Source organism: Streptosporangium oxazolinicum (assembly GCF_039537505.1).
Taxonomy (GTDB): Bacteria; Actinomycetota; Actinomycetes; order Streptosporangiales; family Streptosporangiaceae; genus Streptosporangium; species Streptosporangium oxazolinicum.
The window spans coordinates 632047-688124 of record NZ_BAABAQ010000002.1 but is presented as its reverse complement, the minus strand read 5'-3'; the positions used below and the strand labels follow the sequence as shown (position 1 = coordinate 688124).

The window sequence follows — 56078 nt, the reverse complement described above, 5'->3', positions numbered from 1 at the left end:
CCTGCTCGGGCCTGCTGGCCCCGACGATGGCGGAGGACACGTTGGGGTTCTGCAGCACCCAGGCCACCGCGAGCTGGGCCATGCTCAGGCCGAGGTCGGCGGCGATCGGCTCCAGTTGCTGGACGCGGGTGAGCACGTCGTCGTTGAGCATCCGGGCGATGAAGTTGCCCCCGGCCGGGTCGGTGGCACGGGAACCGGCGGGGGGCGGCTGCCCCGGCCGGTACTTACCGGTGAGCACGCCTTGGGCGATGGGGGAGAAGACGACCTGGCCGAGGCCCTCCTTCTCGCTCAGCGGCACGACCTCGGCCTCGATGACCCGCCACAGCATGGAGTACTCGGGCTGGTTGGAGACCAGGCGGTCGAAGCCCATCTTGTCGGCGATCTTCAGCGCCCGGCCGATCTGGTCGGCGGTCCACTCGCTGACGCCGACGTAGAGGACCTTGCCCTGGCGTACGAGGTCGTCGAACGTCTTGAGGGTCTCCTCGAGCGGAGTCTCGTTGTCGAAGCGGTGCGCCTGGTAGAGATCGACGTAGTCGGTCTGCAGGCGACGCAGCGAGCCGTGCAGCGCCTCGGTGATGTGCTTGCGCGACAGCCCCCGGTCGTTGGGGCCGGGGCCGGTCGCCCAGTAGACCTTGGTGAAGATCTCCAGGGACTCGCGGCGGACCCCCGCGAGGGCGCGGCCAAGGACCTCCTCCGCCTTGGTGCCCGCGTACACGTCGGCGGTGTCGAAGGTGGTGATCCCCTCGTCGAGCGCCGCTCGCACGCACTGCTTGGCGGCGTCCTCCTCTACCTGGGAACCATGTGTGATCCAGTTGCCGTAGCTGATCTCGCTGACCATGAGACCGCTGCGGCCAAGGTGGCGGAATTCCATGCTCCGAGATTAATAGGAGCCATATTTCCCAACAATTCGGGATAGCCTGCCGGGCGTGTCGCGGATGATCACTTCTCGGAAGGTACGGCTCGCGCTCGCCGCCGCTGTGCTGGCGGCGGTCGTCGTGGCGGTCGCCCGCCTGTGGCGACGAGCGGAGGAGCGCCGGGTCGCCCTCCCGATCGAGGGATCCGGGGCCACCCTCCCGATCGAGGCATCCCGAAATGTCTTTCCGGCGAAGGGGCCGATCGTCTCCTCGGTGGAGGAGCCGGACTCCGGGGCCGGGCGCGCACCGCGGTGGCCTCCGGCGCCCATCCTCGGCACCCCCACGGACGAGGACCTCAGGCGGTACGCCGGCCCGCCCTCCGCCTTCCGGACCACCGTCGAGCGGATGTTCGAGCGGAGGCCGCGGACGCCGGGGGAGCCGTTGGACGAGGGCACCCGGAGCCGCCTGGTCCGCTGGACCGCCGCCGGGATCGCGGTGTGCCTGCTCGCCTTCGGCACGCAGCTTCTGGAGAGCGCTGTCTTCTCGAACGGGGTGGAGACCGTCGAGGTGACCGATTTCGGGAGCCTGTACGGCACGGACGAGCAATGCGGGCCGGACACCCGGCTGGAGCCGGGGCTGCGCTTCACGGACGAGCAGGGAGTGGCGAGCGCGTATGTCGTCGGGTGCGTAGAACAGGATTCCTACCTGGCGGAACCCGCTCAGCCGTACGAGGCCCCGAGCCCGTACGAGACTCCGGCCCCGTACGAGACTCCGAGCCCGTACGAGACCGCCGCGACCCCCGTGGCGGTTCCCGACGCCGACTGCCACCCGCGGGCGCGGACTCCGAAGGTGCGGGCGCTCAACCCGAGGGTGACCCGGGCGGTGAACCGCCAGTGGCGCCGCATCGAGAGGTGGCTGGAGGCGAACGCCCCCGCGAGCCGCCGCACGCTGGGCGGGCCCGCCAGTGCCCGTACGATCGCCGTCGCGGAGGCACAGATGGGCCTGCGCTTCCCCGACGACCTGCGTGCCTCCCTGCTGCGGCACGACGGGGCCTCCCTCGTGGCCGGCACCTGGCCGTTCGGGTTCCTCGGAAACCAGAACCAGGGGGTCCGCGAGATCCGTGACGCCTGGCGGCAGCTGTGCGGGATAGACGCGGAGGTCGAGGGCGCCGCCGAACTCGACGCCGACGTACGGGCGGAGTGGTGGGACGGGCGGATGATCCCGTTCGGCGCCGACGGGAGCGGCAATCACCTGGTGATCGACTCCGTGGTGCGCGACGTCGGCGACACCGACCACGAGGGCCAGATGAGTTTCACGCCCGGTGGCATCCGGATCAGCTCGTACTACGGCCTGCTGAGGATGACGGCGAACGTCCTGGAGACCGGCGGGTCCATCGGCTACTGGAAACCGGTCGTCACCGGAGGCGAGCTGCGCTGGGACGTCGTCGAGGACTGACGCCCTTCAGGGGACACCCGCTCGGTTCAGGAGGGACGCCGTCCAGGAGGGATGTCCGTCCGGTCGGGGAGCTCCGGTTCGGGGGGTCCGGTTCGGGGGGTCCGGTTCAAGGGGTCCGGTTCGGAGGTTCCGGAGTCCCGGTTCGAGAGCGGTGAGGTTGCCCGGAACCGGGCCGCCCCGCCGGTGGGAGACGCGCCGCCGGGAGACGCGAAGAACCCCGTCCTCTCGTGGAGGGGACGGGGTCCGGGGACATGCTCGGCCGCGGTGCTCCTCGGGCTTCGCCGTTGGCTCGCCGCCGTCAGTTCTTCGGCGGGACGGGCCTTCCGCCGGGCAGCACGGTGGGCGGCGGGAAGCGCAGCTTGCGAATCTGCAGCGCGCGCATGGCGGCGTAGAAGCCGACGCCCCTGAGGTTCTCGTTGGGGAACTTCTCAGCGGTGAGCTTCTTCACCTTCCAGGACACCCAGATCGAGGTGAGCAGCACGCCGACCATCATGAGCGGCCAGCCAACCGTGATCACCGCGACGTAGACGTAACCGCGGACGTCCGCCGGGAACGGGATCCAGGTGAGCAGCAGGATGAGAAGGGAGAACGGCAGGAAGTACTGGCTGGCGAGGCGGCGGGAGTCGACCCAGTCTCGCGCGAACTTCCTGGCGGGCCCCTTGTCGCGGGCGGGGAAGTAGCGCTCGTCGCCACGCAGCATGCCCTCGCGCGCCTTGACACGCTCGCTGGCCTGGCGTTCGCGGAGGTTCTTGTAAGCCTCTTTGCGGTTCTGGGGGGCGTTCACCGGCTGCCGGCGACGGCCTTCGGCGTCCCGTCGCTTGGGTGTGGGACGCCCCTTGCCCGCAGGCTTAGGATCGTTAGCGGAGACGGGGGAGTCGTCCGCGGTGGTCTGGGTACGTCGGAACACAACGTCAGCCTACCGGGACTGCAACTTAGTGACGCCCCCGTGCGTTATGCGTAGGGTGAACCCTATGGTGGCTCCGGTGCTTTTTCGGGGGGCTGGAATCACTTGGGGTGACCCGAAGCGCACTTGAAGAAGGGGACGGCCGACGCGCATGAGCGTGATGAAGAGACTTTCGCTGATCTTCAGGTCCAAGGCGAACAACGCGTTGGACAAGATGGAAGATCCTCGCGAAACCCTGGACTACTCGTATCAGCGCCAGCTGGAGTTGTTGCAGAAGGTGCGCCGGGGTGTGGCGGACGTCGCCACCTCGCGCAAGCGTGTGGAGCTCCAGATCAACCAGATCGAGGCGCAGTCGCGCAAGCTTGAGGATCAGGGCCGCAAGGCGCTCGGGGTCGGCCGTGAGGACCTGGCCCGTGAGGCGCTGACCCGTCGCGGCAGCCTGCAGACCCAGATCGCCGACCTCCGCGTGCAGCACGACAACCTGCAGGCCGAGGAGGAGAAGCTCACCACGGCCTCCCACCGGCTGCAGGCCAAGGTCGACTCCTTCCGTACGAGGAAGGAGACGATCAAGGCGACCTACACCGCCGCCGAGGCGCAGACGCGGATCAACGAGGCCTTCTCCGGCATCTCCGAGGAGATGGGCGACGTCGGCCTGGCGATCCAGCGCGCCGAGGACAAGACCGCCTCCATGCAGGCCCGCGCGGGTGCCATCGACGAGCTGCTGGCCAGCGGCGCGCTCGACGACTTCAGCGGGCAGCGCGGTGACGACATCCAGGCCGAGCTCGACCGCATGGGCGGCGGGCACGACGTGGAGCTGGAGATCGCGCGGATGAAGGCCGAGCTGGGCCAGGGCCCCGCGCCGCAGGGCGCGATCACGCCCGGACCGGCGCAGCCCCACCAGCAGCCCCAGCCCCAGCAGCAGCCGCCGCACTCCCAGCAGCCGCAGTCCAACCAGACGCAGCAGCTGCGCCAGCCGGGGGAGGGCCTGTGATCGTCCGCATCATGGGGGAGGGGCAGATCGACATCGCCCCCGCAGACCTCGACGTGCTGAACACGCTGGACGCCGAGCTGGAGGCCGCCATCGAGGCCGGTGAGGAGGAGACCTTCCGGGTGCGGCTGCACGCCCTGCTCGACAAGGTCCGCCACGTCGGCAAGGCGCTGCCCGACGACAGCCTGGAGTCCTCGGAGCTGATTTTGCCTCCGGCCGACGCATCCATGGACGAAGTGCGGGAGATGCTCGGCAATGAGGGGCTGATTCCCGGCTAGCTTGGGCATATGGCACAAACCCGGTTCGCCCCGGACCGGGGCCTGACCAGGCGCATGGTGGTCACCATGTTCCTGCTCGGACTGCTCTACGTGGTCTTCGTGGCCGTGTTGATCACGCTGGGTGTCCGGGCCGTCGTGGTGCTGGTGATCGCCGGTGCCATCCTGCTCGTGCAGTACTTCATGTCCGACCGCATCGCGCTGTTCGCGATGCACGGGCGTGTCGTCTCCCCTCAGGAGGCCCCGGAGCTACACGGCATGATCGACAGGTTGTGCGCCCTCGCCGACATGCCCAAACCACGGGTGGCGATCGCCGACTCGGACGTCCCGAACGCGTTCGCCACCGGCCGTAACCAGAAGAACTCCGTGGTCTGCGTGACCACGGGGTTGTTGCGCCGCGTCGACGGCGGCGAGCTGGAGGGCGTGCTGGCCCACGAGATGTCCCACGTGGCCCACCGCGACGTCGCGGTCATGACGATCGCGTCCTTCCTCGGCATCGTCGCCGGGCTGATGACCAGGGTCGCGCTCTACAGCGGCCTGGGCGGGCGCGGGCGCGACGACAGGGGCGGCCTGCCGATCGGCCTGATCATCCTGCTCGTCTCGGCCCTGGTGTACGCGGTCAGCTTCCTGCTCACCCGTGCCCTGTCGCGCTACCGTGAGCTGGCCGCCGACCGCGCGGGAGCGCTGCTCACCCAGCGTCCCTCCGCCCTGGCCAGCGCCCTCGTCAAGATCAGCGGTGAGATGGCCCGCATCCCGACGAGGGATCTGCGCGAGGCCGAGCCGTTCAACGCGTTCTTCTTCGCACCGGCCCTGTCCGGCAAGGCGGGCCTGGCCGCGCTCTTCGCGACCCACCCGCCGCTGGAGCGGCGCCTGGAACAGCTCAGCGGGATCTCCGCCCAACTCGGGCAGGGCGGGTGACCGGCGACCGGGCCACGAAGGGCCCGAAGGGGCTCTGGGTTCCCCGCCCGGAGTCGCTCGACGGACGCGAGTGAGACGCGAGTGAGACGCGAGTGACCGGACACCGGGTCGCGGACAGCTCGGGAGCTCCGGAGCTCGAAGGGCTCAGAAGGCTCGAAGAGCTCGGAGGGCTCGGAGGGGGAGTGATCTGATGCGCTGGTGGGACGTGCTGATGGGGCGCGGCGAACCGGCCAAGGCCGACCTGGACGCGCTGTTCGCGCTGCCCTCGGCCGCGGTGACCCTGCGGGCCGCCACCGATCTGGCGCCGACGGGCGTGGGGGCGGTCTGCTTCCGCTCGGCCGAGGGCGGGGCGTTCGCCGAGCTGGAGCGCGACATCACCCAGTTGCTGGACGCCGGGGGCGGCCCCCCGGTGGAGGTGTCGAAGGACTCCTTCGGCTACACGTGGCTGCTGGTGCGCCGTACCCCCGACATGCTCGGTGACCTGGTCACGGACCTGCACGCGGTCAACTCCTCCCTCGAGGGGGCGGGTTTCGGCCCCTCCCTGCTCTGCTCGCTGGTCTCCTTCGCCGCCCCCGACGGCCGCGGGCTCGCCCTGGTCTACCTCTACAAGCAGGGCACCTTCTACCCCTTCGCCCCGCTGCCCGCCGACGAGGGGGCGGGGCGGGCGCAGCGCAGGGACAACGCGCTGGAGCTGCAGGTACGCGGCGCGATCGGCGGCGAGCTGGAGATCGAGCCCGATCTCGGCCGCTGGTTCCCCCTCTGGGGGGCGCCCGGCCTCTGAGAGGTCGCCCCCCGCGAAGCCCTTCCCGCGAGGCCGCTCCGTGCCATTCACGAGGCGTCTGGAGCGTGCCAGGATGGCCCGTCCGGCTTGCGTTTGATGTACGTCCTGTGACCCTTTGCCCCCACAATGGGACCGGAAATCCATCACGGGAGAAGGGTGTGACCATGGCGGACCTCGCGTCCTTGCGGCCCGGGGATCCCGAGCAGGTGCGGGAGTACCGGCTCACCGCCCGGCTCGGCGAGGGAGGCCAGGGAACGGTCTACCTGGGCGTTTCCCCGACGGGGGCGCGCGTCGCGGTCAAGTTGCTCCGCGCGGATCTCGCACAGGACGAGGAGGCGATGGAACGCTTCGTCCGCGAGGTCAGCACGACCCAGCGTGTCGCGCCCTTCTGCACCGCCGCGGTGATCGACACGGGGGTCGACCGGCATCGCCCGTACATCGTGAGCGAGTACATCGACGGCCCGACGCTCGACGCGGTCGTGACCACCGAGGGCCCGCGCGAGGGCGCGGGACTGCACCGCCTCGCGATCGGCACGGTCACCGCGCTCGTCGCGATCCACCAGGCGGGGATCGTGCACCGCGATTTCAAGCCGTCCAACGTGCTGCTCGCCTCCGACGGCCCCCGAGTGATCGACTTCGGCATCGCCAAGGCGCTCGACCGGACCTCCACGCTGACCGCGATGGCGATCGGTACCCCTTCGTACATGACCCCCGAGCAGCTGGCCGGGGAGAACGCGGGGTCGCCCGCCGACATGTTCGCGTGGGGCTGCACGATGGTCTTCGCGGCCACCGGGCAGCCGCCGTTCGGCACGGACAGCCTTCCGGCGATCTTCAACCGGATCATGAACATGGAGCCGGACCTGGGGGCGATCACCGACCCCGCGCTGCGCGACCTGGTCGGGCAGTGCCTGTCCAAGGACGCCACCCGGCGGCCCGCGGCGGGTGAGGCGCTGTTGCGGCTGCTCGGCCACGCGGGTGGCGCGGGGGCGACCGGTGCCGCGCCGTCCACCGCGCCGCGCGGCATCCTCGCCGAGGGCTCGGCCGCCGCGGCGCAGCAGACCGGCCCCGGCCCCGGCGGGTACCCGGGCGGGAACGATCCCGGGCACACCGTGTACGGGCAGCGGCGTCCAGGGGGCGACGACCACACCCGGCGGGACCAGCGGCAGCACTCCGGGCCGCAGCCCTTCGCCCAGCACGGACCGGGCGGGGGATACCCGGCGCAGGGCCCGCAGGCCGGCCACCCCCAGCAGTCGGACCCGCGCGGCCACGCCCAGCACTTCCAGCGGTCGGATCCTCGCGGCCACGCGCAGTACCCGCAGTCTCCCCAGCAGTCGGACCCTCGTGGTCACGCCCAGCAGAGCCGGCCCCAGGGGCACCCGCAGCAGGGTCCGGCCCCCACGAGACCCCTTTCCGGCGGGTATTCCGGCCCCGACGGCTACGCGGGCGGCTACCCTCCGCAGGGCCCCGGGCACCCGCAACCCGGATATCCGGGGCACCCCGGACCCCAGCCCTACGGTGCTCCCCCGACCTTCCCCTCCTCCGAGGGCACCCCGTACCGGAACCCCGGACCACCGGCGTACCCGGGGCGGGCGACCCCCGACCGCCGCGGGCGCAAGGCGTGGCCGGCGATCGTGGGGGCCGTGCTGGTCACCGCCCTCGTGGCCGGAGGCGTCGTGCTGGTGCTGCGCGGCAACACCGCCGAGACGCCCGGAACCGCCGGGACCGGGAGCACGAAGGGCGCGAGCACCCCGGCCCCCACGGATCCGACGGTGCCGGAGGCCACCGGCACGATCAAACTGCCCGGCAGCTCGCTCACCCTTCACGAGAGCGACCAGGACCCGATCAGGCTGAGCTCCTACAGCCTCGACTGGGACAAGACCCTCTACGTCCGCAAGCAGGACACCGGGCAGTTCGTCAAGAACGACAAGTACTTCCAGTACACGGTCAACGCCGAGGGCACCCAGGCGCTGGGCACCGACCGGATATACGACGCGCAGAACTACGCGATCGTGTCGATCGTCGATCATCGATCCGGCGCGGCGAGTAGGATCAGGATCACCAAGGCGCCGATCTACCCGACGCTGCCGCAGTGGTCGCCGGACGGCAGGCGCGGCCTGGTGACCCTCTACGAGGCGGTCGGCGACATCAGCAAGGAGTACGGCTTCGCGATCATCGACGTCGCCACGAAGAAGGCGAAGGTCGTCCGCGTGAGGGAGAAGGACGCGGGCAAGTGGAGCTATTTCTGGCGTGGCGACGGCCGGGCCGTCGGCACCTGGGCGCTGACCGGTAAGACCCAGCGCATCCGCTTCTACGACACGCAGGGCACCGTGCTGCAGACCCTGCTGGACGTGGGCACCCCGATCACGGTCGAGGGCGACGACATCTCCCCGTCCGGTTCGTCCCTGCTGACGTACTGCAAGGAGAGCAAGAAGGAGATCTGCGTCTGGTCCACCGGCTCCGACGCCCCGGCGAAGGTCAGGATCCCGTTCGAGACGGAGCGGCTCATCGGCTGGTACGACGACGAGCACATCGCGGGCTGGCGGCGCAAGGGCTCCGGTTACGAGGCGGTGGTGTTCGACTTCACGGGGAAGGTACAGCGGCTGCTGGCCACCAGCACCGACGCCAAGGAGTACGAGAAGCAGTTCATGCGCTTCACGCGAGAGGGTTGACATGAAGGAGTGGACCCACGCCGAGCACGCCGCGGCCGCCGCCGCGGAGATCGCCCGGATGGCCGACGTCCTGCGGGGGCGTGACATGTCCGTCCCCGTGCTGACCTGTCCCGGCTGGGATCTGGCGAGGCTCGCCGCCCACACCGGAGGCGTGCACCGGTGGGCGGTCGCCATGGTGCGCGACCTGACCGAACGGCGCTACGACCGCGACGGCATGGACATGGGCCTGCCCGCCGACCCGGGCGGCTACCCCGCCTGGCTCGGCGAGGGCGCCGGCTTCCTGCCCGAGGCGCTGCTGTCGCGGGACCCGCAGGCGCCGATGTGGTCCTGGGGCGGGGAGAGGCGGGTGGGGTTCTGGTCGAGGCGGATGCTCCACGAGACCGTGGTGCACCGGGTGGACGCCGAGCTCGCGCTGGGCGTCCCGGTCACGATCGACGAGCACGTGGCGGCCGACGGGGTCGAGGAGTTTCTCGACATCCTGCCGTACGTCAGGTGGAACCCGGACGTCGCCGAGCTCAGGGGCGGGGGCGAGACGATCTCGCTGCAGGCCGACACCGGAGCCGGATGGGTGATCACCCTCGACCCCGACCGCTTCCACCACCGGCGGTCCCTGCAGCCGGGCACCGTGACCGTGCTCGCCGCCACCTCTGCCGACCTGCTCCAGGTCGTGTGGGGTCGGCGCAGCCCCGACGACTACGCCATCGAGGGCGACGGCGGGCTGCTGGGCTGGTGGCGGGGTCTCGCCCGGATCTAGGTCGCGTCCACCCGCCGGACCGGGTCCTCGTCGGATCCCGATCCGGTCCCGACCCGGCCGGGATCCATCCCGGATCCGGTCGGGATCCACCCCCGATCCACTCTGGATCCGGCCGGGATCCACCTCGGATCCACCCCGGCCGAACGCAAAACACCCGCCCGGGATTCGGCCAAGACACGACAGGGCCCGCGCAGGGCTCGCCGCCGCGACCGCGGCCCCGTGGTGCCATGACTTTATGATCAAGATGTCCCGGTCGGCCGCCTCGGCTGTGCTCGTCTCCGCGGGGATGTTCCTCGCGGGCCTGTCCGGCGGCACGGCGCTCGCGGACTCCGAGCCCTCCGAGGCGACCGTGGAGAGGAGCCGCCCCCAGATCACGGTCGTGGGCGAAGGGAACATCTCCACCACCCCCGACATCATGCGGCTGGACACCGGCGTCGAGGTGCGCCGCCCCACCGCCGGGGCGGCGTTCGCCGACGCCCGTACCGCCGCCGCCGCCCTGACGCGGGCGCTGCTCGCGACCGGGATCGCGGCGGAGGACCTGCGGACCGACGAGTTGACCCTCAGCCCCGAGTACAAGGAATATCCCACGATCTCCGGCTACCGGGCCACGCAGGGCGTCGAGGCCGTGGTGCGCGACCTCGACGACGCGGACGAGGTGGTGGACGCGGCGGCCTCCGTCGGAGAGACGGTCCGGTTCGACGGTGTCACCTTCGAGGTGTCCGACAACCACGCGCCGCTCAGGCTGGCGCGCGAGGCGGCCTTCGAGGACGCCAGAAACCGCGCCACGCAGTACGCCGAGCTCGCGAGCCGAGGGCTCGGCCGCGTCATGGAGATCAGCGAGCAGAACGTCACCCCGCCGACGCCGGTCCGGGGCTTCGCCGCGATCGCCGACAAGGCGTCGATCAGCCCCGGCCGCCGGAACGTGTCCGTCAGCGTCAAGGTGGTCTACGAGCTCAAATAGGCCCCGCTCACGCGGTGCTCCCCCGACCCCGGGTACGCGACAGGTCCCCGGCACGCGACGGGCCCCGGCGGGTTACCACCCGCCGGGGCCCGTCCACCCTGAGATCGGGGCGGAGCCTCGGGACACCCGGGCCCGGCGAGACCGGGGGCCGAAACCTCGCCGCGAGGTCGGGGCCGGGATCAGAGCCGGGACCAGGACGGTGGTCGGGGCCGGGATCCAGGCTGAGATCGGGGCAGAGGTCAGAGCCGGGACCAGGACACGGGACCAGGACAGAGGTCGGAGCCGGGATCCGGGCGGGGATCAGGGCAGGGCCAGCATCCGGTCCAGGGCGACCCCGGCCCAGTGGGCGGTGTCGTCGTCCACGGTGATCTGGTTGACGACCTGGCCGGAGGCGAGCGACTCCAGCGCCCACACCAGGTGCGGCAGGTCGATCCGGTTCATCGTCGAGCAGTAGCAGACCGTCCGGTCCAGGAACGTCACGTTCTTGTCGGGGAACATGGCGCCGAGCCGCTTGACCAGGTTCAGTTCGGTGCCGACCGCCCAGGAGGACCCGGCCGGAGCCTCCTCGAGCTTCTTGATGATGTATTCGGTCGAACCGACGTGGTCGGCCTTGGTGACGACCTCGTGCCTGCACTCGGGGTGGACCAGCACGTTGACGCCGGGGATGCGGGCGCGGACGTCGTCCACGCACTCGGCGCTGAAGCGGCCGTGCACCGAGCAGTGCCCCTTCCACAGGATCACCTTGGCGTTCCCGAGCTGCTCGGCGGTGAGGCCGCCGTTCGGCCGGTGCGGGTTGTAGACGACGCAGTCGTCCAGCGACAGGCCCATCTCCAGCACCGCGGTGTTGCGGCCCAGGTGCTGGTCGGGGAGGAAGAGCACCTTCTCCCCGCGTGAGAAGGCCCACTCCAGGGCGCGCCTGGCGTTGGAGGAGGTGCACACGGCGCCGCCGTTGCGCCCGCAGAACGCCTTGATGTCGGCGCTGGAGTTCATGTAGGTGACGGGGACGGTGACTTCGGCGATTCCCGCGTCCTCCAGGGCCTCCCAGCACTCCTCGACCTGGTCGAAGGTGGCCATGTCGGCCATCGAGCACCCGGCCGCGAGATCGGGCAGTACGACCTTCTGGGAGTTCGAGGTGAGGATGTCGGCGGATTCGGCCATGAAGTGCACGCCGCAGAAGACGATGTACTCGGCGTCGGGGCGGGCCGCGGCCTCCTTGGCGAGTTTGAACGAGTCGCCGGTCACGTCGGCGAACTGGATGACCTCGTCGCGCTGGTAGTGGTGGCCCAGCACGAAGACCCTGTCGCCGAGTGCCGCCTTGGCCCTCCTGGCGCGCTCGACGAGCGCCGGGTCGGAAGCGGACGGCAGCTCGCCGGGACAGTCGACGCCGCGCTCGCTGTGCGGGTCGACACCCCTGCCGAGGACGAAGAGCGGAAGCCCGGTCTCGGTGGTCGTCATGGCCACACCCCCTTATCGTCGAAGTGACGACTAATGATGACACATGGGATTGGGGCTTTATTCCTGGGGAGGGGGTTTTGTCCAAGGGCGGATGGTTCTGGCGTCTGAGGAATGTGTACCGAGGGGCGGGTGTTGGTAGCGTCTGAGAAGGACGTCATTAACAGACAGCCGTTCCCGGGGAGCGGCTGACGCAGACGCGGGAGTCACCAACATGTCGGTTGAGAGCAGCGAGACCACGGCGCAGGGCCTGATCCTCAGTTCCGCGGCCGCGGCGAAGGTCAAGAGCCTGCTGGAGCAGCAGGGCGAGGAAGGTCTCCAGCTGCGCGTGGCCGTGCAGCCCGGCGGCTGCTCCGGCCTGCGCTACCAGCTCTTCTTCGATGACCGTTCGATGGACGGCGACGTCGTCTCCGACTTCGACGGCGTGAGCGTGGTCACCGACCGGATGAGCGCCCCCTACCTCGTGGGCGCCACCGTCGACTTCGTCGACACGATCGAGAAGCAGGGCTTCACGATCGACAACCCGAACGCCACCGGCTCGTGCGCCTGTGGAGACTCGTTCAACTAGGCGAGTCGAGCAAGCGAGAACGCCCGGCCCCGCGGGGTGACATCGGTCACCCCGCGGGGCTTTCGCGCGCGCGATCGGAGTAGCACGCAGGAACGAGCGGGACGCGAGGAAGGTCGCGTATTCTTGCGTGGCTCATCTTCCCGCGTGGCTCAATGGCCCGCGTTCCGAGAGATGCTGACAACGAGGAGAAGAACCCCGTGCGCATCGCCGTCACCGGCTCAATCGCGACCGATCAACTGATGACCTTCCCCGGCCGCTTCAGCGACCAGCTCATCGCCGGTCAGCTCGACCGGGTTTCCCTGTCGTTCCTCGTGGACGACCTGCAGGTCCGCCGCGGCGGCTGCGCGGCCAACATCGCGTTCGGAATGGGCTGCCTGGGACTCAGTCCCGTCCTGGTCGGCGCGGTCGGCGCCGACTTCGCCGACTACCGCTCCTGGCTGGAGCGCCACGGCGTCGACTGCGACTCCATCCACGTCTCCGAGACGCACCACACGGCCCGCTTCCTGTGTACGACCGACGACGATCACAACCAGATCGCCTCGTTCTACACCGGCGCGATGGCCGAGGCCCGCCTCATCGAGCTCGGCCCGGTGGCCCAGCGGGTCGGCGGCCTGGACCTGGTGCTGATCAGCCCCAACGACCCCGACGCGATGCTCAGGCACACCGCCGAGGCGCGCCAGCGCGCGATCCCGTTCGCCGCCGACCCCTCCCAGCAGCTCGCCCGCATGCCCGGTGAGCAGATCCGCGAGCTGGTCGACGGCGCCGCCTACCTGTTCGGCAACGACTACGAGAAGGGCATGATCGAGCAGAAGACCGGCTGGAGCGACCAGGAGATCCTCGACCGGGTCGGCGTCCGCGTCACCACGCTCGGTCCCAAGGGCGTGGTCATCGACCGCAAGGGCGAGCCGTCCCTGCACGTCCCCCCGGCGCCCGAGCTCGGCAAGGCCGACCCCACCGGGGTGGGCGACGCCTTCCGCTCCGGCTTCCTGTCCGCCCTGGCCTGGGGCCTGTCCCTGGAGCGCTGCGGCCAGGTCGGCAACCTCACCGCCACCCACGTCCTGGAGCGTGTCGGCGGACAGGAGTACGAGCTCGGCCAGAAGGTCTTCCTGGAGCGCTTCGCCGACGCCTACGGCGCCGACGCCGCCGCCGAGGTGGCCGCCTTCGTGAAGTGCCACCACGCCTGAGCCGTCACGCCTGAGCCGCCGCGTCACCGGGGCCTCTCCTGAGCCATCGGGCCCCGGCGCCCTCCCGGGACCCCGTTCTCCCAGGACCCCGTTTCCCGGGACCGCGCTTCCGAACCGCCGATCGGGCCACCGCCGGGTCACCGCCCAGCGGCGGCCCGGCCGGTGCCGGACGCCCGCGCGGGGTGGGCTGAGGTCAGCCGCTCGCGTAGACGCGGTGCACGAACTCGGCCAGCTTGTCGTCGGGCAGTTTCCTGGCCAGGTCGGCCTCGGTGATCATGCCGACGATGCGGCCGTCCTCGATCACCGGTAGCCGCCGGATCCGGTTCTGCTCCATCTTGGCCAGCGCCTCCTCGACGCTCGCGTCCGCGGACACCCAGACCAGGCCGGTCGCCAGGTCTCCCGCGGTCACCGTGGAGGGGTCCAGGCCGTGCGCCACGCACCTGACCACGATGTCGCGGTCGGTGATGATCCCCTTCAGCCGGTCGTCGCTGCCGCAGATGGGCAGCGCGCCCACGTTCATGTCCCGCATCATCTGCGCCGCCCGGTCGAGTGTCTCGTGTGCCTCGACGCACCGGACCCCGGCGTTCATCAGATCTCTGGCCGTCTCGCCGCTCATGCCGTCCCCCCGAACCGTTTGGCGTGTTTCCGGGGAGGGTCATACCCAATTTCAGGACATGTCAGTAATTGCGGCGTACGTGGATGGCCCAGCCGCGCTCCGGGAGCTCGTAGCTGCCCACGTGGTGGTGCGACTTCAACCGGCACCAGGCCGGGATGTCGGTGAAGGCGGCCGGGTCGTCGGCGAGGACCGCGACGATCTCGTTGCGCGGCACGTCGTTGATCTGCGCCGCCAGCATGATGATCGGAATCGGGCACTTCTTGCCCAGCGCGTCGATCGTGAGGGCCGGGGGCCGCGCCGATCCCGCCGGAGTGGCCTGGCTGGACGTCATCACGTCTTCCCTCCCCGAATGTTGATCAAAGCTTGACCCCCGCCTCCTCGCGAATCCTCCGCACCGTATCCGGCAGAAGGGCGAGAAAACGGTCGATATCCATCGCCGAGGTGCCCCGGGGTAGCGAAACGCGGACGTTCCCGTGCGTGAGCACGCCCATGGCCTCCAAAACATGCGACGGACGAAGCGTACTCGCCGTGCAGGAGCTGCCGGACGATACCGAGAACCCAGCCTTGTCGAGTTCCGTGAGCAATGCCTCACCTTCCACATAAAGACACGAAAAGGTGACAATATGCGGGGCTCGTACGACCGGATCGCCGATGACCTCGACGTCCGGGACCAGCCGGGGCACCTCGGCCCTGACGCGGTCCACGAGCGCCGAGAGCCTGGCCGACTCCAGGGCCGACTCGGCCACCGTGGCGCGCAGCGCGGCGGCCGCCGCGACGATCGCGGGGACGTTCTCGAACCCGGGGACCCTGCGGCGCTCGCGGTCGTCCTCGGGCAGCGGGGTGCGCCACCGGGTGCCCTTGCGGACCACCAGCACGCCGACCCCGGCCGGACCGCCCCACTTGTGGGCGCTGGCGGCCAGCACCGACCAGCCGGGGGGCAGCGGCATCCTGCCCGCCGTCTGGGCCGCGTCCACCAGGAGCGGCACCCCCGCCTCCGCGCACGCCGCCGCCGCCTCGGCGACCGGCTGGAGCGTGCCGACCTCGTGGTTGGCGCTCTGCAGGCAGGCGAGGGCCGTGCCCTCGGCGCGGACCGCCTCGCCGAAGGCGCCGGGGTCGACCGCGCCGGTGATGTCGACGCCGACCGTCTCGACCGAGCCGCCGTCGCGCTCGTGGATGCCCGCCGCGTGCAGCACGCTGGAGTGTTCCACGGCCGAGGTGACCAGGCGGCGGCCGGTCCTGCGGCGGCCGTGCAGGGTGCCCAGGACGCCCAGGTGCACCGCCTGGGTGCCGGAGGAGGTGAAGGAGACCTCGTCCGGCCTGGCGCCCAGGGCCTCGGCCACCTCGGTCCGCGCCTGTTCCAGTAACATCCTTGCCCGGCGGGCGGAACCGTACAGTCTCGCGGGGTCGGCCCAGCCGACGTCGAGGGCCGCGATCAGAGCCTCGCGCGCCTGGGGGTGCAGCGGCTCCGTGGAGGCCGCGTCGAAGTACGCCACCTCTCAATCGTCGCACCACGCGCGGTGCGTGCGGGGGCTGCGGGGGAGGGCGAGGGGTGTCCGCGCTAATGTGTCCCCCAGCGTGAAGCTGTGAACTACGAAATCTTGAACGTGAACAAACGACCGCCCAGGAGCGACTCCTGGGCTTCATCTGTGGGGTAGGCGATCCGTGAGTCCGACCCGCCGTTCTGCACGGCGTCCGTTGGCCCGCCGCCGGGTGCCACGCGCTGCCGCTCTGGCACTGCTGCTGGTTTCCCTGACGGCGTGCAGTGCCGAAGACTGGTCCCGAGCCGGCTTGCCCGAGGGCGTCACCAAGCAGTCCGAAGCCGTCCAGAGTCTGTGGAACGGATCGTGGATCGCCGCCCTCGCCACCGGTGTGGTCGTGTGGGGCCTGATCCTGTGGTCCGTCGCCTTCCACCGCAAGAAGAAGAACTCCAAGGAGGAGCTGCCGCCCCAGGTGCGGTACAACCTCCCGATCGAGATCCTCTACACGGTGGTGCCGATCATCATGGTCGGCGTGTTCTTCTTCTTCACCGCGCGGGACCAGAAGTACATCACCACCATGTCCGCCAAGCCCGACGTGACGGTCAAGGTCGAGGGCTTCCAGTGGAGCTGGCGCTTCACCACGGACTACAACGGCAGGACCGCCCAGGTGGTCGGCCAGCCCGCCGCCGACTACACCAAGGGGCCGCAGCTGGTGCTGCCCGCCGGTAAGAAGATCAGGTTCGATCTCCACTCGCCGGACGTCATCCACTCCTTCTGGGTCCCGGCGTTCCACTTCAAGCTCGACGTGATCCCCGGGGTGAACAACAAGTTCGAGGTCGAGACCTTGAAGAAGCCCGGCACCGTCTACGCCGGCCGCTGCGCCGAGCTCTGCGGCGTCGACCACAGCAGGATGCTCTTCTCGGTGAAGCTCGTCACTCCTGAGGAGTTCGACCAGTACATCGCTAGTCAGGCGGGTGCCCAGTGACCGCGAACAACGAATCCCTCCCCCTTCCCCCGGTGCCGACCCGCAAGGGCTCGATCATCACGAAGTGGGCGTCGTCCACCGATCACAAGATCATTGGACATCTCTACCTGATCACCTCGTTCATCTTCTTCCTGATCGGCGGCGTCATGGCGCTGGTCATGAGGGCGGAGCTGGCGCAGCCGGCCCTGCAGTTCGTCAGCAACGAGCAGTTCAACCAGCTGTTCACCATGCACGGCACCGTGATGCTGCTGATGTTCGCGACCCCGCTGTTCGCGGGCTTCGCCAACGAGCTGATGCCGCTGCAGATCGGCGCCCCCGACGTCGCCTTCCCGCGACTGAACATGGTCAGCTACTGGCTCTTCACCTTCGGCAGCCTCATCGCCCTGTCGGGGTTCATCACCCCGGGCGGCGCGGCCAGCTTCGGCTGGTTCGCCTACACCCCGCTGTCGAACGCGATCAGCTCCCCCGGGATCGGCGGCGACCTGTGGATCGTCGGCCTGACGATCAGCGGTCTGGGCACGATCCTCGGCTCGGTGAACTTCATCACCACGATCATCTGCATGCGCGCGCCCGGCATGACGATGTTCCGCCTGCCGATGTTCACCTGGAACGTCCTGCTCACCTCGATCCTGGTGCTGATGGCCTTCCCGGTGCTCGCCGCCGCGCTGCTGGCGCTGGAGGCCGACCGCAAGCTCGGCACGCACATCTTCGACTCCCAGACCGGCGGCGCGCTGCTCTGGCAGCACCTGTTCTGGTTCTTCGGGCATCCGGAGGTCTACATCATCGCGCTGCCGTTCTTCGGCATCGTGACCGAGGTGCTGCCGGTCTTCAGCCGTAAGCCGCTGTTCGGCTACATTGGCCTGGTCGGCGCGACGATCGCCATCGCGGGTCTGTCGATCACCGTGTGGGCGCACCACATGTTCCCCACGGGACAGGTGTTGCTGCCGTTCTTCTCCTTCATGACGTTCCTCATCGCGGTGCCCACCGGGGTGAAGTTCTTCAACTGGATCGGCACCATGTGGCGCGGCCACCTGTCGTTCGAGTCGCCGATGCTGTTCTCGATCGGCTTCCTGGTGACGTTCCTGTTCGGCGGCCTGACCGGCGTCATCCTCGCCTCCCCGCCGCTGGACTTCCAGGTGTCCGACTCGTACTTCGTGGTGGCGCACTTCCACTACGTGGTCTTCGGCACCGTGGTCTTCGCGATGTTCGCGGGCTTCTACTTCTGGTGGCCCAAGTTCACCGGCAAGATGCTGAACGACACCATGGGCAAGGTGCACTTCTGGACGCTGTTCATCGGCTTCCACACCACCTTCCTCGTCCAGCACTGGCTCGGCGCGCAGGGCTTCCCGCGCCGCTACGCCGACTACAGCCCGATCGACGGGTTCACCGACCTCAACATGGTCTCCTCGGTGGGCGCGTTCCTGCTGGGCGCCTCCACACTGCCGTTCCTGTACAACGTGTGGAAGACCCACAAGACCGCGCCGCAGGTCACCGTGGACGACCCGTGGGGGTACGGCAACTCCCTCGAATGGGCGACCTCCTGCCCGCCGCCGAGGCACAACTTCACCTCGCTGCCCCGCATCCGGTCCGAGCGCCCGGCGTTCGACCTCAAGCACCCGTACGTTCCGGCCGACCGTGAGCTGGAGGAGGTCCGATGAAGGTCCAGGGCTGGCTGTTCATCCTCTGCGGCGTCTTCTTCGCCGCCGTGGACGTCGTCTACTGGTACTGGTCCAAGGAGCCGGTCGGCACGACCGCGATGGCCATCTCGGTGGGCTTCGCTTTCATGATCGGTTACTACCTCATGTACACGGCCCGCCGCATCGGCGAGCAGCCGGAGGACGACAAGCAGGGCGAGATCAGCGAGGGCGCCGGGGAGCTCGGCTTCTTCAGCCCGCACAGCTGGTGGCCGCTCTTCGTCTGCCTGGCCGTCGCGCTCAGCGCGGTCGGCCTGGTCATCGGCTGGTGGCTCTTCCTGATCGGCGTGTTCGCGATCGTGATGAGCATGATCGGCTTCGTCTTCGAGTACTACCGGGGCAACTTCTCGCACTGACCCCGCGTCTCACCGCCGTCCGAGCGGGCCACGGAAAGCTTCCGTGGCCCGCTTTTTGGCGTTTATTTGGCGCTCAAGGTGGATGTCTTATGTGGTGAACCGCTTACTCCGGGTAATAACTGAATGCAGTGGTTCAGTCCGGACAGGGGAGTTCATGTGGGACACGCGATCCGTGGTTCGAGCCGGGGAGCGGGACTACTGGCCCTCGCACTGGTGACGGCCTCCTGCTCGGAAGACACCGCCGTACAGAGTGGCCAGGCGTCCCAGGCGCCGTCCACCGCCGCCGCGGCGGCCGTCGTCACCGTCGCCCCCCTCGACAGGGCAGGCGGCGTCCCCACGGACACCCCCGTCCTGGTCGCGGCGCAGGGCGGCACCCTGAGACAGGTCGCCGTACGGGCCGTGAAGGGCGCCAAGGGCTCCCTGCCGGGCGTTCTCAGCGCCGACGGCACACAGTGGCGCAGCCGCGTCACGGCGGCTCCAGGAGCCTCCTACGAGGTCTCCGTGACGGCCGTCAACCCGGCGGGCGCCGTCACCACCAAGACCTCCTCCTTCTCCACGGTGAAGAAGAAGGAGACCTTCACGATCGAGAGCTTCATGCCGGGCAAGGACTCGACCGGCGTGACCGTCGGCGTCGGCATGCCGGTGATGATCACTTTCGACCGCGACGTCTCCGACCGGGTCTCCATCGAGCGCAATCTCTTCGTCCGTACCTCCAGGCCGGTCCTGGGGGCGTGGCACTGGTTCGACAACCGGAACGTGCACTTCCGCCCGAAGAGCTTCTGGCCCTCGGGCACCAAGGTCCGGGTCGAGGCCCGCCTCGCGGGGGTACGCGGCGGCGAGGGCCTGTACGGGGCCACGAACAAGATCGTCAACTTCAAGATCGGCCGCTCGCAGATCACCCGGGGCAGCGTCCAGTCGCACAACCTCACGGTGAAGCGCAACGGCAAGGTCGTCCGCGAGATGCCGATGAGCGCCGGGCAGGGCGGCGTCTGGAAGTACCACACGACCAGCGGCGTGCACCTGGCCATGTCCAGGGAGGACGTCACCGTCATGACCTCCCCGGGCATCGGCCCCGGTTCCGCGGGCTACTACCAGCTGACCGTCTACGACACCGTCCGCATCTCCAACAGCGGCGAGTACATCCACAGCGCCCCGTGGTCGGTCGGCTCCCAGGGCAACTCCAACGTCAGCCACGGATGCGTCAACGTCAGCCCGAGCAACGCCAAGTGGTTCCTCGACAACACCCTGATCGGGGACCCGATCATCATCACCGGCTCGCCCCGCGCCCTGGAGCCCACCAACGGGTGGGGCCACTGGCAGGAGAGCTGGAAGCAGTGGCTCAAGTGGAGCAGCCTCAAGCACTTCAACACCGAGGACGTCTGACCGCGGCCTCCTGGCGTCCACCCGGGGCGCCCGGGGTCCCGGGCCGTGAAAGGTCCGGCGAGGCCCGGAGAAGCCCCCTGAGGGCCTTCCTGAGGCATCGTGGCAGCTCAGGGCATTGTCCCCAGGCGTCTGGGCGTCCAGGCGTCGGGAGCGCGTACGACACGGCACCGTCCCGCCGGGAACGCGTACGACGAGCATCGTCCGGACGGGAAGGCGTACAACGAAGGGCCCGGACACCGCGCGGTGTCCGGGCCCTTCGCCGTGGCGTCAGCCGTGGCGGGTCAGCGGGTCAGGGACTTGTCGTCTCCGCCCTGGCCGACCGCCGCGTGCTCCTCGTGACTCCCGTGGCCCGCGCCGATGGCGCCGTGCTCCTCGGCGTGGCCGTGGCCGTCGTCGAGCGGGATCTTCTCGCCGCCGTACGCCGCGCTCATCTTGGCGCGGAGCCGGCCGAGCGGGCCGCGCATCCCCTTGGACGGGATGTCGTCGCGGTTCTTCGGGCCCGCGCCGCCTCCGGAGACGATCGGGATCGCCTCCTTGCCCCGCATGTGGGCCTCGATGGCCTCGTGCGGCGGGACGTGGACCTCGATGTACTCGCCGTGGGGCAGCCGCTTGATCACACCGGACTCCACGCCGTGGCTGATGATCGCCGCGTCGCCGCGCTGCAGGCCCAGGCAGACCCGGTAGGTGATGATGTACGCCACCACGGGACCGGCGATGATCAGGAACCGGCCGGCGTAGGTCGTCCAGTTCAGCGAGATGTGGAAGAACGCGGAGATCTCGTCGTTGGCGCCCAGCAGCCACAGGATGCCGTAGAACGTGACGGCCGACATGCCGATCGAGGTGCGGTGCGGGTTGTTGCGGGGACGCTCCGCGATGTGGTGCTCGCGGCGGTCGCCGGTGACCCACTGCTCGATGAACGGGTACAGCGCCAGGCCCGTCATGACGATGCCCATCGGCACCAGGGCCGGGATCAGCACGCTCATCGCGAGCGTGCCCCCCGCGCCGCCGAAGAGGTTGAGCTCCCAGGCGGGCATCAGGCGCAGCGAGCCTTCGAGGAAGCCCATGTAGAAGTCGGGCTGCGAGCCCGCCGAGATGTCGGCGGGGGTGTAGGGGCCGAACAGCCAGATCGGGTTGATCTGGGCGAAGGTGCCCAGCAGCGCGATGACCCCGAAGGTGAACATGAAGTACGCGCCGGCCTTGATCATGAAGGCGGGGTAGAACGGCGCGCCCACCACGTTCTCGTTGGTGCGGCCCTTGCCCGGCATCTGCGTGTGCTTCTGCACCCACATCAGGATCATGTGCGCCGAGATGAGCGCGAGCAGTATGCCCGGGATGAGCAGGATGTGCAGCGAGTAGAAGCGCGCGATGACGTCCTCGCCCGGATACTCGCCGCCGAAGAGGAAGAAGGTGATCCAGGTGCCGACGAGCGGCAGGGAGATCGCCACGCCCTCGGTGATCCGCAGACCGGCGCCGGAGAGCAGGTCGTCGGGCAGGGAGTAACCGGTCAGGCCCTCGGCGAGCGCCAGCGTGAGCAGCAGCACGCCGATCAGCCAGTTCAGCTCGCGCGGCTTGCGGTACGCACCGGTGAAGAACACCCGGAGCGCGTGCACCATCATGCCGCCGATGAACAGCAGGGCGGCCCAGTGGTGCATCTGCCGCATCAGCAGGCCGCCGCGCACGTCGAAGCTGATGCTCAGCGCCGAGGCGTACGCCTCGGACATGGTCACGCCCTGCAGCGGGCCGTACGAACCGGCGTACTCGACGTGGCCCATGCCGGGCTTGAAGAAGAACGTCAGGAACGTGCCGGTCAGCAGCAGGATGATGAACGAGTAGAGGGCGATCTCACCCAGCAGGAACGACCAGTGGTCGGGGAAGATCTTCCGCAGGTTGCGCCGGAGGAAGTTTCCCGCGCCGATGCGGTCGTCGACGAAGGTGCTCGCGCCCTCGATGGGCTTGGGAACGGTCTCGATGCTCATTACTGTTGGGCTCCGTTCTCACGGACCTCGGCCTCGGCGTCGCCGCGCTCCCAGAAGCTGGGACCGACGGGGACGGCGAAATCCGCCGTTGCGACGAGGTATCCCTCATTATCGACGGCGATCGGCAGCTGAGGCAGGGGCCGGGCGGCCGGGCCGAAGATGACCTTGGCGCCGTCGGCGGCGTCGAAGGTCGACTGGTGACACGGGCACAGGATGTGGTGGGTGGTCTGCTCGTACAGGGCCGCGGGGCAGCCGACGTGCGTGCAGATCTTGGAGTACGCCACGATCCCGTCGTGGGTCCAGTTCAGGTTGGTCCCTGACTTGAGCTCCTCGGGCCGGAACTTGATCAGGATCAGCGTGGCCTTGGCCAGCGCGTTCAGGTCGTGCTCGTAGCCCTCGGGCACCACGGAGAGGATGCCGCCGGGGGAGTTGAAGTCGGCGGCCCTGATGGGGGAGCCGCTTCCCTCGACGACGAGCTTGCGCGGCTTGCCGTCCTTGGTCTTCTCCCCCCAGACGGTGTGCCGGAGCTTGGCCGGGAAGTTCGTGTGGCTCGGGCCGAGGTCGCGCAGCAGGACCAGCGGGGCCAGGCCGAGCGGGGCGGCGGCGAGCAGCAGGGTGCGGCGCAGCAGCGGGCGCTTGACGATGCCGCTCTCGTTCGCCCCCTGCAGGAAGGTCTCGCTCACGTAGGACCTGGTCTCGGGGTCGGAGGCCATCGCGTGGCGCTCCTGGACCAGGTTGTACTTGGGCATGACCAGGCGGACCCAGGTCGTCAGGCCCGCGGCCAGCCCGAGCAGGGCCAGCGTGAGCGTGCCGCCCAGCGCGAGGTTGGAGATCTGCGTCTTCTCGATGTCGCCGACCTGGAAGACCACGTACGACACCACGAAGCCGATGCCGCCCAGGAAGGCGACCAGGAAGCAGAGGGCGGCGTAGCGCTCGCCCTTCCGCGCGGTCGCCTCGTCCTGCGGGGTCACCCCGGGAACCTGGACGACGTCCGCCCTCTTCGGCTCGTCGTGGCCGAGGAGGGAGGTGCTCGCCGCCGGGGAGGGGGTGCCGATCACGCGCTTCGGCGCGCGCTCCTCCGGCTGTTCGATGTCGTGATTGTTGTCAGTCATTTGGCCTGTCGCCTCTTCGCGGTGATCCAGATGGCGGCCAGGGAGAGGAGGCTGAGCCCGACGACCCAGGCCACCAGACCCTCCGTGACCGGGCCGATGCGGCCGAGACCGGCGCCGCCCGGGTTGGGCTCCTCACGCACGCCCACGATGTAGGCGATCATGTCCCGCTTCTGCTCGGGGGTGATGATGCTGTCGTTGAACACCGGCATCGCCTGCGGGCCGGTGATCATCGCCTCGTAGATCTGCCTCTCGGTGGCCGCGTGGAGCGGCGGTGCGTACTTGCCCTGGGTCAGGGCGCCGCCGGAGCCGACGAAGTTGTGGCACTGGATGCAGTTCGCGCGAAACAGCTCCCCGCCCTTGGACTTGTCGCCCTTGGCGGCGTCGACCTGCTCGTCGGTCGGGACGGTCGGGCCGCCGCCGAGCGACTGCACGTAGGCGGCGAGCTGCCGGACGGTGTCCTCGTTGACCCAGGGCGCCGGGGGCTTGCGCGGTGCCTGCGCTCCGGGGTTGGCCAGGGGCATGCGGCCACTGCTGACCTGGAAGTCCACGGAGGCGGCGCCGACGCCGATCAGGGTCGGGCCCTGGGCGGTGCCCTCGGCGTTGAGCCCGTGGCAGCTGGAGCAGCTCTGCTCGAAGAGCTTCTTGCCCTCCGCCACGTCGTCGGCCCTGCCGGACGCGATGGCGGCGTCGGCCTGCCGGCTGGGGGAGATCGCGAGCGCGACCGTGTAGACCCCGCCGATCAGGCCCAGGGCCAGGAGCAGGACGGCGTATCTCGCGAGGGGATGCCGCCGTCCAGCGGTGATCCTATTCACAGAGATCCCCGATTCCTTAGTGAATGCCATAGATGGTTACGAAAAGGCCGATCCAGACCACGTCGACGAAGTGCCAGTAGTAGGACACGACGATCGCGCTGGTCGCCTGCTCACGGGTGAAGCGCTTCGCGGCGTACGTGCGTCCCAGCATGAACAGGAACGCGATCAGTCCACCCGTCACGTGCAGGCCGTGAAAACCCGTGGTCAGGTAGAACACGGAGTCGTACGCGGAGTGCGACAGCGTGTGCCCCTCGTGGGCCAGCTCGCTGTACTCGAACAGCTGGCCGCCCACGAACACGGAGCCCATCAGGAAGCTGACGATGTACCAGAAGCGCAGCTTGGCGACCTGGCCCTTCTCAGCCGCCCACACGCCCAGCTGGCAGGTCACACTCGACAGGACCAGGATGATCGTGTTGGCCAGGGCGAACGGGATGTTCAGGTGGGCCTCGGGCCAGGGCAGTCCCTGGCCGATGCTCACCGACCGGATGGTGAAGTACATCGCGAACAGCGCCGCGAAGAACATGAGCTCGGAGGACAGCCAGACGATCGTCCCGACGCTGACCAGATCGGGTCTGCGGGACGAGTGTGCTGTCGTCGTCGTTGAAATTGCGGATGCTGTCGCCACGGGCAGCATTATTGCGGCTCTCCTGGTCGGGTCGCCGCACGACCCCCCGATAGGGGGTGCCTACGTCCCCACAAAGTGGACGTATGGGGCAATTCGCTCACCCCTGGCTCCGGCCTGGGTCCCCGGACCGGCAGACCGGTAGCATCCCAGGTGACCATACATCGACGAGGGATAGTGAGCGCGACCGTGAGCACCGACGACAAGATGAGGGTCCTCGTCTACAGCGACGACGCGAGCACCCGTGAGAAGGTGCGGCAGGCGATCGGCCGCCGCCCCGCCGGGGACGTGCCCCTCGTGGAGATCGTGGAGTGCGCCACCCACGCCAAGGTCGTCCAGCACTTCGACTCCGGGGAGATCGACGTCGCCGTGCTCGACGCCGAGGCCCAGCCGGCGGGTGGCATGGGCGTGGCCCGCCAGGCCAAGGACGAGGTCCACGACTGCCCGCCGATCTGCCTGCTGATCGCCCGCCGCGACGACCGCTGGCTGGCCGAGTGGTCGCGCGCCGAGGCCGTCGTGCCGCAGCCGATCGACCCGGTCGTCCTCGCCGAGACCGTCGCCGACCTGATGCGCCGCCGCCTGTCCACCCGTCTGTCCGCCCGGTAGATCCCCCGGAACCCCCTGGAGACCCCCATGGACGCGCGTACCACCTGGCCCGCGCTGTTGTCCGCCCTGATCGCGGGCGAGCACCTGACGGCCGACGAGACCGCCTGGGCGATGAACCAGATCATGTCCGGCTCCGCCACGTCCGCCCAGATCGCGGGTTTCGCGGTGGCGATGCGGGCGAAGGGCGAGACGGTCGCGGAGGTGACCGGCCTGGCGCGCACGATGCTGGAGCGGGCCACCCCGCTGTCGGTCGAGGGGCCCGTCGTCGACGTGGTCGGCACCGGCGGCGACCGCGCCCACACCGTCAACGTCTCCACCATGGCCGCGATCGTGGCCGCGGCGGCGGGGGCCAGGGTCGTCAAGCACGGCAACCGGGCCGCCTCCTCCTCCTGCGGCGCCGCCGACGTCCTGGAGCACCTCGGGGTCGTCCTCGACCTGGCCCCGGCCGACACCGCCAGGGTCGCGGTGGAGGCCGGGATCGCCTTCTGCTTCGCGCCGGTCTACCACCCGGCGCTGCGCTTCGTGGGCCCCACGCGCAGGGAGCTCGGCATCCCCACGGTCTTCAACTTCCTGGGCCCGCTGACCAACCCGGCCAGGCCCGCCGCCCAGGCGATCGGCATCTTCGACGCGGGCATGCTCCCCGTCGTCGCGGGCGTCTTCGCCGAGCGCGGGGTCTCCGCCCTGGTCTTCAGGGGCGACGACGGACTGGACGAGCTCACCATCGCCACGACCTCCACGGTCTGGGTGGTGCGTCAGGGCGCCCTGGAGCAGGTCGTCTTCGACCCGGCCGCCCTCGGCATCCCCAGGGCGGCGCCCGACGCGCTGCGCGGCGGGGACGTGGAGTTCAACGCCCAGGCCGTCCGCGACCTGGTCGGCGGCAAGACCGGGCCGGTCCGCGACGCGGTCCTGCTGAACGCCGCCGCGGCGCTGGTCGCCCTCGACGGCGCGGGCGAGGGCCCGGACGCCGGTGCCGGTGACGACCTGAACGCCGCGATGGCCGCGGGCTACGAGCGCGCGACGCGGGCCGTCGACTCCGGCGCCGCCGCCGAGACCCTCGACCGCTGGATCGAGATCAGCCGGGCGCTGAAGCCGTCCTGACCTTTTCCGGCCGGGCTTGTCCTGGCCTGTCATGAAGGACCGTGCAGAACCCCGGCCGCACTCCCGGAGATCTTCGGGAGTATGGCCGGGTCACGGCACCGGAGGTCCTCCCCTCTCGGGCGGATGCAAGATCCGTCCAGGAGAGGATGTATCGCCGGGCGGAGCCGTTCTAGATTGCGGCCATGTGGCGTGCTGACCTGCTGGCCGAGCCGATGTTCCCCATCCTGCTGTCGTGCGCGGCGCTCGTACTGTGCGCGGCCGTGGCGAGCCTGGCGTGGGAGCGCAGGCTCCTGCTGCTGAGGCTCAGATCCTGGGAGGCGAGGTTCGCCGACCAGGGGGAGGCCCTGGCCGGCGCCCAGCTAGCCGAGAGGCGGGCGCGCATCGCCCGCGAGCTGCACGACGTCGTCGCCCACGGGGTCAGCATGATGACGCTCAAGGTGGGCGCCGGACGAATGATCATGGACAAGGATCCCGAGCGGGCCAGGCAGACCCTGCGGGTGGCCGAGGAGTCGGGGCGTCAGGCGCTCGTCGAGCTCCAGCGCGCCCTGTCGCTGCTCGACCTCGACGGCCCCTCGACCGGCAGGACGCCCCAGCCCAGGCTGTCCGACCTCCGCGACCTGCTTGCCGGGGTCAGGGAGCAGGGCCTGCGGGTGGACGTGGTCGAGGACGGCAGGCCCGCGGAGGTCGGGCTCGCCCTCGAACTGGTGGCCTACCGGATCGTCCAGGAGGCGCTCGGCAACACCCTGCGGCACGCCGGTGCCCACTCGGCCCGCGTCACGCTGCGCTGGCGGCCGGGTTTCCTCGACGTCCTCGTACGGGACGACGGCAGGACCGTCCCCTCGGCCGCCGCGGGGCACGGCCTGCTCGGCATGCGCGAGCGGGCCACCCTGTTCGGCGGGACGCTCGCGGCCGGGACCCTGCCCGGAGGGGGGTTCGAGGTGCGGGCGCGGCTGCCCACCGCGGGCGAGACGGGAAACGGCGCGGGCGAGGGGGAGGTGACCGTCGCCGCACCCGTCGGGCCGCGCCGGGGCCCCACCGGCGCGGCTGAGGAGGACACCGCCGGACCCGCCACCCGTACCGGAGAAGGGGCCCTCACCGCTTCCGGACCCGCCGGGCAGTGCCCCGGTCCTGGGTCGTAGGGGCTGTACGGGCCGGGGTCAGTCGGACTCGCCGAGGCCGATCGAGAAGGCGGCGTCCAGGTCGTGCCGTGAGTAGGCCCGGAAGGCGACGTGGGTCTCGGTGTGCAGCACCCCGTCGACCTTGTTGATCCGGCCGGGGACGACCTCGGCGATCTCCTCGTAGGAGGTGACGCGGACCATGGCCATCAGGTCGTACTCCCCGGTTATGGAATAGACCTCGCTCACCCCGTCGATCGCGGCGACCGCCTGGGCGACCTCGGGGATCCGGTCCACCTCGGCGTTGATGTGAACGATCGCGGTGACCACGAGCTTCCTCCTCGTTGAGTGCGGCTTGCCGCCTCAGAAGCTACCAGCGCGGCCGTCAGCCCAGCGGGCGGCCCTCACGTGCCCGGCGCGGCTCGGCCGTGCGGTAGGCGCGGTCGATGCGGGCCTTGAGCCGCCCCGCGCCGGACACGGGCAGGCTCCAGGTGCCCTCCACCTGCACCAGCCGCACCCCCGGCGACTCCAGCCAGCGCAGGACGCACTCGGTCTCCTCGGCGCTCGCCGCGTGGACCGGACCCGGCCCCGGCGGCACCGTCTCCGCGGTGGCGGTCAGCGCCTCGACGAACGGGGTGGGGTGGGCGCCCTTCGGCATCACCCCGGCCGAGGCGAGCCGCCCGTACCGGATGACGTGGATCTCCCAGGCGCCGCCCGGCAGGGGGGCGGCGGCGACCATCTGGGAGATCGCGGTCAGCGACCGCAGCCGCTGCATGCGGGCCGAGGTGCGGACGTAGGAGGCGAGCCGGTCGCGGTCGACGGCGGCCTCCTCGTAGCGCTGGTCCAGGGCGAGACGCTCCATCCTGGCCTCGATCGCGGAGAAGACCGGGGCCGCGTCCAGCTCCATCGCCCGGCGGGCCGCCACGACGTGCACGGCGTACTCGCCGGGGCTCTGGCGGCCCTCGCACGGCGCCCCGCACCTCCCGATCTCGGCGAGGGCGCAGGCGGACCGCCTGGTGCGCGGGGTGATCCGCTCGGTGCACTGCCGCAGCGGGACCGTCTCGTGCAGGGCCGTGCGGGCGTCCTCGGCGGCGCGGGTGCTGTTGAACGGGCCCAGGTAGGAGGCGTCGTCGTCCTTGACCTCGCGGACGACCGACAGGCGGGGGAACGGCTCGTCGGTCAGCTTGAGCCAGAACATCTTCTCGGGGAAGCGCGACCTGCGGTTGTAGCGGGGCTTGGCCGAGCCGATCAGCCGCAGCTCCCTGACCTCGGCCTCCAGCGAGGTCGCGCAGGCGATGGACCTGACCCGCGCGGCGATGCCGATCATCTCGCGGACGCGGGGCCTGGTCTCGCTCGCGGTGAAGTAACCGCGCACGCGGTTGCGCAGGTTGCTGCTCTTGCCGACGTAGAGGGGGTCGCCGCCCTCGTCCTCGAACACGTACACGCCGGGGCCCGCCGGGACCGAGTCGGCCAGGTGCCGCTTGCGGCGCTGCTCGGGGGTGGGCGCGCGGACGAAACCCTTGAGCTCCTCCAGCGTCCGCACCCCGAAGGAACCCGCCCGCTCCAGCAGGGCGTGCAGCACGTCGACGGTGGCCCGCGCGTCGGCGAGCGCCCGGTGGCAGGGCTCGGTGCTACTGAAGATCCTGGCCAGCGTGGACAGCTTGCAGTTGGGCGCCTCGTCGCGGGTGAGCAGCTTGCGGGCCAGGTCGACGGTGTCGACCACCTGGTGGGCCGGTGGGGGATAGCCGTGCGCGGCGCAGGCCGCCCTGACGAACCCCAGGTCGAACCCCGCGTTGTGCGCGACGAGGGTGGAGCCCGCGGCGAACTCCAGGAAGGACGGCAGCACCGACTCGATCCTCGGCGCCGCCACCACCATGCTGTCGGTGATGCCGGTCAGCACCGAGATGAACGGCGGGATCGGCGAGCCGGGGTCGACCAGGGTGGCGAACTCGCCGAGCACCTCGCCGCCCCTGACCTTGACCGCCCCGATCTCGGTGATCGCGTGCTCGCCCGCCGAGACGCCGGTGGTCTCCAGGTCGAACACGACGAAGGTGATCTGGCTGAGCGGGGTGCCCAGCTCGTCGAGTGTTCCCTGCACGGCGTAGTCCACGATTCACGACCTTAGAAGCCTCGACCGACATTTACCGCACCACCCCCTTCCCGGGCCGGTGCGCACCGAGCGCCGGGAAACCCTCGGTTTCCGCGCGCCCGGGAGGGGGCTCCCGGGTGGCCTGCGTCACAGGGCGGCCCGCACAGTCGTAACCCACCGGCAAGTGCTTGTCCACAGAGTGTTCACGGCCTCGTCGGCCGCCGGTCGATTCGCGGTCAGGTCGGGGTCAGGGTGCGGTAGCCGTACCCTTGACGTGAAGACCGATCCGAGTAGGGGCCGTGATGAGTTCAGCCGGAGAGGGCCTGTCTCGTCCGTTACCCGAGCAGGTCCGCTTACATGTCGTGGAGCTGGCCTCCCAGATTCTCGGTTCGATGCCCGCGGCCTCGGTGCCGCCGCCGCTGAAGGGGATCGCCAGGTTCGAGCCCCGCAAGCGGGCCAAGCTGGGCGGCGCCCCGATCGCCGCGCAGCTGGAGATCGACAAGAAGTTCCGCGAGCTGGTCGCCGAGACGTTGACCGCGGGCTGGCCCGAGCTGGTCGCGAGCCTCGCCGAGGGCACGGTCCCGCCGGCCGCCGAGCCCGTCATGGTGGCCGCCGCCGCGTACCTCACCCGGCCGCCGGGCTGGGCGGACATGGTGGAGGCGGCCCGCGCCGACCTGGAGCGGTCGGTCGCCGTGGCCGAGGGCTCCGCGCAGGAGCAGACGGTCTCCCGGCTGCGCGAGCAACTGGTCGCCCAGAAGACCGCGGCCAAGGAGGAGTCCGAGCGGCTGCGCGAGCAGCTCAAGACCTCGCGTTCGGAGGTCTCCGACCTGCGCCGCAGGCTGCACGACGCCCGCGAGCGGACCAAGGCGGCCGAGGCGCGCGCCGCCGCCGCCCAGGAGGTGGCCGAGGAGGCGAGGGCCAGCGCGCTCTCCGCGGGGAGCACGGTGGAGAGCGAGCTGCGCCGCCTGCGCGAGCGGCTGGCCGACGCCGAGCGGCAGCTGGAGTCGACGCGCAGGGCCGCCCGCGAGGGCCGCAGCGTGGAGGACACCAAGGTCCGCATGCTGCTCGACGCCCTCCAGGACGCCGCCGCCGGGCTGCGCAGGGAGCTCGCCCTGCCCTCGGGCATCCACCGTCCCGCCGACTCGGTGGCCTCGGTGGCGCCCGGCAGGCAGGGGGTCCAGGCGGTTCCCGCGCGGGCGCTCGCCGACGACGACCCCGCCCTGCTCGACCAGCTGCTCGCGCTGCCGCAGATCCACCTGATCGTCGACGGCTACAACGTGACCAAGACCGGTTACGGCACGTTCACCCTGGCCGACCAGCGCAGCCGTCTCCTCACCGGTCTCGGCGCGCTCTACGCGCAGACCCGTACCGAGCTGACCTGTGTCTTCGACGGCGCCGAGCTGAACGGGCCGGTCCCGGTGTCGGCGCCCAGGGGGGTACGCGTGCTGTTCAGCGCCCCGAACCAGATCGCCGACGACCTGATCCGCCAGCTGGTCCGCGCCGAGCCCGCGGGGCGCGCGGTCGCGGTGGTCTCCTCGGATCGCGAGGTGGCCGAGTCGGTCCGCAGGATGGGCGCCAGGCCGGTGCCCTCGGTGCTTCTTCTCAGACGTCTGGGGCGCGCGTAAACCTTTCATGGTCGTGAGGCATCGGATCACCCAGGAGGTTTGATTCGATGAAGAAGATCATAACGCTCGCACTCGCCGTCCTGGCCGTGGGAGCGACCGTCACCGCCCCCGCGGCGGCCACGACGGTCGCCATCCCCAAGGGCTTCCTGCTGTACGAGAAGGACGCCGCCAAGAAGGACAACGACCCCGAGACCAACTGGAAGGTCGGCAACTCGGCGAAGGTCAGGCTGGCCGTCGACCCGTGTGACAGGAGCACGCTGGCCGCGACCGGCCGGGTGGCCGCGCGGACGGTGACGTTCACCGGCGTGCCGGACTTCATGAAGGTCGAGCAGGTGATCCTGTACGGCTCGCGGGCCTCGGCCGTCTCGGCCGTCGCCCAGGTGCGCGCCGCCCTGACCAGGTGTAGGGCCAGGACCGACTCGGGCTCCAGCTACCGCTACGCCTCCTTGCGCCTGACCGGGCTCGGCGACGAGGCGCTGAAGGTCTCCGGCCAGGTCTACTACGGGAGGAAGGCCGGGGTGGGCGGTGACCGGAGCGTGCTGGTCAGGAAGGGCAACGCCGTCCTGGTCTATCTCTGGGCGGGGGAGTACGCCAAGCCCGAGAGGAGTGACTGGACCGTCCAGCTGCGCGACGCCAAGAGGATGACCGCCAAGATCTGCGACGTCGCCACCTGCGGGTAGCGCGACCGTAGCGCGACCGGGGTCCGGCCGGACCGCCTCCCACCTTCCGCTTCCCGCGAGTGGGAGTCCGGTCGGGGCCCGGCCAGCTCCTCGTGGCCGGGGCCCGGCCGCGAGGTAAAGCGCTTCACCTGATTTTCACCGGCGAGTAAGGAGCAAACCCGACGAAAAGGTGAGTCGGTCATTACTTTTTCTGTACTATTCGCCGCAGGTCTGGTGCAGTCGGGAGGCGTTGACGTGGCCGTGGCGGGTTTGCCGGTTGGACTGATTCGGATGCCGCTGGCGGCCGGGCTCGCGCTCGCGCTGCTGACATTGCCGGTGAGCGAAGCGTTCGCCGAGCCGAAGCCGACACTCGCCCAGGCCAAGAAGAAGCTGGAGAGGCTCAACGAGCAGGCCGACCAGGTCGTCGAGAAGTACAACCAGGCCTCGGAGAAGTGGAAGCGGGCCAGGAAGAAGTACCAGACGCTGAACGACGACCTGACCCGCCAGAACGAGCAGGTCGCCGGGTTGCGCAAGGAACTCGTCACGATGGCCGTCAGCACGTACCAGGTCGGGGTGATCAACAGCTGGGAAGGCATGATCCAGCAGTCCGACCCCGGTGCCCTGCTGAGCGGCCTGGCCGCCGCCGACCAGCTGTCCACCTCCCGCGCCCAGTCCCTGAGCGCCTTCGACGAGGCCACCAAGGCGCTGCGGACCAGCAGGGACGAGGCGAAGAAGGCCCTCACCGAGGCCGACGAGACGCGTGACGACCTGGCCGGGGAGAAGGCCAAGGCCGACAAGATGGTCAGGGCCCAGACGAAACTCCTGCGCGAGCTCGACGTCTTCAAGACGGGCAACCCCGAGAGCTCCGGGATCCAGTACAACGGCTCCGCCTCGGGCAACGCCCGCGCCGCGCTGCAGTTCGCCTTCGCCCAGGTCGGCAAGCCCTACCAGTACGGCGGCACGGGCCCCGGCGGCTGGGACTGCTCCGGCCTGGTCCAGGGGGCCTGGCGCAGCGGCGGAGTCACCCTTCCCCGGACGACCTGGGAGCAGTGGAGCTGGGGCGCGAGCCGGAAGGTCTCGCTGAGCGAGCTCCAGCCGGGCGACCTCATCTTCAGCGAGGGCCTCGGTCACGTCAGCATGTACGCGGGCAACGGCCAGATCGTGCACGCCCCGCAGACCGGCGACGTCGTCAAGGTCGTCCCGCTATCCGCCTACGGCCGCCGTATCGTCGGAGCCGTCCGCCCCTGACCTCGGCGGGCCGAGGGTCCTCGCCGACCTTGTCGGCGGTGCCGGAAGCCTCGGCGGTGCTGGAGGGCTTCGCGGTGCCGGGAGACTCTGTGACGGTGGAAGGCTTCGCGGTTCCGGAAGACGGGCCCGAGGTGGCGCGGAGAAGATCGCGCACCTCCTCGTCGGTCGTCTGGGTGAAGTCCCGGTAGGACTGCCCGACCGCGAAGAAGTGCGACGGCGTGGTGGCGCAGACGACCTCGTCCACCACGGCGGCGAGGTCCCGGCAGGCGGACTCCGGCGCGGTCGGCACGGCGACGACGGTCCTGGCGGGCCGGAGGCGGCGCAGGGCCTGGAGGGCGGCGCGCATGCTCGCCCCCGTCGCGAGGCCGTCGTCCACCACGATGACGGTCCTGCCCGCGAGGTCCGGCGGCGGGCGCCCCTCACGATAGGCCCGCTCGCGCCGGAGCAACTCCTCCCCCTCGCGCCGGGCGACCCGCCGGACGATCTCCGGTGCGACGCCGAGGCCCCCGACGACGCCCTCGTTGAGGACGGTCACCCCGCCGCTGGAGATCGCCCCCATCGCGAGCTCCTCCCTTCCGGGAGTGCCGAGCTTGCGGACGAGGAAGACGTCGAGGGGGGCGCCCAGGGCCGTGGCGATCTCGTACGCCACCGGCACGCCGCCCCGGGGCAGGCCCAGGACGACGGTGCCGGGCTGCCCGCGGTACCTGTCGAGAAGACCCGCGAGCACTCGGCCCGCGTCGCGTCTGTCGTGGAACAAGCGGTTCGACATGATGACCGCCTCCCTGAGGTACGCGCCTGCCGTACCCTCTTCAAAATTTCTCAAACGGGCATAAAACCCGACATATGGCACCGGCGAATTGAAGATCGCCGAGACGGGTTTCCGGGGGGCGATCCACGGTGCCCGCGCGTGCGCCGGGTCGCGCGGCCCCCTGGCCGATCGCCGGGAACGGTCCATCCCCCCTGATCAACCCCGAATCGCGACAAGTGTGACGAATATTACAAAATCGTGATCTGCAGATCTTTATCTCAAAGATGTGACGAGAGTCATATCTCAATGGCATAAATGGCCATTAAGCAGGGGTAACGAAAAGATCAAGAGGGCTCGTTCGCCCTCCTGACTTGGGGAAAGCTTTGCCGAAAGCCGGAGATCGGGGTAACTTCTGGCGTCGCGACGTGCAAGCCACGCCGTCGCGGCGAATGTCGGTCTTCGGGCCGGTGTCCCTATAGAAATCCAACCGGCCGCCGTGCCCCCACCCGGGGGCAGGGCTCATCACGGCGGCCTGCCGAATCTATGCAGCCAGGAGGCATAGAACCGGGGACCCAAAAGGCCCAGCACAGCGCGGCCAGGGGTGAATCGGCATATTTTGCCGTAGGGCATCTTCCAAGCCCGAATCCGTCAGCTAACCCGGTAGGCATCAGTGGAAGTCCCAAGGAGAAATCCTGTCTACCACCCCGCACAACCCCCGTCTGTCGCGCCTTTTCCGCCTTTCCCTCGGCGGTATCGCCCTCACGTTGACCGCCTCAGCCGGAGCGGTCACCCTCGGGTCCACGGCGGCGCAGGCGACGGCGGACGGTCCCTCCGAGATCCTGGTCAACACCGCGGCCGGTGTCTCGGAGCAGGTCGAAAGCACCACGGAGACCGCCACTCAGGCCACGACCACGGCGAAGGCCAAGGGCAAGGCCAAGCTGAGTAAGGCGGCACTCCAGAAGGTCCGGGCCGGCAAGGCGGTCTCGGCGGCCAAGAAGCAGATCGGCGATCCGTACCGGTGGGGAGCCTCCGGTCCCGGAGCGTTCGACTGCTCGGGGCTCGTCCGATACGCCTGGCGCAAGGCGGGCGTGTCCCTCCCCAGGATCACGCACAGCCAGTACAGGTCGATCAAGAAGAAGGTCTCGTGGAGCAAGTTGAACCCCGGTGACCTGCTGTTCTTCAGCGGCAAGGGCCACGTCGGCATGTACGTCGGCAAGGGCAGGATGGTCCACTCGCCGAGCAGCGGCAAGACGGTTCGCATCGTGAGGCTGGCGGGCTACTACAGGTCCTCCTTCGCCGGAGCGGTACGGCCCGGAGCCTGAGCCCACACCCGGACCCGGAGCTCGCATACGGGCCCGGACCCTGAGCCTGCGTCCGGGCACGGAGCCCGGGGCCCGCGCCTGAGCACGGCGTCCGAAGTACGGCGCCCAAGCACAGGAGCCCGAGCCCACGTCCGGGCACACGCCCGAAGGCATACGCCCGAAGGCACGTGCCCGAGCACGGAAAAGCGGCCCCGGCCCTCCTCACGGAGGGCCGGGGCCGCTTCGTGTCGGTCGAGTACCATCGGCTCGTATGTCCGTCCCGAAAGGGCGCCGCGCCGTGCTCGCCGGGATGCTGGCGCTGATGAGCGCCGCTCCGTTCGCCGGGACGGGCCCCCTCCTGGCCGGAGCCGCCCCGCTCCCGCGCGCCCCCCGCCACCTTCCCCTGTACGACCCCCTGTACGACGCCCCGTACGTCCCCGCGAGCCCGCGCGACCTCCACGGCCTGTGGCCGGGCGCCGCCGTCACCGTCCGGGGTGAACACTCCCTCGTGATCGGTCACGGCGTCCCGGCCGCCGTCCTGCGGGATCTGGCGGCCAGGGCCGACCGGGCCCGCGCGACGATCGCGGAGATCTGGGGGCCGGTCCCCGCGGTGATCCTCTTCCCCGCCACCGACGCCGAGGCCGCGGCGCTCGCCGGGGCCGGGAGCACCCGCGGCCTGGCCGCGATGGCGACCGCGGACCGGGTGATCGTCCTGCCGTCGGGGTACGCCAGGCTCACCGCGACCGGCAGGGACGTGGTGATCACCCACGAGCTCGCCCACGTGGCCACCGGCGCGACCCGGGGCGGCCGGGTGCCGATGTGGCTGTCGGAGGGCTTCGCCGACTACGCGGGCTACCGCGACGCCGGGATCGCGGTGCGCACGGCCGCCGCCGAGCTGGCCGCCGAGGTGCGTTCGGGCGTCCTGCCCGGCAGCCTCCCGGGCCCGGCCGACTTCGCCCCCGGCGCGCCGAGGCTCGCGCAGGCGTACGAGGAGGCGTGGCTCGCCTGCCGGTTCGTCGCGGAGCGCTTCGGGGAGAAGGCGCTGGTGAGGCTCTACGGTAGCGATGTCGGGAGCACACTTGGGCTGCCGGTGGCCGAGTTCACCGAAGCCTGGCGCGACTACCTCAGGAAGGAACTCACGTGACGCTGAGCACGACGGACGCGCCCTCGGGCGTGCGGCCGGCGGGGTGGGCGCTGGCCGGTCTGGGGGTGGCCACGCTGGCGGTCGTGGCGCTCACCACGCCCTGGAGGACGCTGTCCGAGGGGGCTCCGGCCGTCGCCCCCGACCCGGCCCGCGACTTCACCCCCGAGCAGATCGCGAGGGCCGAGACGTTCGACGCGCTGGTCAGCCGCCCCGGCTACCTGTCGCTCGGCCTGACGCTGGTCGTGGCGGGGGTGCTGGTGGCCACCCCGCTGGGCGCACGGCTCGCCGGTCGGCTGCCGGGGCCGTGGTGGCTGCGGGCGCTGCTCGGCGTGCTGGTGCTGTCGGTGGCCGTGGCGATGCTGCGCTGGCCCCTGGGGATGTGGTCGGAGAGCTACCTGCGCGACTTCGGGCTGTCCACCCAGACCTGGCCGGCGTGGTCGGCCGACCGGGCCAAGAGCACCGGTATCGGCGCCGGGCTGACCGCGATCATGGTGGTGGCGGTGATCGGCCTGGCACGGCGCTTCCGGCGCTGGTGGATCCCCGCGGCGGCCGGGGCGTTCGCCCTGACCGTGGCCGCCTCCTTCGCCTACCCGGTGCTCATCGAGCCGGTCTTCAACGACTTCAGGCCGCTGGAGGCCGGTCGGCTCCGCGACGACCTGCTCGCCATGGCCGCCAGGGACGGTGTGCCGGTGGAGAACGTGCTCGTCGCCGACGCCTCCCGGCGGACCACCGCGCTCAACGCGTACGTCTCCGGATTCGGCGCGACCCGCAGGATCGTGGTCTACGACACGTTGCTCCGCGCGCCCGCCGACGAGGTCGAGCTGGTGGTCGCGCACGAGCTGGGCCACGCCAAGGCGGACGACGTGCTGTGGGGCACGCTCGTCGGCGGCCTGGGCGCGGCGTTCGGGGCGTGCCTGCTCTACGTGGTGACCTCGGCGGGGGGTGTGCGGCGCCGGGCGGGGGTCGCCTCGCTCGGCGACCCGGGGGCGGTGGGACTGGTGATGGGGGTGCTGAGCCTGGCCACGGTCCTGTCGGGGCCGGCTCAGAACCTGGTGAGCAGGCATATCGAGGCCCGCGCGGACGTGCACGCGCTGAACCTGACCAGGGACCCGGCGACGTTCGTGGCGATGCAGAAGCGGCTGTCAGTTACTAATATTTCGGATTTATCGCCTGATTTCATTGAGTATGTACTTTATGCATCGCATCCCACGGCACCGCAGCGCATCGCCCTGGCGCGCTCCTGGGCCAGGCTGAACGGCCTCCCGGAACCGTGAACCGCACGCTGGTCGTCACGAACGACTTCCCGCCCCGCGCCGGGGGGATCCAGTCGTTCGTGTACGGTCTCATCGCCCGCCGCCCGCCCGGCTCCGTCGTCGTCTACGCCCCCCGGTGGACCGGCAGCGCGGCCTTCGACCTGCGCCAGCCGTACCCCGTCGTGCGGCACCCCACCTCGCTGATGCTGCCCACTCCCGCCGTGGCCCGCCGGGCCGCCGGGCTGGTCGCCGAGTTCGGGTGCGACACCGTGGTCTTCGGGGCGGCGGCGCCGCTCGGGCTGATCGCGCCCAGGATGCGCGAGGCCGGGGCCCGCCGCGTCGTCATGGTCACCCACGGCCATGAGGCGGGCTGGACCGGGATCCCGATCGGCCGCCGGGTGCTCGCCAGGATCGGGGCGAGCGCCGACGTGGTCACCTACCTCGGGGAGTACACCCGGCGGAGGCTGGCCCGGGTGATAGCCGAGGACAAGCTGGTGCGGCTCGCGCCCGGCGTCGACACCGGGGTGTTCCACCCGGGGGCCGGGGGAGGGCGGGTGCGCGCGGAACTCGGCCTGGGAGAGCGGCCGGTGGTGGTCTGCCTGTCCAGGCTGGTGCCGCGCAAGGGCCAGGACACGCTCCTGCGGGTCTGGCCCGGCGTGATCCGGGACGTGCCCGGCGCGGTGCTCCTGATCGTCGGCGGGGGCCCTTACCGCAGGACCCTGGAGCGGCTGGCCCGGCCGCTGGGCGGTTCGGTCAGGATCGTCGGCCCCGTGCCCGAGGCGGAGCTGCCCGGCCACCTCGCCGCGGGCGACGTGTTCGCCATGCCGTGCCGCACCCGTCTGGGCGGCGTCGACGTGGAGGGACTCGGCATCGTCTATCTGGAGGCCTCCGCCAGCGGCCTGCCCGTGGTGGCCGGTTCCTCGGGTGGCGCCCCCGACGCCGTGCTGCGCGGGGAGACCGGCCTGGTCGTCGACGGCACCCGCCCCGACGAGGTCGAGGCGGCCCTGGTCGGCCTGCTCAAGGACCCGGCCGGGGCGCGTGCCATGGGGGAACGCGGGCGGGAGTGGGCGGCCCGGGAGTGGAGCTGGGACCTCGCCGCCTCCCGCTTCGCCCGTCTTCTGGAGCCCGCGGAGACCCCTTAGCAATACGACAGCCGTACGACCGGCCCTGTCCGTCGCCTGTCCGTCGCTTGTCCGCCGGAAGAAGACACCCGGAGCCCGCGAAGGCTCCCGGGCGCGTCCGGCGGAGCCGGGAAACGGCACCGGCCCCGTACGTCGCGGAGACGAACGAGACCCGCGGGCCCCGGGCGCGCCCGGAGCCCGCGAAGACCCCTCAGCCGTAGAGGGACTCGACCTGCTTGGCGAAGTCGCGCATCACGATGTTGCGCTTGATCTTCAGGGTCGGGGTGAGGTGCCCGCTCTCCTCGCTGATGTCGATGTCGAGGATGGTGAACTTCTTGATCTGCTCCGCCTTGGAGACGAACCTGTTGGCGCCGTCCACCGCCTTCTGCACCTCGGCGACGATGGCCGGATCGGAGCTGAGGGCGGCGAGGTCCGCCCCCGTCTTCCCGTTGGCGGCCTTCCACTGCTCCAGGGCCTCGACGTCGAGCGTGACGAGCGCCGCGACGAACGGCCTGTCGTCGCCGACCACCATCGCCTGGCTGATCAGCGGGTGGGCGCGGATGTGGTCCTCCATCGGGGCCGGGGCGACGTTCTTGCCCGCGGCGGTGACGATGATCTCCTTCTTGCGCCCGGTGATGCGCAGGTAGCCGTCCCTGTCGAGTTCGCCGATGTCGCCGGTGTGGAACCAGCCGTCCGCGTCGATCGCCTCGGCGGTCGCCTCGTCGTTGTTCCAGTACCCCTGGAAGACGTGGCGGCCCTTGACGAGCACCTCGCCGTCCTCGTCGATGCCGATGGTGACGCCGGGGAACGGCTTGCCGACGGTGCCGATCTTGTTGGCCCCGGGCATGTTGACCGCGGACGGCGCGGAGGTCTCGGTGAGTCCCCAGCCCTCCAGGGTCTCGATGCCCACGCCGCGGAAGAAGTGGCCGAGCCGCTCCCCGAGGGCGGAACCGCCGGACACCGCCGTCGTCAGCCTGCCTCCGGTCGCGGCGCGGATCTTGCCGTAGACGAGCTTGTCGAACAGGGCGTGCTTGAGCTTGAGACCCAGTCCCGCGCCACCCGCCGACTCGGCCCTGCTCCAGGCGACGGCGGTGTCGGCCGCGGCGTGGAAGATCTTCCCCTTGCCCTCGGCGGTCGCCTTCTGCTCGGCGCCGTTGTAGACCTTCTCGAACACGCGGGGCACGCCCAGCAGGAACGTGGGCCTGAAGGCCTGGAGGTCGGGGGCGACGTTCTTCATGTTGGGGGTGTGCGCGAGGATCGTGCCCGTCTCGACCAGCACGACCTCGATCATGCGGGCGAAGACGTGCGCGAGCGGCAGGAAGAGCAGCACCGCCCTCTCGTCCACGGTGAACAGGCGCTCCAGGGGGCCGTTCGCGACGTTCCTGGCGGTGAACAGCAGATTGTCGTGGGTCAGGCTGCAGCCCTTGGGCCTGCCGGTGGTGCCCGAGGTGTAGACGATGGTCGCCAGGTCGGCGATGCCGCGCCCGGTCCTGCGTTCGGCGAGCGTGCCGTCGGTGACCTCGGCGCCGAGCGCGGTGAGCTCGTCCAGGGCGCCGCCCTCGATGCGCCAGACGTTCTTGAGGCCGGGCAGGCCGGACGCGTCCTCCCTGACGGTCTCCTCGTGCGACTCCAGCTCGACGAACACGGCCTTCGCGCCGCTGTCGGAGATGATCCAGGCGGCCTGGTCGGACGAGGAGGACTCGTAGATCGGCACGCCGACCGCCCCCGCGGACCAGATCGCGTAGTCGATCACGGTCCACTCGTAGCGGGTGCGCGACATCAGGGCCACCCGGTCGCCGGGCTCCACCCCCGCCGCGATCAGGCCCTTGGCCACCCCGGCGACCTGGTCGCGGAACTCACGGGCGGTGACGGCGATCCAGTCGTCGCCGACCTTGCGGCGCAGGGCGACGACGTCGGGCTCCTCCTCCGCACGCCGGAACACCGTGTCGGTGAGGTTGGCGGAGGCGGGGACATCCACCAGCACGGGGACGCTGTACTCGCGCACGGGTCACTCCTGGAGACGCACGATCGATGGGCTGCCTGGAAGTTATCGCGATAAGTTACGCATGGGTAAATTCGTCACCCAGGCGTTATCAAGAGTGATTTCACCGTAGCAAGTACCGTCGCGCCGGACCGTTGGCCGCGCCGGGCGCCTCCCCGTCACGCCCGTGCCCCGCGAGGTTCATCACATATGACGGTATTCACCGGTGGTTAGGATGTCGGACATGCGGGTTCACGTCGTCAGCGACGTTCACGGGAGAGCCGACGCCCTGGCCCGCGCGGGGGACGGCGCCGACGCGCTGATCTGTCTGGGGGACCTGATCCTGTTCGTCGACTACGACGACCACTCCCAGGGCATCTTCGCCGAGCTCTTCGGGGCCGAGCGGACGGGGGAGTTCATCGCGCTGCGGACGGCCAAGCGGTTCGACGAGGCGCGGGCCATGTCCTCCGGGCTGTGGGCCTCGCTGGAGGGCGACCCGCGCGAACACATCGAGCGCTCCGTCCGGCGGCAGTACGGCGAGATCTTCGCCGCGATGCCGACCCCCGCGTACCTCACCTACGGCAACGTGGACCTGCCCGCCTACTGGCCCGAGTACGTCCGGGAGGGCCACCACGTGCTCGACGGCGAGACCGTGGAGATCGGCGGTCTCCGGTTCGGCTTCGTCGGGGGCGGGCTGCGCACCCAGTACCGGACCCCGTACGAGATCGACGACGAGGAGTTCGCCCGCAAGGTCGAGGCCGTCGGCGAGGTGGACGTGCTCTGCTGCCACATCCCTCCCGCGATCCCCGAGCTGCTCTACGACGTGGTCGCCCGGCGCTTCGAGCGGGGCAGCGAGGCCACCCTGGAGGCGATCAGGCGGACCCAGCCGCGCTACGCCCTGTTCGGCCACGTGCACCAGCCCCTCGCCGCCCGCACCCGGGTCGGCAGGACCGAATGCCTCAACGTGGGGCACTTCCGCAACCGAGGCGCCCCCTACGTCCTGGAGTGGTAGCCGCACCGAAGCGGCGGACACGCGAGGTGTCCGCTTCGTACCACCGCTTCCTGTCACCTTCCTGTCGCCGTGGCGGCCACGCCCGGCGCCTCCTGGGCGTACGCGGACGATCGTGAAGCAGTACGGTTGCCCCATGGCTGATCGCACCACCTCCAGCATCACGATCGGCGCGGACCGGTCGACCATCATGACGGTCATCGCCGACTTCCCCTCGTACCCGGAGTGGGCCGGTCAGGTGAAGGCCGCGCGCGTCCTCTCCACGGGGGAGGACGGCCGGCCCGCCACGGTCCGGTTCGTCCTCGACGCGGGCGTGATCAGCGACGAGTACACCCTCCGCTACACCTGGCACGACGACGAGTCCGTCGACTGGAGCATCGCCGAGGCGGGAAAGATGGTCTCCGGGCTCACCGGGAGCTATCGTCTTGCCGACGCGGGCGGCGGCACCCAGGTGACGTACGAGCTCGCCGTCGACCTCAAGGTCCCGATGATCGGCATGATCAAGCGAAAGGCGGAGAAGGTCATCATCGACACCGCCCTGAAGGGGCTGAAGAAGCGCGTCGAGGCCCCATGAGCGTGGGAGGACCGGGCGCGCGGCCCGGCGCGGTCGCGGAGCGGGGCCCCGCGCCGTCCCGCCGGGAGCCGTCCCGCCGGGAGGCGGTGTGAGCAGGGTCCTGCTCTTCACCGGCAAGGGCGGCGTCGGCAAGACGACCGTCGCCGCCGCCACGGCCACACTCGCCGCCCGGTCCGGGCTCAAGACCCTGGTGGTCTCCACCGACACCGCCCACTCGCTGGCCGACGCCCTCGGCGTGCGGGCGGGCGGGGAGCCCACGGAGATCGCGCCCGGCCTCTCCCTCCACCAGGTCGACACCCAGCGGGCGCTGGAACGCCAGTGGGGCGAGCTGCGCGACTACGCCAGGGGCGTCTTCGCCGACCTCGGCCTCGACGAGGTGACCGCCGAGGAGATCACGGTGCTGCCCGGCGCCGAGGAGATCATCGCCCTCCTCGAACTGCGCGAGCAGGCGCGCACCGGGCTGTGGGACGTCATCGTCATCGACTGCGCCCCGACCGCCGAGACGCTCCGGCTGCTCGCCCTGCCCGAGGCCCTCGACTGGCACGTGAACCGGCTGCTGCCCATCGGCAGGCGGCTGCTGAGCACCCTCTCCCCGCTGGTCCGCCGCCTGGCGCAGGTCAGCGTGCCGGAAGACCACGTGATCGGCGCGGGGGAGCGGCTCCACCGGGGCCTGATGGAGGTGCGCGAGCTGCTCACCGGGCCCGGCGCGAGCGTCCGGCTGGTGCTCACCCCCGAGGCCGTCGTGCTCGCCGAGGCCCGGCGCACGCTCACCTCCCTCAGCCTGTACGGCTACCGGGTGGACTCGGTGATCGCCAACCGCGTCTTCCCCTCCGAGGGCGCCGACCCCTGGCGGCAGAAGTGGGTACGGGCCCAGGCCCGGCACCTGGCCGAGGTCGAGGAGTCCTTCGCGCCGCTGCCCGTGCGCGTCGTGCCGTACCTGGAGGCCGAGCCCGTCGGCCTCGACGCCCTCGCCGCCGTCGCCGAGGCCATGTACGGCGAGGACGACCCCTTCGCCCCGCCCTCCGTCGACCCGCCGCTGCGGATCACCGCCGACGGCGAGCTGATCCTGGCCCTGCCGCTCGCGGACAAGGACGAGGTGGATCTGATGCGCAAGGGTGACGAGCTGATCGTCAACGCCGGTTCCTACCGGCGTGTCCTTGCCCTGCCCGTCGCGCTGGCCCGCAGGCCGGTGCGGGACGCCGCGCTCCGAGATGGGTTTCTCCGGGTACGGTTCGAATCGGGAGGGCCTGATGACCGATAACACGAACGACGCCGAGAAGACCCCGAAGCCGCGCGCGCCGAGGAGGCCACGGAAGGCCGCCGCCGACGCCGTGACGCCGCCGCCCGAGGCCGAGAGCACCGGGGGCGCCGAGAGCACCGGGGACGCCGGTAAGGCCCAGAAGGGTCGGCGCACCGGGAAGACCGCCCAGACGGCACAGACGGCACAGAAGGGCCGGAGCGCGGAGCCGGCCGGGAAAACCCCGAAGGGCCGGCGTACCGGAGCCTCCAAGTCCGTCGAGTCCGTCGAGTCCGTCGAGTCCGTCGAGTCCGTCGAGTCCGTCGAGTCCGTCGTACGGGTGGAGCGGGTGGAGGACGCCGGGGAGCCCGCGCGGGCCGGGCGCGTCGAGAAGGTCGCGCGCCTGGAGGTGGTCGAGGTGGAGGCCGTGGTCGAGGCCGGGGCCGCGCCCGCCGAGCCGGCCCCTCGCGCCGGGCACACCCCGGACCCCGCCCAGGTCTCGCCTGCCGAGTCGGCCCCGGATGCGGAGCGGGCCGGGCGCGACGCGCGCGCCGAGTGGTTCGAGCGCGCCGAGCGGGTCAGGCGCGAGGAGCGGGCGGCCGCATGGACCCCGTGGGCCCGGCCCGGCGACCGCGCCGAGCCCGAGGGACGCGACAGGGCCGCCGAGGCCGGGGAACGGGCCCGGGACGAGCGCGCCCAGGGCGGCAAGGACCCGCTGGGCACCGCCGCCGAGGAGGCGTTCAAGCTCTTCGACACCCTGCAGCGGAAAGCCACCAGGGAGCTGCGCAAGAATCTGGTCAAGGGCACGATGACCGGTTTCGGCGGCGCGTTCTCCGCTGGCGGGCGAGGAAGAAGAGAGCGGGACGTGTGGGAGGAGGCGGTCTCGGAGCATGAGGAGTACATCTGCCGGGCCTGCCCCGTCTGCCGCGCGATGGCCGCGCAGCGTGAGTCGGGCGGTGCCGTCACCGACCACCTCATGCAGGCGGGCACCGAGCTGTTCGCCGCCTTCAAGTCGGCCGTCGACGGACTCGGCAAGCCCGCGCCCGCGCAGCGGGAGCGCGAGCGAGGAGACACCCCTGTGGAGCACATCGACCTGGGGTGAGCCCAGGGGGAGAGGATGAACGGACAATGGCGCTGACCATCGGTGTGGACATTGGCGGGACGAAGGTCGCGGCGGGAGTCGTCGACGAGGACGGCCAGATCATCGAGCATGTTCTGCGGCCCACCCCGGCGGAGAATCCGGACCGGGTCGCCCACACGATCGGTGACGTGATCCTGGAGCTGTCCAAGGGCCGGGAGATCGAGGCCGTCGGTCTCGGCGCGGCCGGGTTCGTCGACGAGACCAGGTCCATTGTCCGCTTCGCCCCCAACCTCGCCTGGCGCGAGGAGCCGCTGCAGAAGAAGGTCTCCGAGATGGTCGGCCTTCCCGTCGTGGTGGAGAACGACGCCAACGCGATGGCGTGGGGCGAGGCCAGGTTCGGCGCCGGTCGCGGCGAGACCCACCTGGTCTGCGTCACCGTCGGCACCGGCATCGGCGGCGGCATCGTGTTCGACGGCTCCCTCTACCGGGGCCGCTGGGGCATGGGCGCCGAACTCGGCCACATGCAGGCGGTCCCCGAGGGGCGTCTGTGCGGGTGCGGCAACCTCGGCTGCTGGGAGCAGTACGCCAGCGGCAGCGCCCTGGTCAGCGAGGCCAGGATGATCGCCGAAGCCGAGCCCGACCGGGCCGTCAAGCTCCTGGAGATCGCCGGGGGAACGCCCGACCAGATCGAGGGCCAGGAGGTCACCGAGGCCGCCAGGCAGGGCGACCCGGCCGCGCTGGCCGCGTTCTCCTCGATGGCCCGCTGGATCGGCCAGGGCCTGGCCGACCTCGCCGCCGTCCTCGACCCGGGCTGCTTCATCCTCGGCGGCGGCGTCTCGCGTGCCGCCGACCTGTGGATCGACGAGACCCGCGAGTTCTACAACACCCATCTGAGCGGCCGGGGGCACCGCCCGCTGGCCGAGATCCGCCGCGCCGAACTCGGCGCGGCGGCGGGTGTGGTGGGCGCGGCGGACCTCGCCCGCGTGCGCTGACCGCCTCCGGAAGATACCGGCCGCCCGTATGCCGCCCGTATGCCGATCGGGGCGGGCGGCTGGTACGTCCGGCGGTGCGCGGCTATCCTCGCGGCACGCGTCGCGAAGTGAGGTGGCCGTGGTGCTCAGGATCGCCAGCTACAACGTGCGCTCGATGAAGGACGACGTCCCGGCGCTGGGGCGGGTGGTCGCCGCGCTCCGCGCCGACGTCCTCTGCGTGCAGGAGGCTCCCCGGTTCCTGTGCTGGCGCCGCGGCCGAAGGCGGCTCGCCGCCTTCGGCGGGCTGACCGTGGCCGCGGGCCGCCGCAGGGGCGGGGTCGCCGTGCTGACCGGCCCCGGGGTGCGGCTGCTGCACGGGGAGGGCCGTCTCCTGGAGTCCTTCTTCCCCCTGGAACGGCGCGCCATCGCGATCGCCGTGGTGGAGTCGGGGGATCGGCGGGTCGCCGTCGGCTCCATCCACCTGGATCTCGACGAGACCGCCCGGCACCGCCACGCGGACGAGGCGGTGCGGCTCCTGTGGGAGGTGGCCGACCGGTTCGGCGCGCTGCCGGTGCTGGCCGGGGACATCAACGAGCAGTCCGACCGGCCGAGCTGGCGGCACCTCGCCGAGCGGCTGACCGACTGCTACCCGGTCTCGCCGCGCGGCGACGGCTTCACCTTCCCCGCCAGGGGCCCGCACAGGCGGATCGACGCGATCTTCGCGGTGGACGGCCTCTCCGTGCTCTCCTGCGGCGGGGCCGACGCCGACCCCGCCGACCTGGTGGCCGCCACCGACCACCTGCCGGTGATCGCCGAGCTGGACCACCCGTGCCCCGAGGCCGGTGACCGTCCGGATCGGGTCACGGCCGCCGATCCCGGTACGGCCCCGGCGAGATCATCCGGTGTCGGCGACCACCCGGGCGCCGCGCCGGGGGAGCCCGGTCCGGGCCTTCCAGGGGAGCCGGGAGAGCCGGGAGGACGGGCGTTTCCGTGACGAAGGCCGGGCGTCTTTCCAGATCGCGCCGGTCAAGTGGGGAGACCGGCATGCGGGGAGCGGACGAGCCCCGTACCATTTGAAACATGACCCGCCGCCTTCCGCGGCGTGCGCTGGTTCTCTGCGCGGGAGGCCTGCTCCTGCTGTCCTCGCAAACGTTCCCAGCCCACGCCGATCCCGTCAGCCCGCCCGCGGCCGAGGCATGGCAGGCTCCGGTGAGCGCGGGCCTGAGCAGCGACGGGTCGCTGTCCGACGTGGCGGGGGTCTCGGCCACGAGCGTGTGGGCGGTCGGCCAGCAGAGCGTCTGGGACGTCTGGCAGAGCCGCGGCGCGATCACCCACTGGGACGGCACCTCCTGGAAGGAGGTCGGCATCCGCAACGACCCGACCGGTGCCGGGCCCCTGCGTTCCGTCGCGGCGGCCTCGGCGACCGAGCTGTGGGCCGTCGGCGAGGGGCACGACGGCCTCCCCTACCTGGCGAGGGGAGACGGGTCGTCCTTCGACAGGGTCGTCGTCGACAAGCTGCACTCGGGCGACTGGCTGGGCGGGGTGGCGGCCGTTCCCGGCCGGGTGGTCGCCGTCGGGCGCCGCGACAAGCTGCCCATGGTCGTGACCGGCACCGGCTCGAAGTGGAAGCTCACCCAGCTGCCCGACGAGGGCGCGCTGTACGGGGTGGCGCTGTCGGGCAAGAGCGACGGGTGGGCGGTGGGCGACACCGGCGGCAAGCCGTTGATCATGAGGCAGTCCGGCGGGCGCTGGAAGACCCACAAGGCCCCGGAGATTCCCGGCGGCTACCTGCGTGACGTCCACCTCGACGGGCCCAAGCGGGCCCTCGCCGTCGGCGGCGTCTACCGGGAGAAGGGCGGGATAGTCCCGCTCGCCCTGTCGTGGAACGGCAAGAAGTGGTCCCGGGTGTCCCTCCCCGACGGTGATGTCCGGCTGTACGGGGTGACGGGCGACCGCAAGGGGCACTTCTGGATCTCGGGGGTCGACCTGGAGCGGCCGGGCGAGGCCTTCCTGCTCCGATACGACGGGCGCACGGTCAAGGCGCTGCGCGGCCCGGAGACCGCCGCTCCCCGGACGGTGAGGCTCCAGTCGGTGGCGTACCTGCCGGGCACCGACACCGTGTGGACCGTCGGCCACGTGGTCGACGCCTCCGGCAAGTACACCGACGTGATCGAGCGCTTCGGCAACTCCGAGCGCGCCAAGCCGTAGCCGGGGAACGGCCGTGCCCGGTGATCGAGGACGATCCGCCACCGGGGATCGGCGCGGGTTATGCTCCGCGCCGACGGCCGCGAAAGAACCGCAGGACGACCGGGGCCGGACGATCTGTCCGGGCGGTGTGACCCGGCGTGACGATCTCGGGGCGATCCGCTCGGATGGGACGACCGGGGCCGGACGAATCGCTCAGATGACCGCGCCGTCGTCCCAGCCGGAGTCGTTGGGCGGGCCGTCGCCCATGCGGACCACCAGCGCCACGAAACCGCCGATGAACGCGGCGACCGCGGTGAAGAGCATCCACCCCTGCAGGTTCCAGCTGAGCGCGGCGCTCAGCAGCAGGTAGGCGGGGCCGCCGAACAACGCCAGCCACGCGATCTTGGTGGTGGCGTCGGTCTTGGGCAGGGGAGGGGGAGGCGGAGGCACGTAGTGTCCCTCTTCGTCCTCGCCGTCGGACTGTTCCGTGCCGGTTTCGGCCTCGTCGACGGGGTCGTCCTCACGCAGGAGGTCTTCCTCGTCCGACTGTTTGATCACCCGTCGCGGAGGCTCGGCCGGAAGGTTCTCACTGTCCGGCCACGGCTGATCTGCCGAGTCGCGCTCGGCGGTGTCGTTGAAGGACGCGACGATCTGACGCCAGACCTCGTCCTCATCGCTTTGAGGTGTCACCTAGTTGGGCCCGTTGTTCATCGGCCGATCACTTTCTCCCGGAGACCGCGCATCCCCCGCTCGCGATCAGTCTCTCTGCAAGGGTACAGACGCGTTCGAGGTGATGAACTCCAGGCTCCCCGCAAAGATCCGATCGGCATCGTTGTCAAGCGTCGCGACGTGATAGCTGTTGGCGAGCTCCACCACATTCAGATTCCCCCCAGTCAGCCTCTCCCGCAGAATACGCACACTCCCCGGTTTCACAACATGATCCTGCGGACTATGAAAAACCAGGACAGGTTGCGTGATCTTACTCAGCTCCGACCGGGTCAGCGACCACAGCCGCAGGAGGGTCGCCGCGGCCTTGACCGGCGTACGCGTGTAGCCGAGCTCCGCCGCCCCCTCCTTCTTGATGTCCCCGGCCACGCCGGGCACCGACGCGATCACGAACTTGAGCAGCGGCGCCAGCCTGAGCAGCGGCGCGTCGTTCACGATCGAGGGGTTGACGACCACCAGTCCCTTGATCCCGTCGCCGTGCACCTCGGCCAGCCGCAGCGCCATGCACCCGCCGAGAGACAGGCCCATCACGAAGACCTCGGCGCAGTTGCCGCGCAGGTCCGCCAGGGCCTTGTCCAGCTCGGCGTACCAGTCTTCCCAGCGGGTGCGGGCCATCTCCCGCCAGGTGGTGCCGTGGCCGGGCAGCCTCGGCAGCGCCACCGTGATGCCCGCCGCCGCCAGGTATTCGCCCCAGGGGCGCAACGACTGCGGCGATCCGGTGAAACCGTGGCAGAGCAGGACGCCGACCTGTCCCCCCGCATGGTGGTACGCCTCCGCACCGGGCATGACTGGCATCGCGGCTCCTAGTAGGTTCGCCCGATCGTCGCACGACTGGGACGTGTTTTGCGAGAGGTCGTTTTGGGTGGTTCGGTGGGGTAGGTGGCCGGGATCGGAAGTGGGAGGATAATTCCAGGTCCCCGCCTGCCGATCAAAGGAGCATCGAGTGTTCTACTGGGTGGTGAAGGCCATCCTCTCGCCCCTACTCCATCTGATTTTCCGCCCGTGGGTGGAGGGCGTGGGGAACGTGCCGAAGCAGGGGCCGGTGATCCTGGCCGGAAACCACCTGTCGTTCGCCGACCACTTCTTCGGAGCGCTGTTTCTGCGGCGCAAGGTGATCTCTCTCGGCAAGTCCGACTATTTCACCGGCCGCGGTCTCAAGGGGCTGATGAGCAGGGCCTTCTTCAGCGGCGTCGGCACCGTCCCCATCGACCGTTCCGGAGGCAAGGCGAGCGAGGCGGCGCTGCGTACCGGCAAGCGCATCCTCGAGGAGGGGCACGTGCTCGCCATCTACCCCGAGGGTACGCGCTCCCACGACGGTCGCCTCTACAAGGGCAAGACCGGGGTGGCCCGCCTGGCGCTGGAGTCGCGTGTGCCGGTCATCCCGTGGGCGATGGTCAACACCTTCGAGATGATGCCCACGGGCAGGCTCCTGCCCAAGCTGGGCATCCGCCCCGGGGTGAAGTTCGGCAAGCCGCTCGACTTCAGCCGCTACTACGGGATGGAGGAGGACCGCCTCGTCCTGCGCGCCGTCACCGACGAGATCATGTACGCGCTGATGGAGCTCTCCGGCCAGGAGTACGTCGACAAGTACGCCGCGAGCGCCAAGGTCGAGGCCGCCCGCGCGGCCAAGGAGGCGAAGCAGGCCGCCAAGGAGGCGCGCGGGCGTCCCTAAAAAGGCGGGCGCCAGCTCGGTGCCCATGGTCCCGGGAGAGTCCGGGAGAGCCCGGAGGGATCAGGGGGCCGACTCGCGGATGATCAGCTCGGGCTGGAACATGATCTGCTGATGGGCGTGCGACCCGGGATTGTCGCACTCGTCCAGCAGCAGCTCGGTGGCGACCCGGCCCAGCCGGTGGGTCGGCTGCCGGATGGAGCTGAGCGAGACCGCCGACGCCGAGACGAAGTCGATGTCGTCGTAGCCGATGAGGGAGATGTCCCGGGGGACCCGCACGCCCGCCTGGAGCAGCCCGCGCAGCATGCCCAGGGCGAGCAGGTCGTTCGCGCAGAACACGGCGTCGGGCAGTCGTCCCCCGGCGATCATCTTCTCCGCCGCCTGCTGCCCCGACCTGGCGTTCATCACGCTCACCGAGATCTCCTCCAGCGTCTCCCCGGGGTCGCGGCCCGCCGCGGCCAGCGCCCGCTTCGCGCCGATCAGGCGGTCGGCGCACGGGCGGACGGTGAGGGGGCCGGTGACGTAGGCGATCCGCTCGGCCCCGCCGGACAGCAGGTGGGAGACCGCCAGCGAGCCGCCGGTGATGTCGTTGACCGCCACCGAGCACTGGTCGGCGCGTTCGGCGGGGTGGTCGACCAGCACCACGCTGATGCCGCGCTCCCTGAGCTGGTCGAGTTTGGCCAGGTTCGCCCCGGCGGGCGTGATGAGCACCCCGCGGACCCGCTGCTCGGCGAAGACCAGCAGGTTGCGCTCCTCCTTGAGGAGGTCGCCCGAGGAGTTGCCCAGGATCACCGCGTACCCGCGCTCGCTGGCCACCTCCTCGACCCCCGCCGCCACGTCGGTGAAGAAGGGGTTGCCGATGTCGATGACCGACAGGCCGACGGTGCGGCTGTGCCCGGCCCGCAGGCTGGAGGCGGAACCGTGCCGGACGAACCCCAGGTCGCGGATCGCCTCCTCGACCCGGGCGCGCGTGCTCTCGGCGACCTTCTCCGGGCGGTTGAGCACGTTGGAGACCGTTCCGGGGGACACCCCGGCCCGTGTCGCGACTTCCTTTATGCTCACCGAACCCATGGGCATTGATTAAAACGTAACAACCTTCGGTTTGCCAGTCATTGCTGGTATTTTCGGGCTGCTTGTCGGCTTTCGGCCCGCGATCCGACGCGACGGCGGTGACGGTGCCGTACGTGTCCCGTAGCTTTTCCGCCGTTTTTAAAACGTTTTCAAGAGGACGGTGTTGCGGCCGGACCGGGACATGTCGCGCGCCGGGGGACGGACACTGACGAGACGGTCCCGGCCCTGTCGGCGGAAGGCCGAAAGGTCATTCCGTCTCCTGGTCGTTCGAACCGTACTGATCGGCCAGGAGATGGTTCAGGCGACGCAGCACGTCCATCTGGGCGGGGTTGTAGAGCTCCTGCAAGGCGTCCCGCACAGCCTGCTTGACGAAGTGCGCACTGTGCGGAGTGCCGGAGTTCGTGACGCCGAGTCCGGGGTGCGCCGCGTACAGCGCGTGCACGTAGGGGACCAGGCGCTCGGCCACGGCGACGCGGGTCCGCTCGTCGGCGTCGGCGGGGAGGTTGGTGAACTGCGCGGTGACGGGGTCGCTGACGGGGTCCTGCAGCATGTCCGCCCACGCCTGCATGGTTTGTGATCCGAGGACCCGGGTCAGGACGACGACGAATGAGCGGTCGGCGTTCGGCAGGTTCGCCACGGCGGTGGCCGCGGTGAAATCGGTTGACAGATCGGTCGGCGTGGACTGGCGCAGGATCAGGCCGAGTTCGACGCGGACGCGCTGGAGCCGTTCGATGGTGGCCGCGAGTTCGGTGTCGAGAGTGCGCAGGGCGTCCTCGGGGTGGTCGTCGGCGTCACCCATGGCGGCGATCTGGGACAACGAGAACCCCAGGTCCGCCAGGCGCTTGATGCGCAGCACCCGGATGAGATGGGCGACTCCGTACTGCTTGTAGCCGTTGGCATGCCGTTGTGGTTGTTCCAGCAGTCCGACCTCATGGTAGTGGCGTACCGCGCGCAGGCTCGTGCCGGCGAGCTGGGCGATCTCGCGGGTGCTCCAGGCCACGTCCTTCTCCTCCGTCCTCCTCCGTCGGGTGGCGGTCTCCGCCGACGCCGTCGCGCCGACGGGGCGTCGGCGAAACCACGCCGTAGCGGCATGCCCAATTCAGACCGTCATGCACCTTGACGTGTGAGGGGGATCACGCCCGCACGGTCTTGAGTGTGCCGTTACGGCCGGGTGTTTCCTGGGCGCGACGTATTCGCCCACTCGGAGTCGAACGGCTCCCACCGACAGGAGAACCGGTGTCCTTCTCGACCCGCCGATCGTGGATGGCGGTAGGAGTTCTTCTGCCACTGATCACGCTGAGCGCGTGCTCTCCGCCAACCGAACAACAAAAAACGCAACCGGCGCGGCCGTCGGCGGAACTCGCCTCCTTCTACGGCCAGAAGCTGGCCTTCGGCCCGTGCGGGGACTACGCCACCACCCCGGCCGACGCCAAGCTCTTCACCAGTGGCAAGACTTTCGAGTGTGCCCGCCTTCGGGTGCCCTTGGACTACGACGACCCTGACGGCAAGACCGCCCAGATCGCGCTGCTGCGGGTTCCCGCGCGGGGAGCCTCGATGGGATCCCTGCTGCTCAACTCCGGCGGGCCCGGAGGAGCCGGCATGCAGTTCGCCGTTCTCACCGCCGGGGCGCTGGCGCGGAGCCCGATCACCGAGCGGTTCGACCTGATCGGGTTCGACCCGCGCGGGGTGGGCGCGAGCGAGCCGGCCGTGGACTGCCTCACCGACGGGGAACTGCGCAGTGGTGAGCTGCCGTACGAGTTCATCGTCTCGGCGGGCACCTACACGGAGGCCGACACCCGCCGGCTGGTCGAGCGGTGCGCGGAACGCTCGGGCGGCGAACAGGCACTGGCCGCCATCGCCTCGCGTGACACGGTCCGCGACATGGACGTCCTGCGCGCGGCACTCGGTGACAAGCAGCTGAACTTCTTCGGCCAGAGCTACGGAACCCGCATCGGGACCCTGTACGCGGAGGCGTTTCCGCGCAACGTGCGCGCCATGATCCTCGACGGCGCCGTCGAGCCCGGCCTCGGGCTCGCCGACCGGCGGCTGTCGCAGTACGCGGGCTTCCAGCGATCTTTCGATCAGATGGCGGCCGACTGCGCGAAGCGCCCGGACTGCCCGTTGGGCGCCGACCCCTCCCAGGCCACCAAAATCTTCCAGGACAGTGTGCGTCCTCTGCTCAAGCGGCCGGTTCCGGCCGGCGATGGACGACGGCTCTCCTACGACGACGCGGTCAACGCCGTCATCGGCGGGCTCTACGCCCGGGAGGCGTGGCCCGCGATCACCGCGGGGATCGCCGAGGTCCGGGCCGGGCGGGGTGACAAGTTGCGGCAGCTGGGTGAGGCGGTCAGCCCGTCGGACGGCAGCGGAGGCAACTTCGTCGAGGCCAACTACGCCATCGCGTGTATGGACGAGGAGCGTCTGACCCCCCGTCAGGTCGATGAGTTCGAGGGCCGGATCCACAAGGTGGCGCCGTTCGTGGATTCCGGCCGTGGCGTCGGCGGAGCGCGGGACGGGTGTGAGTTCTGGCCCGCCAAGCCGAAGCCCGCGTACCCCCTTCCCGATCGGATCGAGGGTGTCGCGCCGACGTTGACGATCTCCATCACCGGTGATCCGAGCACGCCCTACGACGCCGGTGTCAAGCTCGCCGAAGTCCTGGGTGGCAAGGTGCTCGCCGTCGACGGTGAGCAGCACACGATCTTGTCGTCCGGCAAGAGCGCCTGCGTCAACGACATCGCCGCCACGTACCTGACCACCTTGCAGACGCCGACCGGCGATTCCCGCTGCGCCCTGTGACCCGCCCGGCCGCCGCCCCGCGCACAGGGCGGCGGCCGGGCGTCACCGTGACCACCGTGACCACCACGGCCGGTGCAGATCATCGTCACGACCTGAGACGACCGCGACCGCCCGGGACCACCGGACGTGACGGCGGTCCCGGCTCGCAGAACACATGGAGAAGCAGCACATGGCACCGCCCGACAGAACAACCGCCGAGGAATTGCTCGGCCCGTCTCGCCGTTCCCACGTGTCGGCCCCGCCGGACGGTACCCCGGTGGTCCGTGTGCCACCTCGATCGGCGGCGTCGGCATGACCGGTCCCGGGCCGGTGGACCACGACCACATCGACGACACCGGCGGGACGGCCCCGCCGACGCGCGCCGCCGATCGGCGGCGGACACTGGTCGATCAGCTGGGCGGCGTGCCGGGAATGGTGTACACGACCCTGCCGATCGTGGCCTTCGTGGCCGCCAACGCCCTGTTCACGCTCCCGGTCGCGATCGCGGTCGCCGTCGGGGTCGCCGCGTTGGTCACCGGCTGGCGGCTGCTGCGCAAGGAGCCGATACGTCCGGCGCTGTCGGGACTGCTCGGTGTCGCGGCCGCCGCGGGTGTCGCGGCCTGGACCGGATCGGCGGGCGGGTTCTTCCTCATCGGCATCTGGGTCAGCCTGGGCGCGGCCCTGCTCACCGGTGTCTCCGTGCTCGTGCGCCGGCCGCTGACCGGGTTCGTGTGGAACGCGTTGCACGGCGGCAAGCACAGGTGGCGGCAGTCCCGCCCGGTCCTGCGTGCGCACGACATGGCCACGTTGGCGCTGACCGTTGTCTTTGCATCCCGGTTCCTCGTCCAACGCTGGCTCTACGACGCCGAGGCCACCGGCTGGCTGGCCTTCGCCAAAATCGCCATGGGGATACCCCTGCTCACACTGGCCCTGCTCGTTGTCATCTGGGCCTTTCGGCGCTCCACCAGGCAACTCATCGCGAAGCCCTCCGGCGCCTGAGAATCCACGTGGGGTGAACCCGGTTCGTCGCGGCGCCCGTATCGATCACCGTTCACCGGTCCGCCGCCGACCGGCCGGTGACCGGCCACCGGTGTGGCGAACACCTGGCGGTCACCTCGCAATCCCAAGGAAAGCCGTGCCGAGTCCCGTCGCGGTGAGCGTACGGGAACGGGCGGCGTGACGAACGACGCGAGGAGTGTCGCGAGATGAACACCGCTTTGTATGACAACGCGATGCAGGTGGTTCCCGTTCTGCTGATCGCACTGTTTCTCGACAGTCGCGGCACCGATCGGCAGACCGGCCATCGACCGCGCCGGTGGGAAAACGCGCAGGACAGACTGTTCGCCCTGCTCGGCGTCGTCGCGTTCGTGGTGTCGATGCTCGTCGTCGCCGGTGTCGTCGATGACAGCCGTGTCACAGCGGCGACTGTCATCGCCGCGCTCAGCGGCTGTATCGGCCTGTTGTTCGCGAGGATCTGGTTTCGCCTGATCCGCGACAGCGGCCAGGTCCGTGAATAGCGCCGGACCGCCATTCCGTCTTAAGGAGAACAAACGGTGACCATTACCTGGGACGACCGCGGCGTTCCAACGATCACAGCGGATTCTGAGCTGGACGTCTGTCGACACCTGGATCTCGCTCGTCCGCTTCACCGGCGAGGGCCCCGAAGCCGCTGGCCTGCTGGTCAACGGGAACATCACCGAGGAGACCGCCCCGCCGCACGACTCACAAGTCCCGCTCTTCGGCGCGGCCCTGCTGCGTCCCCTGGAACGGTTCTGACCGCCGACGTCGACCGGAGCCGCCGCGACGAGAAGACCGGTTCTCACCGGGTGCGATTTCCGGGACGCCCGGCCTGGACAGAGCGGACCCTCGCAAGAAAAAAATCTTTCACTATACGAAAGACGGAAATATTTATGGCCTCGAAGAAGTCAGTTGACGACCTGGCCCGGCACCTCACGCGGCGGCTGGGGTCTGACAGGGTTTTCCGTCCGGGCGA

General features: G+C 70.4%; 54 protein-coding genes and 1 riboswitch (2 of these 55 only partly in view). Of the genes, 36 read left to right on the top strand and 18 right to left on the bottom strand.

The window, feature by feature from the left end; all coding sequences use genetic code 11:
* A protein-coding gene (locus ABD817_RS08055) for an aldo/keto reductase family protein (protein WP_344916598.1) crosses the window boundary here: on the bottom strand, positions 1-871 show its 5' portion. The gene continues 128 nt to the left of window position 1, outside the view; only the first 871 of its 999 coding nucleotides appear in the window; it begins with the start codon at positions 869-871; the stop codon falls past the left edge of the window.
* Between the two features lie 64 nt (positions 872-935).
* Between ABD817_RS08055 and ABD817_RS08050 the strand changes: the two genes are divergently transcribed.
* Positions 936-2309, top strand: a complete 1374-nt coding sequence (locus tag ABD817_RS08050) for an SMI1/KNR4 family protein (RefSeq protein ID WP_344916595.1) — start codon at positions 936-938, stop codon at positions 2307-2309.
* 298 nt (positions 2310-2607) lie between these two features.
* Here the strand turns inward: ABD817_RS08050 and ABD817_RS08045 are convergent, their stop codons facing one another.
* Positions 2608-3216: a DUF3043 domain-containing protein gene (locus ABD817_RS08045; RefSeq protein WP_344916593.1), complete on the bottom strand. Its 609-nt coding sequence runs from the start codon at positions 3214-3216 to the stop codon at positions 2608-2610.
* A gap of 148 nt (positions 3217-3364) precedes the next feature.
* Between ABD817_RS08045 and ABD817_RS08040 the strand changes: the two genes are divergently transcribed.
* The 7 genes from ABD817_RS08040 to ABD817_RS08010 all read left to right on the top strand — a co-directional run bounded on the left by ABD817_RS08040 (position 3365) and on the right by ABD817_RS08010 (position 10559).
* Positions 3365-4204, top strand: coding sequence for a PspA/IM30 family protein (locus tag ABD817_RS08040; protein WP_344916591.1), 840 nt, complete (start codon positions 3365-3367; stop codon positions 4202-4204).
* Positions 4201-4479, top strand: coding sequence for a PspA-associated protein PspAA (pspAA, locus tag ABD817_RS08035; RefSeq protein ID WP_329092758.1), 279 nt, complete (start codon positions 4201-4203; stop codon positions 4477-4479). Before ABD817_RS08040 ends, pspAA begins: the two co-directional genes overlap by 4 nt.
* A gap of 9 nt (positions 4480-4488) precedes the next feature.
* Positions 4489-5394: a zinc metalloprotease HtpX gene (gene htpX / locus ABD817_RS08030; protein ID WP_344916589.1), complete on the top strand. Its 906-nt coding sequence runs from the start codon at positions 4489-4491 to the stop codon at positions 5392-5394.
* A gap of 190 nt (positions 5395-5584) precedes the next feature.
* Positions 5585-6175, top strand: a complete 591-nt coding sequence (gene pspAB / locus ABD817_RS08025) for a PspA-associated protein PspAB (protein ID WP_344916587.1) — start codon at positions 5585-5587, stop codon at positions 6173-6175.
* 164 nt (positions 6176-6339) lie between these two features.
* The gene (locus tag ABD817_RS08020) at positions 6340-8844 is read left to right on the top strand and encodes a serine/threonine protein kinase (protein ID WP_344916585.1); all 2505 of its coding nucleotides are present in this window, start codon (positions 6340-6342) and stop codon (positions 8842-8844) included.
* Position 8845: 1 nt separating this feature from the next.
* Positions 8846-9598 (top strand): maleylpyruvate isomerase family mycothiol-dependent enzyme, encoded by a 753-nt coding sequence (locus ABD817_RS08015; RefSeq protein WP_344916583.1) that lies wholly within the window; start codon positions 8846-8848, stop codon positions 9596-9598.
* Positions 9599-9833: 235 nt separating this feature from the next.
* The gene (locus tag ABD817_RS08010) at positions 9834-10559 is read left to right on the top strand and encodes an SIMPL domain-containing protein (protein WP_344916581.1); all 726 of its coding nucleotides are present in this window, start codon (positions 9834-9836) and stop codon (positions 10557-10559) included.
* A gap of 300 nt (positions 10560-10859) precedes the next feature.
* On the opposite strand, the gene nadA is transcribed toward ABD817_RS08010, so the two are convergent.
* Positions 10860-12014: a quinolinate synthase NadA gene (nadA, locus tag ABD817_RS08005; RefSeq protein WP_344916579.1), complete on the bottom strand. Its 1155-nt coding sequence runs from the start codon at positions 12012-12014 to the stop codon at positions 10860-10862.
* Positions 12015-12225: 211 nt separating this feature from the next.
* Between nadA and ABD817_RS08000 the strand changes: the two genes are divergently transcribed.
* Both ABD817_RS08000 and ABD817_RS07995 read left to right on the top strand, forming a co-directional pair.
* Positions 12226-12579: a HesB/IscA family protein gene (locus ABD817_RS08000; RefSeq protein WP_030910261.1), complete on the top strand. Its 354-nt coding sequence runs from the start codon at positions 12226-12228 to the stop codon at positions 12577-12579.
* A gap of 197 nt (positions 12580-12776) precedes the next feature.
* The gene (locus tag ABD817_RS07995; RefSeq protein ID WP_344916577.1) at positions 12777-13763 is read left to right on the top strand and encodes a carbohydrate kinase family protein; all 987 of its coding nucleotides are present in this window, start codon (positions 12777-12779) and stop codon (positions 13761-13763) included.
* A gap of 193 nt (positions 13764-13956) precedes the next feature.
* Here ABD817_RS07995 and ABD817_RS07990 read toward each other — a convergent pair whose 3' ends face one another.
* The 3 genes from ABD817_RS07990 to ABD817_RS07980 all read right to left on the bottom strand — a co-directional run bounded on the left by ABD817_RS07990 (position 13957) and on the right by ABD817_RS07980 (position 15872).
* A complete protein-coding gene (locus ABD817_RS07990) occupies positions 13957-14379 on the bottom strand; it encodes a CBS domain-containing protein (RefSeq protein ID WP_344916575.1) in 423 nt (140 codons plus the stop codon).
* 61 nt (positions 14380-14440) lie between these two features.
* Positions 14441-14710, bottom strand: coding sequence for a sulfurtransferase TusA family protein (locus ABD817_RS07985; protein WP_329092777.1), 270 nt, complete (start codon positions 14708-14710; stop codon positions 14441-14443).
* 25 nt (positions 14711-14735) lie between these two features.
* Positions 14736-15872, bottom strand: a complete 1137-nt coding sequence (locus ABD817_RS07980; protein ID WP_344916571.1) for a cysteine desulfurase family protein — start codon at positions 15870-15872, stop codon at positions 14736-14738.
* Between the two features lie 169 nt (positions 15873-16041).
* Here ABD817_RS07980 and ctaC point away from each other — a divergent pair, with 169 nt between their 5' ends.
* From ctaC to ABD817_RS07960, 4 genes are all read left to right on the top strand, one after another.
* Positions 16042-16842: an aa3-type cytochrome oxidase subunit II gene (gene ctaC / locus ABD817_RS07975; protein WP_486389317.1), complete on the top strand. Its 801-nt coding sequence runs from the start codon at positions 16042-16044 to the stop codon at positions 16840-16842.
* Positions 16839-18500, top strand: a complete 1662-nt coding sequence (gene ctaD / locus ABD817_RS07970) for an aa3-type cytochrome oxidase subunit I (RefSeq protein ID WP_344916566.1) — start codon at positions 16839-16841, stop codon at positions 18498-18500. Before ctaC ends, ctaD begins: the two co-directional genes overlap by 4 nt.
* Entirely contained in the window at positions 18497-18892 is a 396-nt protein-coding gene (locus tag ABD817_RS07965) for a cytochrome c oxidase subunit 4 (RefSeq protein ID WP_344916564.1), read from the top strand. The genes ctaD and ABD817_RS07965 overlap by 4 nt, the downstream gene beginning before the upstream one ends.
* Before the next feature lie 156 nt (positions 18893-19048).
* The gene (locus ABD817_RS07960) at positions 19049-20275 is read left to right on the top strand and encodes a L,D-transpeptidase (RefSeq protein WP_344916562.1); all 1227 of its coding nucleotides are present in this window, start codon (positions 19049-19051) and stop codon (positions 20273-20275) included.
* A gap of 281 nt (positions 20276-20556) precedes the next feature.
* Here the strand turns inward: ABD817_RS07960 and qcrB are convergent, their stop codons facing one another.
* From qcrB to ctaE, 4 genes are read right to left on the bottom strand one after another with little or no spacing between them, the layout of a single operon-like run.
* Positions 20557-22251: a cytochrome bc1 complex cytochrome b subunit gene (qcrB, locus tag ABD817_RS07955; RefSeq protein ID WP_344916560.1), complete on the bottom strand. Its 1695-nt coding sequence runs from the start codon at positions 22249-22251 to the stop codon at positions 20557-20559.
* Positions 22251-23363 (bottom strand): cytochrome bc1 complex Rieske iron-sulfur subunit, encoded by a 1113-nt coding sequence (gene qcrA, locus ABD817_RS07950; RefSeq protein WP_344916558.1) that lies wholly within the window; start codon positions 23361-23363, stop codon positions 22251-22253. Before qcrA ends, qcrB begins: the two co-directional genes overlap by 1 nt.
* Positions 23360-24175, bottom strand: coding sequence for a cytochrome bc1 complex diheme cytochrome c subunit (gene qcrC / locus ABD817_RS07945; protein WP_344916556.1), 816 nt, complete (start codon positions 24173-24175; stop codon positions 23360-23362). Before qcrC ends, qcrA begins: the two co-directional genes overlap by 4 nt.
* Before the next feature lie 16 nt (positions 24176-24191).
* Complete coding sequence (ctaE, locus tag ABD817_RS07940) at positions 24192-24809, bottom strand: aa3-type cytochrome oxidase subunit III (RefSeq protein ID WP_344916553.1); 618 nt, start codon at positions 24807-24809, stop codon at positions 24192-24194.
* A 195-nt stretch (positions 24810-25004) separates the two neighbouring features.
* Here ctaE and ABD817_RS07935 point away from each other — a divergent pair, with 195 nt between their 5' ends.
* The 3 genes from ABD817_RS07935 (at position 25005) to ABD817_RS07925 (ending at position 27640) form a co-directional block, all read left to right on the top strand.
* Positions 25005-25403, top strand: a complete 399-nt coding sequence (locus ABD817_RS07935; protein WP_344917239.1) for a DNA-binding transcriptional response regulator — start codon at positions 25005-25007, stop codon at positions 25401-25403.
* Between the two features lie 27 nt (positions 25404-25430).
* Positions 25431-26501, top strand: coding sequence for an anthranilate phosphoribosyltransferase (gene trpD / locus ABD817_RS07930; RefSeq protein ID WP_344916550.1), 1071 nt, complete (start codon positions 25431-25433; stop codon positions 26499-26501).
* Positions 26502-26683: 182 nt separating this feature from the next.
* The gene (locus ABD817_RS07925) at positions 26684-27640 is read left to right on the top strand and encodes a sensor histidine kinase (RefSeq protein ID WP_344916548.1); all 957 of its coding nucleotides are present in this window, start codon (positions 26684-26686) and stop codon (positions 27638-27640) included.
* Between the two features lie 18 nt (positions 27641-27658).
* Here the strand turns inward: ABD817_RS07925 and ABD817_RS07920 are convergent, their stop codons facing one another.
* Both ABD817_RS07920 and ABD817_RS07915 read right to left on the bottom strand, forming a co-directional pair.
* Complete coding sequence (locus ABD817_RS07920; protein ID WP_344916545.1) at positions 27659-27946, bottom strand: Lrp/AsnC family transcriptional regulator; 288 nt, start codon at positions 27944-27946, stop codon at positions 27659-27661.
* A 55-nt stretch (positions 27947-28001) separates the two neighbouring features.
* Entirely contained in the window at positions 28002-29726 is a 1725-nt protein-coding gene (locus ABD817_RS07915) for a DEDD exonuclease domain-containing protein (protein WP_344916543.1), read from the bottom strand.
* Positions 29727-30007: 281 nt separating this feature from the next.
* Here ABD817_RS07915 and ABD817_RS07910 point away from each other — a divergent pair, with 281 nt between their 5' ends.
* The 3 genes from ABD817_RS07910 to ABD817_RS07900 all read left to right on the top strand — a co-directional run bounded on the left by ABD817_RS07910 (position 30008) and on the right by ABD817_RS07900 (position 33237).
* Entirely contained in the window at positions 30008-31330 is a 1323-nt protein-coding gene (locus ABD817_RS07910; RefSeq protein WP_344916540.1) for an NYN domain-containing protein, read from the top strand.
* Between the two features lie 47 nt (positions 31331-31377).
* Positions 31378-32010 (top strand): hypothetical protein, encoded by a 633-nt coding sequence (locus tag ABD817_RS07905; protein WP_344916539.1) that lies wholly within the window; start codon positions 31378-31380, stop codon positions 32008-32010.
* A gap of 270 nt (positions 32011-32280) precedes the next feature.
* A complete protein-coding gene (locus ABD817_RS07900) occupies positions 32281-33237 on the top strand; it encodes a C40 family peptidase (RefSeq protein ID WP_344916537.1) in 957 nt (318 codons plus the stop codon).
* Here the strand turns inward: ABD817_RS07900 and ABD817_RS07895 are convergent.
* Complete coding sequence (locus tag ABD817_RS07895) at positions 33179-34006, bottom strand: phosphoribosyltransferase (RefSeq protein WP_344916535.1); 828 nt, start codon at positions 34004-34006, stop codon at positions 33179-33181. The genes ABD817_RS07900 and ABD817_RS07895 overlap by 59 nt on opposite strands.
* A gap of 502 nt (positions 34007-34508) precedes the next feature.
* Positions 34509-34667: riboswitch (cyclic di-AMP (ydaO/yuaA leader) on the top strand.
* An 82-nt stretch (positions 34668-34749) separates the two neighbouring features.
* Here ABD817_RS07895 and ABD817_RS07890 point away from each other — a divergent pair.
* From ABD817_RS07890 to ABD817_RS07875, 4 genes are all read left to right on the top strand, one after another.
* A complete protein-coding gene (locus tag ABD817_RS07890; RefSeq protein WP_344916533.1) occupies positions 34750-35307 on the top strand; it encodes a C40 family peptidase in 558 nt (185 codons plus the stop codon).
* A gap of 250 nt (positions 35308-35557) precedes the next feature.
* Positions 35558-36430, top strand: a complete 873-nt coding sequence (locus ABD817_RS07885; RefSeq protein WP_344916531.1) for a gluzincin family metallopeptidase — start codon at positions 35558-35560, stop codon at positions 36428-36430.
* On the top strand, positions 36427-37704 hold the full coding sequence (locus ABD817_RS07880; RefSeq protein WP_344916529.1) for a M48 family metallopeptidase: 1278 nt from the start codon (positions 36427-36429) through the stop codon (positions 37702-37704). Before ABD817_RS07885 ends, ABD817_RS07880 begins: the two co-directional genes overlap by 4 nt.
* On the top strand, positions 37701-38825 hold the full coding sequence (locus ABD817_RS07875; RefSeq protein ID WP_344916527.1) for a glycosyltransferase family 4 protein: 1125 nt from the start codon (positions 37701-37703) through the stop codon (positions 38823-38825). Before ABD817_RS07880 ends, ABD817_RS07875 begins: the two co-directional genes overlap by 4 nt.
* A gap of 190 nt (positions 38826-39015) precedes the next feature.
* Here ABD817_RS07875 and ABD817_RS07870 read toward each other — a convergent pair whose 3' ends face one another.
* On the bottom strand, positions 39016-40809 hold the full coding sequence (locus ABD817_RS07870) for an AMP-dependent synthetase/ligase (protein ID WP_344916525.1): 1794 nt from the start codon (positions 40807-40809) through the stop codon (positions 39016-39018).
* 220 nt (positions 40810-41029) lie between these two features.
* Between ABD817_RS07870 and ABD817_RS07865 the strand changes: the two genes are divergently transcribed.
* The 7 genes from ABD817_RS07865 (at position 41030) to ABD817_RS07835 (ending at position 47865) form a co-directional block, all read left to right on the top strand.
* The gene (locus ABD817_RS07865) at positions 41030-41797 is read left to right on the top strand and encodes a metallophosphoesterase family protein (protein ID WP_344916523.1); all 768 of its coding nucleotides are present in this window, start codon (positions 41030-41032) and stop codon (positions 41795-41797) included.
* A gap of 133 nt (positions 41798-41930) precedes the next feature.
* Positions 41931-42368 (top strand): SRPBCC family protein, encoded by a 438-nt coding sequence (locus ABD817_RS07860; RefSeq protein ID WP_344916521.1) that lies wholly within the window; start codon positions 41931-41933, stop codon positions 42366-42368.
* 88 nt (positions 42369-42456) lie between these two features.
* Positions 42457-43629 carry an ArsA family ATPase gene (locus ABD817_RS07855; RefSeq protein WP_344916519.1) on the top strand — a complete coding sequence of 391 codons (1173 nt, stop codon included), beginning with the start codon at positions 42457-42459 and terminating at the stop codon, positions 43627-43629.
* Entirely contained in the window at positions 43619-44707 is a 1089-nt protein-coding gene (locus ABD817_RS07850; RefSeq protein ID WP_344916517.1) for a hypothetical protein, read from the top strand. The genes ABD817_RS07855 and ABD817_RS07850 overlap by 11 nt, the downstream gene beginning before the upstream one ends.
* 26 nt (positions 44708-44733) lie before the next feature.
* Complete coding sequence (locus ABD817_RS07845; RefSeq protein ID WP_344916515.1) at positions 44734-45678, top strand: ROK family glucokinase; 945 nt, start codon at positions 44734-44736, stop codon at positions 45676-45678.
* Positions 45679-45799: 121 nt separating this feature from the next.
* Positions 45800-46651, top strand: a complete 852-nt coding sequence (locus ABD817_RS07840; RefSeq protein ID WP_344916513.1) for an endonuclease/exonuclease/phosphatase family protein — start codon at positions 45800-45802, stop codon at positions 46649-46651.
* An 86-nt stretch (positions 46652-46737) separates the two neighbouring features.
* Positions 46738-47865 (top strand): hypothetical protein, encoded by a 1128-nt coding sequence (locus ABD817_RS07835; protein ID WP_344916511.1) that lies wholly within the window; start codon positions 46738-46740, stop codon positions 47863-47865.
* 192 nt (positions 47866-48057) lie between these two features.
* Here the strand turns inward: ABD817_RS07835 and ABD817_RS07830 are convergent, their stop codons facing one another.
* Positions 48058-48534: a hypothetical protein gene (locus tag ABD817_RS07830; RefSeq protein ID WP_344916508.1), complete on the bottom strand. Its 477-nt coding sequence runs from the start codon at positions 48532-48534 to the stop codon at positions 48058-48060.
* A 66-nt stretch (positions 48535-48600) separates the two neighbouring features.
* Positions 48601-49365, bottom strand: a complete 765-nt coding sequence (locus tag ABD817_RS07825; protein ID WP_344916506.1) for an alpha/beta hydrolase — start codon at positions 49363-49365, stop codon at positions 48601-48603.
* 148 nt (positions 49366-49513) lie between these two features.
* On the opposite strand from ABD817_RS07825, the gene ABD817_RS07820 reads away from it, so the two are divergent.
* Positions 49514-50242 (top strand): lysophospholipid acyltransferase family protein, encoded by a 729-nt coding sequence (locus ABD817_RS07820; protein ID WP_344916504.1) that lies wholly within the window; start codon positions 49514-49516, stop codon positions 50240-50242.
* A gap of 60 nt (positions 50243-50302) precedes the next feature.
* On the opposite strand, the gene ABD817_RS07815 is transcribed toward ABD817_RS07820, so the two are convergent.
* Positions 50303-51310 (bottom strand): LacI family DNA-binding transcriptional regulator, encoded by a 1008-nt coding sequence (locus tag ABD817_RS07815; RefSeq protein WP_344916502.1) that lies wholly within the window; start codon positions 51308-51310, stop codon positions 50303-50305.
* A gap of 247 nt (positions 51311-51557) precedes the next feature.
* Positions 51558-52310 (bottom strand): helix-turn-helix domain-containing protein, encoded by a 753-nt coding sequence (locus ABD817_RS07810; RefSeq protein WP_344916500.1) that lies wholly within the window; start codon positions 52308-52310, stop codon positions 51558-51560.
* A 236-nt stretch (positions 52311-52546) separates the two neighbouring features.
* Here ABD817_RS07810 and ABD817_RS07805 point away from each other — a divergent pair, with 236 nt between their 5' ends.
* The 4 genes from ABD817_RS07805 to ABD817_RS07790 all read left to right on the top strand — a co-directional run.
* Positions 52547-54106 carry an alpha/beta hydrolase gene (locus ABD817_RS07805; protein WP_344916498.1) on the top strand — a complete coding sequence of 520 codons (1560 nt, stop codon included), beginning with the start codon at positions 52547-52549 and terminating at the stop codon, positions 54104-54106.
* 291 nt (positions 54107-54397) lie between these two features.
* Complete coding sequence (locus ABD817_RS07800) at positions 54398-55084, top strand: DUF3159 domain-containing protein (RefSeq protein WP_344916495.1); 687 nt, start codon at positions 54398-54400, stop codon at positions 55082-55084.
* A gap of 206 nt (positions 55085-55290) precedes the next feature.
* Entirely contained in the window at positions 55291-55602 is a 312-nt protein-coding gene (locus ABD817_RS07795; protein ID WP_344916494.1) for a hypothetical protein, read from the top strand.
* Between the two features lie 393 nt (positions 55603-55995).
* Positions 55996-56078, top strand: partial view of an FAD-binding oxidoreductase gene (locus tag ABD817_RS07790; RefSeq protein WP_344916493.1) — the beginning only. The gene runs 1309 nt beyond the window's last position; the window shows 83 of its 1392 coding nt (coding positions 1-83); its start codon is at positions 55996-55998; its stop codon lies beyond the right edge, outside the window.

Excerpts from the sequence above, each read along its gene's own strand:
- ABD817_RS08050 (WP_344916595.1), top strand. The coding sequence starts at position 936 with ATGATCACTTCTCGGAAGGTACGGCTCGCGCTCGCCGCCGCTGTGCTG.
- ABD817_RS08040 (WP_344916591.1), top strand. The coding sequence starts at position 3,365 with ATGAGCGTGATGAAGAGACTTTCGCTGATCTTCAGGTCCAAGGCGAAC.
- htpX (WP_344916589.1), top strand. The coding sequence starts at position 4,489 with ATGGCACAAACCCGGTTCGCCCCGGACCGGGGCCTGACCAGGCGCATG.
- pspAB (WP_344916587.1), top strand. The coding sequence starts at position 5,585 with ATGCGCTGGTGGGACGTGCTGATGGGGCGCGGCGAACCGGCCAAGGCC.
- ABD817_RS08020 (WP_344916585.1), top strand. The coding sequence starts at position 6,340 with ATGGCGGACCTCGCGTCCTTGCGGCCCGGGGATCCCGAGCAGGTGCGG.
- ABD817_RS08015 (WP_344916583.1), top strand. The coding sequence starts at position 8,846 with ATGAAGGAGTGGACCCACGCCGAGCACGCCGCGGCCGCCGCCGCGGAG.
- ABD817_RS08010 (WP_344916581.1), top strand. The coding sequence starts at position 9,834 with ATGATCAAGATGTCCCGGTCGGCCGCCTCGGCTGTGCTCGTCTCCGCG.
- nadA (WP_344916579.1), bottom strand. The coding sequence starts at position 12,014 with ATGACGACCACCGAGACCGGGCTTCCGCTCTTCGTCCTCGGCAGGGGT.
- ABD817_RS08000 (WP_030910261.1), top strand. The coding sequence starts at position 12,226 with ATGTCGGTTGAGAGCAGCGAGACCACGGCGCAGGGCCTGATCCTCAGT.
- ABD817_RS07990 (WP_344916575.1), bottom strand. The coding sequence starts at position 14,379 with ATGAGCGGCGAGACGGCCAGAGATCTGATGAACGCCGGGGTCCGGTGC.
- ABD817_RS07985 (WP_329092777.1), bottom strand. The coding sequence starts at position 14,710 with ATGACGTCCAGCCAGGCCACTCCGGCGGGATCGGCGCGGCCCCCGGCC.
- ABD817_RS07965 (WP_344916564.1), top strand. The coding sequence starts at position 18,497 with ATGAAGGTCCAGGGCTGGCTGTTCATCCTCTGCGGCGTCTTCTTCGCC.
- qcrB (WP_344916560.1), bottom strand. The coding sequence starts at position 22,251 with ATGAGCATCGAGACCGTTCCCAAGCCCATCGAGGGCGCGAGCACCTTC.
- qcrA (WP_344916558.1), bottom strand. The coding sequence starts at position 23,363 with ATGACTGACAACAATCACGACATCGAACAGCCGGAGGAGCGCGCGCCG.
- ctaE (WP_344916553.1), bottom strand. The coding sequence starts at position 24,809 with ATGCTGCCCGTGGCGACAGCATCCGCAATTTCAACGACGACGACAGCA.
- ABD817_RS07935 (WP_344917239.1), top strand. The coding sequence starts at position 25,005 with ATGAGGGTCCTCGTCTACAGCGACGACGCGAGCACCCGTGAGAAGGTG.
- trpD (WP_344916550.1), top strand. The coding sequence starts at position 25,431 with ATGGACGCGCGTACCACCTGGCCCGCGCTGTTGTCCGCCCTGATCGCG.
- ABD817_RS07925 (WP_344916548.1), top strand. The coding sequence starts at position 26,684 with ATGTGGCGTGCTGACCTGCTGGCCGAGCCGATGTTCCCCATCCTGCTG.
- ABD817_RS07910 (WP_344916540.1), top strand. The coding sequence starts at position 30,008 with ATGAGTTCAGCCGGAGAGGGCCTGTCTCGTCCGTTACCCGAGCAGGTC.
- ABD817_RS07905 (WP_344916539.1), top strand. The coding sequence starts at position 31,378 with ATGAAGAAGATCATAACGCTCGCACTCGCCGTCCTGGCCGTGGGAGCG.
- ABD817_RS07900 (WP_344916537.1), top strand. The coding sequence starts at position 32,281 with ATGCCGCTGGCGGCCGGGCTCGCGCTCGCGCTGCTGACATTGCCGGTG.
- ABD817_RS07895 (WP_344916535.1), bottom strand. The coding sequence starts at position 34,006 with ATGTCGAACCGCTTGTTCCACGACAGACGCGACGCGGGCCGAGTGCTC.
- ABD817_RS07885 (WP_344916531.1), top strand. The coding sequence starts at position 35,558 with ATGTCCGTCCCGAAAGGGCGCCGCGCCGTGCTCGCCGGGATGCTGGCG.
- ABD817_RS07865 (WP_344916523.1), top strand. The coding sequence starts at position 41,030 with ATGCGGGTTCACGTCGTCAGCGACGTTCACGGGAGAGCCGACGCCCTG.
- ABD817_RS07860 (WP_344916521.1), top strand. The coding sequence starts at position 41,931 with ATGGCTGATCGCACCACCTCCAGCATCACGATCGGCGCGGACCGGTCG.
- ABD817_RS07850 (WP_344916517.1), top strand. The coding sequence starts at position 43,619 with ATGACCGATAACACGAACGACGCCGAGAAGACCCCGAAGCCGCGCGCG.
- ABD817_RS07845 (WP_344916515.1), top strand. The coding sequence starts at position 44,734 with ATGGCGCTGACCATCGGTGTGGACATTGGCGGGACGAAGGTCGCGGCG.
- ABD817_RS07835 (WP_344916511.1), top strand. The coding sequence starts at position 46,738 with ATGACCCGCCGCCTTCCGCGGCGTGCGCTGGTTCTCTGCGCGGGAGGC.
- ABD817_RS07825 (WP_344916506.1), bottom strand. The coding sequence starts at position 49,365 with ATGCCAGTCATGCCCGGTGCGGAGGCGTACCACCATGCGGGGGGACAG.
- ABD817_RS07815 (WP_344916502.1), bottom strand. The coding sequence starts at position 51,310 with ATGGGTTCGGTGAGCATAAAGGAAGTCGCGACACGGGCCGGGGTGTCC.
- ABD817_RS07800 (WP_344916495.1), top strand. The coding sequence starts at position 54,398 with ATGACCGGTCCCGGGCCGGTGGACCACGACCACATCGACGACACCGGC.
- ABD817_RS07795 (WP_344916494.1), top strand. The coding sequence starts at position 55,291 with ATGAACACCGCTTTGTATGACAACGCGATGCAGGTGGTTCCCGTTCTG.